Source organism: Aeromonas sp. QDB68, assembly GCF_027707405.1.
Lineage (GTDB): Bacteria > Pseudomonadota > Gammaproteobacteria > Enterobacterales > Aeromonadaceae > Aeromonas > Aeromonas caviae.
This window is the reverse complement of sequence record NZ_JAPCIQ010000020.1, coordinates 1-55,455: the sequence shown is the minus strand read 5'-3', so window position 1 is coordinate 55,455 and position 55,455 is coordinate 1. Positions and strand designations below refer to the sequence as shown.

Annotated in this window: 55 protein-coding genes and 1 pseudogene (1 of these 56 only partly in view); 28 read left to right on the top strand and 28 right to left on the bottom strand. The window is 63.6% G+C overall.

Going from position 1 to position 55,455, the window contains the following annotated elements:
* From pdxR to PG892_RS08860, 3 genes are all read left to right on the top strand, one after another.
* On the top strand, nucleotides 1-477 hold the 3' portion of the coding sequence (pdxR, locus tag PG892_RS08870; protein ID WP_143237066.1) for a MocR-like pyridoxine biosynthesis transcription factor PdxR. Its footprint begins 951 nt before the window's first position; the window shows 477 of its 1,428 coding nt (coding positions 952-1,428); the start codon falls outside the window, past its left edge; its stop codon occupies nucleotides 475-477.
* 153 nt (nucleotides 478-630) lie between these two features.
* On the top strand, nucleotides 631-1,464 hold the full coding sequence (locus tag PG892_RS08865; protein ID WP_143238286.1) for a hypothetical protein: 834 nt from the start codon (nucleotides 631-633) through the stop codon (nucleotides 1,462-1,464).
* Nucleotides 1,448-2,278: a substrate-binding periplasmic protein gene (locus PG892_RS08860; RefSeq protein ID WP_234917102.1), complete on the top strand. Its 831-nt coding sequence runs from the start codon at nucleotides 1,448-1,450 to the stop codon at nucleotides 2,276-2,278. Before PG892_RS08865 ends, PG892_RS08860 begins: the two co-directional genes overlap by 17 nt.
* 15 nt (nucleotides 2,279-2,293) lie before the next feature.
* Here the strand turns inward: PG892_RS08860 and PG892_RS08855 are convergent, their stop codons facing one another.
* Complete coding sequence (locus PG892_RS08855; protein WP_143237065.1) at nucleotides 2,294-3,169, bottom strand: LysR family transcriptional regulator; 876 nt, start codon at nucleotides 3,167-3,169, stop codon at nucleotides 2,294-2,296.
* 128 nt (nucleotides 3,170-3,297) lie between these two features.
* Between PG892_RS08855 and PG892_RS08850 the strand changes: the two genes are divergently transcribed.
* Together PG892_RS08850 and PG892_RS08845 are read left to right on the top strand one after the other, a co-directional pair.
* Complete coding sequence (locus tag PG892_RS08850; RefSeq protein ID WP_143237064.1) at nucleotides 3,298-3,699, top strand: CidA/LrgA family protein; 402 nt, start codon at nucleotides 3,298-3,300, stop codon at nucleotides 3,697-3,699.
* Nucleotides 3,692-4,381, top strand: coding sequence for an LrgB family protein (locus PG892_RS08845; protein WP_010675703.1), 690 nt, complete (start codon nucleotides 3,692-3,694; stop codon nucleotides 4,379-4,381). The genes PG892_RS08850 and PG892_RS08845 overlap by 8 nt, the downstream gene beginning before the upstream one ends.
* Nucleotides 4,382-4,448: 67 nt before the next feature.
* On the opposite strand, the gene PG892_RS08840 is transcribed toward PG892_RS08845, so the two are convergent.
* Both PG892_RS08840 and metB read right to left on the bottom strand, forming a co-directional pair.
* Complete coding sequence (locus PG892_RS08840) at nucleotides 4,449-6,902, bottom strand: bifunctional aspartate kinase/homoserine dehydrogenase II (protein ID WP_143237063.1); 2,454 nt, start codon at nucleotides 6,900-6,902, stop codon at nucleotides 4,449-4,451.
* Nucleotides 6,902-8,080, bottom strand: coding sequence for a cystathionine gamma-synthase (gene metB, locus PG892_RS08835; protein WP_010675705.1), 1,179 nt, complete (start codon nucleotides 8,078-8,080; stop codon nucleotides 6,902-6,904). Before metB ends, PG892_RS08840 begins: the two co-directional genes overlap by 1 nt.
* 223 nt (nucleotides 8,081-8,303) lie before the next feature.
* Here metB and metJ point away from each other — a divergent pair, with 223 nt between their 5' ends.
* From metJ to PG892_RS08820, 3 genes are all read left to right on the top strand, one after another.
* Nucleotides 8,304-8,627, top strand: a complete 324-nt coding sequence (metJ, locus tag PG892_RS08830) for a met regulon transcriptional regulator MetJ (protein ID WP_005327165.1) — start codon at nucleotides 8,304-8,306, stop codon at nucleotides 8,625-8,627.
* Between the two features lie 35 nt (nucleotides 8,628-8,662).
* Nucleotides 8,663-9,421, top strand: a complete 759-nt coding sequence (locus tag PG892_RS08825) for an AraC family transcriptional regulator (RefSeq protein ID WP_270825328.1) — start codon at nucleotides 8,663-8,665, stop codon at nucleotides 9,419-9,421.
* Between the two features lie 84 nt (nucleotides 9,422-9,505).
* Complete coding sequence (locus tag PG892_RS08820) at nucleotides 9,506-9,844, top strand: tRNA-binding protein (RefSeq protein ID WP_201922334.1); 339 nt, start codon at nucleotides 9,506-9,508, stop codon at nucleotides 9,842-9,844.
* A gap of 83 nt (nucleotides 9,845-9,927) precedes the next feature.
* Here PG892_RS08820 and PG892_RS08815 read toward each other — a convergent pair whose 3' ends face one another.
* The 3 genes from PG892_RS08815 to nudE all read right to left on the bottom strand — a co-directional run bounded on the left by PG892_RS08815 (nucleotide 9,928) and on the right by nudE (nucleotide 13,073).
* Entirely contained in the window at nucleotides 9,928-11,196 is a 1,269-nt protein-coding gene (locus PG892_RS08815; protein ID WP_029314815.1) for an aromatic amino acid transport family protein, read from the bottom strand.
* A 411-nt stretch (nucleotides 11,197-11,607) separates the two neighbouring features.
* A complete protein-coding gene (gene cysQ / locus PG892_RS08810) occupies nucleotides 11,608-12,420 on the bottom strand; it encodes a 3'(2'),5'-bisphosphate nucleotidase CysQ (RefSeq protein WP_010675709.1) in 813 nt (270 codons plus the stop codon).
* Between the two features lie 44 nt (nucleotides 12,421-12,464).
* Complete coding sequence (gene nudE, locus PG892_RS08805) at nucleotides 12,465-13,073, bottom strand: ADP compounds hydrolase NudE (RefSeq protein WP_039040577.1); 609 nt, start codon at nucleotides 13,071-13,073, stop codon at nucleotides 12,465-12,467.
* Nucleotides 13,074-13,220: 147 nt separating this feature from the next.
* Here nudE and yrfG point away from each other — a divergent pair, with 147 nt between their 5' ends.
* Nucleotides 13,221-13,889, top strand: a complete 669-nt coding sequence (gene yrfG / locus PG892_RS08800; protein WP_270825327.1) for a GMP/IMP nucleotidase — start codon at nucleotides 13,221-13,223, stop codon at nucleotides 13,887-13,889.
* 79 nt (nucleotides 13,890-13,968) lie between these two features.
* Here the strand turns inward: yrfG and PG892_RS08795 are convergent, their stop codons facing one another.
* Nucleotides 13,969-15,075: an NADH:flavin oxidoreductase gene (locus tag PG892_RS08795; protein ID WP_201922340.1), complete on the bottom strand. Its 1,107-nt coding sequence runs from the start codon at nucleotides 15,073-15,075 to the stop codon at nucleotides 13,969-13,971.
* A 116-nt stretch (nucleotides 15,076-15,191) separates the two neighbouring features.
* Between PG892_RS08795 and PG892_RS08790 the strand changes: the two genes are divergently transcribed.
* Complete coding sequence (locus tag PG892_RS08790) at nucleotides 15,192-16,097, top strand: LysR family transcriptional regulator (RefSeq protein ID WP_041213942.1); 906 nt, start codon at nucleotides 15,192-15,194, stop codon at nucleotides 16,095-16,097.
* On the opposite strand, the gene tyrS is transcribed toward PG892_RS08790, so the two are convergent.
* On the bottom strand, nucleotides 16,092-17,357 hold the full coding sequence (gene tyrS / locus PG892_RS08785; RefSeq protein WP_201922343.1) for a tyrosine--tRNA ligase: 1,266 nt from the start codon (nucleotides 17,355-17,357) through the stop codon (nucleotides 16,092-16,094). The genes PG892_RS08790 and tyrS overlap by 6 nt on opposite strands.
* A 145-nt stretch (nucleotides 17,358-17,502) precedes the next feature.
* Here tyrS and PG892_RS08780 point away from each other — a divergent pair, with 145 nt between their 5' ends.
* Nucleotides 17,503-18,312 carry a helix-turn-helix transcriptional regulator gene (locus PG892_RS08780; RefSeq protein ID WP_128272529.1) on the top strand — a complete coding sequence of 270 codons (810 nt, stop codon included), beginning with the start codon at nucleotides 17,503-17,505 and terminating at the stop codon, nucleotides 18,310-18,312.
* Nucleotides 18,313-18,360: 48 nt separating this feature from the next.
* Here PG892_RS08780 and exeN read toward each other — a convergent pair whose 3' ends face one another.
* From exeN to exeC, 12 genes and pseudogenes are all read right to left on the bottom strand, one after another.
* Nucleotides 18,361-19,119 carry a GspN family type II secretion system protein ExeN gene (gene exeN, locus PG892_RS08775; RefSeq protein ID WP_270825326.1) on the bottom strand — a complete coding sequence of 253 codons (759 nt, stop codon included), beginning with the start codon at nucleotides 19,117-19,119 and terminating at the stop codon, nucleotides 18,361-18,363.
* Nucleotides 19,116-19,607, bottom strand: coding sequence for a GspM family type II secretion system protein ExeM (gene exeM / locus PG892_RS08770; protein ID WP_010675717.1), 492 nt, complete (start codon nucleotides 19,605-19,607; stop codon nucleotides 19,116-19,118). Before exeM ends, exeN begins: the two co-directional genes overlap by 4 nt.
* Nucleotides 19,604-20,788: a GspL family type II secretion system protein ExeL gene (exeL, locus tag PG892_RS08765; RefSeq protein WP_081999394.1), complete on the bottom strand. Its 1,185-nt coding sequence runs from the start codon at nucleotides 20,786-20,788 to the stop codon at nucleotides 19,604-19,606. Before exeL ends, exeM begins: the two co-directional genes overlap by 4 nt.
* 111 nt (nucleotides 20,789-20,899) lie before the next feature.
* Entirely contained in the window at nucleotides 20,900-21,919 is a 1,020-nt protein-coding gene (gene exeK, locus PG892_RS08760; protein ID WP_201890335.1) for a GspK family T2SS minor pseudopilin variant ExeK, read from the bottom strand.
* 89 nt (nucleotides 21,920-22,008) lie between these two features.
* Complete coding sequence (exeJ, locus tag PG892_RS08750; protein ID WP_223933111.1) at nucleotides 22,009-22,650, bottom strand: GspJ family T2SS minor pseudopilin variant ExeJ; 642 nt, start codon at nucleotides 22,648-22,650, stop codon at nucleotides 22,009-22,011.
* Between the two features lie 44 nt (nucleotides 22,651-22,694).
* Nucleotides 22,695-23,045: pseudogene (gene exeI / locus PG892_RS08745) on the bottom strand (GspI family T2SS minor pseudopilin variant ExeI); the annotation flags it as partial.
* Nucleotides 23,046-23,113: 68 nt separating this feature from the next.
* Entirely contained in the window at nucleotides 23,114-23,677 is a 564-nt protein-coding gene (gene exeH / locus PG892_RS08740; protein WP_223933113.1) for a GspH family T2SS minor pseudopilin variant ExeH, read from the bottom strand.
* Nucleotides 23,678-23,724: 47 nt separating this feature from the next.
* Nucleotides 23,725-24,156 carry a GspG family T2SS major pseudopilin variant ExeG gene (exeG, locus tag PG892_RS08735; RefSeq protein WP_010675723.1) on the bottom strand — a complete coding sequence of 144 codons (432 nt, stop codon included), beginning with the start codon at nucleotides 24,154-24,156 and terminating at the stop codon, nucleotides 23,725-23,727.
* 116 nt (nucleotides 24,157-24,272) lie between these two features.
* The gene (gene exeF / locus PG892_RS08730) at nucleotides 24,273-25,493 is read right to left on the bottom strand and encodes a GspF family T2SS innner membrane protein variant ExeF (protein ID WP_039040588.1); all 1,221 of its coding nucleotides are present in this window, start codon (nucleotides 25,491-25,493) and stop codon (nucleotides 24,273-24,275) included.
* A gap of 1 nt (nucleotide 25,494) precedes the next feature.
* Nucleotides 25,495-27,000, bottom strand: coding sequence for a GspE family T2SS ATPase variant ExeE (exeE, locus tag PG892_RS08725; RefSeq protein ID WP_041211720.1), 1,506 nt, complete (start codon nucleotides 26,998-27,000; stop codon nucleotides 25,495-25,497).
* Nucleotides 27,000-29,054 carry a GspD family T2SS secretin variant ExeD gene (exeD, locus tag PG892_RS08720; RefSeq protein WP_010675726.1) on the bottom strand — a complete coding sequence of 685 codons (2,055 nt, stop codon included), beginning with the start codon at nucleotides 29,052-29,054 and terminating at the stop codon, nucleotides 27,000-27,002. Before exeD ends, exeE begins: the two co-directional genes overlap by 1 nt.
* A 21-nt stretch (nucleotides 29,055-29,075) precedes the next feature.
* A complete protein-coding gene (gene exeC / locus PG892_RS08715) occupies nucleotides 29,076-29,924 on the bottom strand; it encodes a GspC family type II secretion system variant ExeC (RefSeq protein ID WP_270821372.1) in 849 nt (282 codons plus the stop codon).
* A gap of 216 nt (nucleotides 29,925-30,140) precedes the next feature.
* Between exeC and hslR the strand changes: the two genes are divergently transcribed.
* The 7 genes from hslR to PG892_RS08680 all read left to right on the top strand — a co-directional run bounded on the left by hslR (nucleotide 30,141) and on the right by PG892_RS08680 (nucleotide 37,173).
* Complete coding sequence (gene hslR / locus PG892_RS08710) at nucleotides 30,141-30,539, top strand: ribosome-associated heat shock protein Hsp15 (RefSeq protein ID WP_010675728.1); 399 nt, start codon at nucleotides 30,141-30,143, stop codon at nucleotides 30,537-30,539.
* 104 nt (nucleotides 30,540-30,643) lie between these two features.
* Nucleotides 30,644-31,528, top strand: coding sequence for an Hsp33 family molecular chaperone HslO (gene hslO, locus PG892_RS08705; RefSeq protein WP_010675729.1), 885 nt, complete (start codon nucleotides 30,644-30,646; stop codon nucleotides 31,526-31,528).
* A gap of 149 nt (nucleotides 31,529-31,677) precedes the next feature.
* Complete coding sequence (gene pckA / locus PG892_RS08700) at nucleotides 31,678-33,303, top strand: phosphoenolpyruvate carboxykinase (ATP) (RefSeq protein ID WP_069784268.1); 1,626 nt, start codon at nucleotides 31,678-31,680, stop codon at nucleotides 33,301-33,303.
* Between the two features lie 173 nt (nucleotides 33,304-33,476).
* Complete coding sequence (locus PG892_RS08695) at nucleotides 33,477-34,142, top strand: GntR family transcriptional regulator (RefSeq protein WP_223933115.1); 666 nt, start codon at nucleotides 33,477-33,479, stop codon at nucleotides 34,140-34,142.
* 33 nt (nucleotides 34,143-34,175) lie between these two features.
* Nucleotides 34,176-35,978, top strand: a complete 1,803-nt coding sequence (locus tag PG892_RS08690; RefSeq protein ID WP_042014842.1) for an aminopeptidase P family protein — start codon at nucleotides 34,176-34,178, stop codon at nucleotides 35,976-35,978.
* A gap of 140 nt (nucleotides 35,979-36,118) precedes the next feature.
* Nucleotides 36,119-36,571, top strand: coding sequence for a GNAT family N-acetyltransferase (locus PG892_RS08685; protein ID WP_010675733.1), 453 nt, complete (start codon nucleotides 36,119-36,121; stop codon nucleotides 36,569-36,571).
* 131 nt (nucleotides 36,572-36,702) lie between these two features.
* Nucleotides 36,703-37,173: a glycine zipper 2TM domain-containing protein gene (locus PG892_RS08680; protein WP_010675734.1), complete on the top strand. Its 471-nt coding sequence runs from the start codon at nucleotides 36,703-36,705 to the stop codon at nucleotides 37,171-37,173.
* A 77-nt stretch (nucleotides 37,174-37,250) separates the two neighbouring features.
* Here PG892_RS08680 and PG892_RS08675 read toward each other — a convergent pair whose 3' ends face one another.
* Entirely contained in the window at nucleotides 37,251-38,204 is a 954-nt protein-coding gene (locus tag PG892_RS08675; protein WP_223933117.1) for a CYTH domain-containing protein, read from the bottom strand.
* A 169-nt stretch (nucleotides 38,205-38,373) separates the two neighbouring features.
* On the opposite strand from PG892_RS08675, the gene PG892_RS08670 reads away from it, so the two are divergent.
* Together PG892_RS08670 and PG892_RS08665 are read left to right on the top strand one after the other, a co-directional pair.
* Nucleotides 38,374-39,054, top strand: a complete 681-nt coding sequence (locus PG892_RS08670) for a TIGR00153 family protein (protein ID WP_010675736.1) — start codon at nucleotides 38,374-38,376, stop codon at nucleotides 39,052-39,054.
* Nucleotides 39,055-39,079: 25 nt separating this feature from the next.
* Entirely contained in the window at nucleotides 39,080-40,345 is a 1,266-nt protein-coding gene (locus PG892_RS08665) for an inorganic phosphate transporter (protein WP_039040595.1), read from the top strand.
* 101 nt (nucleotides 40,346-40,446) lie between these two features.
* Here the strand turns inward: PG892_RS08665 and PG892_RS08660 are convergent, their stop codons facing one another.
* Nucleotides 40,447-41,685 (bottom strand): multifunctional CCA addition/repair protein, encoded by a 1,239-nt coding sequence (locus tag PG892_RS08660; protein ID WP_045522083.1) that lies wholly within the window; start codon nucleotides 41,683-41,685, stop codon nucleotides 40,447-40,449.
* A 229-nt stretch (nucleotides 41,686-41,914) separates the two neighbouring features.
* On the opposite strand from PG892_RS08660, the gene PG892_RS08655 reads away from it, so the two are divergent.
* The 5 genes from PG892_RS08655 to mltC all read left to right on the top strand — a co-directional run bounded on the left by PG892_RS08655 (nucleotide 41,915) and on the right by mltC (nucleotide 46,986).
* Nucleotides 41,915-43,558, top strand: a complete 1,644-nt coding sequence (locus PG892_RS08655) for an ExeA family protein (protein WP_223933699.1) — start codon at nucleotides 41,915-41,917, stop codon at nucleotides 43,556-43,558.
* Nucleotides 43,558-44,241: a GspB family T2SS assembly factor variant ExeB gene (exeB, locus tag PG892_RS08650; protein ID WP_223933701.1), complete on the top strand. Its 684-nt coding sequence runs from the start codon at nucleotides 43,558-43,560 to the stop codon at nucleotides 44,239-44,241. The genes PG892_RS08655 and exeB overlap by 1 nt, the downstream gene beginning before the upstream one ends.
* A 167-nt stretch (nucleotides 44,242-44,408) precedes the next feature.
* A complete protein-coding gene (gene mutY, locus PG892_RS08645; RefSeq protein ID WP_103259506.1) occupies nucleotides 44,409-45,494 on the top strand; it encodes an A/G-specific adenine glycosylase in 1,086 nt (361 codons plus the stop codon).
* Entirely contained in the window at nucleotides 45,491-45,763 is a 273-nt protein-coding gene (locus tag PG892_RS08640; RefSeq protein WP_010675742.1) for an oxidative damage protection protein, read from the top strand. The genes mutY and PG892_RS08640 overlap by 4 nt, the downstream gene beginning before the upstream one ends.
* 119 nt (nucleotides 45,764-45,882) lie before the next feature.
* Nucleotides 45,883-46,986, top strand: a complete 1,104-nt coding sequence (mltC, locus tag PG892_RS08635; protein ID WP_010675743.1) for a membrane-bound lytic murein transglycosylase MltC — start codon at nucleotides 45,883-45,885, stop codon at nucleotides 46,984-46,986.
* Between the two features lie 57 nt (nucleotides 46,987-47,043).
* Here the strand turns inward: mltC and PG892_RS08630 are convergent, their stop codons facing one another.
* Entirely contained in the window at nucleotides 47,044-47,424 is a 381-nt protein-coding gene (locus PG892_RS08630; RefSeq protein WP_039040598.1) for a YgiW/YdeI family stress tolerance OB fold protein, read from the bottom strand.
* A gap of 234 nt (nucleotides 47,425-47,658) precedes the next feature.
* Here PG892_RS08630 and PG892_RS08625 point away from each other — a divergent pair, with 234 nt between their 5' ends.
* Complete coding sequence (locus PG892_RS08625) at nucleotides 47,659-48,666, top strand: SGNH/GDSL hydrolase family protein (RefSeq protein WP_270825324.1); 1,008 nt, start codon at nucleotides 47,659-47,661, stop codon at nucleotides 48,664-48,666.
* 278 nt (nucleotides 48,667-48,944) lie between these two features.
* Nucleotides 48,945-49,976 carry a porin OmpA gene (ompA, locus tag PG892_RS08620; RefSeq protein ID WP_049636118.1) on the top strand — a complete coding sequence of 344 codons (1,032 nt, stop codon included), beginning with the start codon at nucleotides 48,945-48,947 and terminating at the stop codon, nucleotides 49,974-49,976.
* A 55-nt stretch (nucleotides 49,977-50,031) separates the two neighbouring features.
* Here the strand turns inward: ompA and PG892_RS08615 are convergent, their stop codons facing one another.
* Genes PG892_RS08615 through PG892_RS08605 form a run of 3 tightly spaced genes read right to left on the bottom strand, consistent with a single transcriptional unit; the run spans nucleotide 50,032 to nucleotide 53,511 of the window.
* Complete coding sequence (locus tag PG892_RS08615; protein ID WP_010675747.1) at nucleotides 50,032-50,601, bottom strand: PqiC family protein; 570 nt, start codon at nucleotides 50,599-50,601, stop codon at nucleotides 50,032-50,034.
* Nucleotides 50,601-52,247: an intermembrane transport protein PqiB gene (gene pqiB / locus PG892_RS08610; protein WP_039040601.1), complete on the bottom strand. Its 1,647-nt coding sequence runs from the start codon at nucleotides 52,245-52,247 to the stop codon at nucleotides 50,601-50,603. Before pqiB ends, PG892_RS08615 begins: the two co-directional genes overlap by 1 nt.
* Entirely contained in the window at nucleotides 52,240-53,511 is a 1,272-nt protein-coding gene (locus PG892_RS08605) for a paraquat-inducible protein A (RefSeq protein ID WP_210556887.1), read from the bottom strand. The genes pqiB and PG892_RS08605 overlap by 8 nt, the downstream gene beginning before the upstream one ends.
* Nucleotides 53,512-53,687: 176 nt before the next feature.
* Between PG892_RS08605 and hfq the strand changes: the two genes are divergently transcribed.
* Nucleotides 53,688-54,047: an RNA chaperone Hfq gene (hfq, locus tag PG892_RS08600; RefSeq protein WP_039040603.1), complete on the top strand. Its 360-nt coding sequence runs from the start codon at nucleotides 53,688-53,690 to the stop codon at nucleotides 54,045-54,047.
* Nucleotides 54,048-54,183: 136 nt separating this feature from the next.
* On the opposite strand, the gene PG892_RS08595 is transcribed toward hfq, so the two are convergent.
* Together PG892_RS08595 and PG892_RS08590 are read right to left on the bottom strand one after the other, a co-directional pair.
* Nucleotides 54,184-54,774 carry an HAD family hydrolase gene (locus tag PG892_RS08595; protein WP_223933703.1) on the bottom strand — a complete coding sequence of 197 codons (591 nt, stop codon included), beginning with the start codon at nucleotides 54,772-54,774 and terminating at the stop codon, nucleotides 54,184-54,186.
* 182 nt (nucleotides 54,775-54,956) lie between these two features.
* On the bottom strand, nucleotides 54,957-55,455 hold a 499-nt coding region (locus tag PG892_RS08590), incomplete at its 5' end, for a diguanylate cyclase (protein ID WP_270825322.1).

Here is a 55,455-nt window from a genome sequence, read left to right as displayed (position 1 = left end):
ACCTTCAGCAAGGTGCTGTTCGGCTCGCTGCGCCTCGCCTACCTGGTGCTGCCCAGGCCGCTGATGGACTCCTTCTGCCGCGCCCGGGCCGCCGTCGACGGCCACAGCAACCAGTTGCAGCAAGCGGTCACGGCAGACTTCATCCGGGGCGGGCACTTCGCCACCCACCTGCGCCAGAGCCGCCTCCTCTACCAGAGCAGACGGGATCTGCTGCTGGCGGAACTGGCCGAGCACTGCCCGGGGCTCACCCCCATCCACAGCGGTGCCGGCCTGCAGTGCGCCGTGCTGCTGCCCCCCGGTGGAGAGGTGCGCTGGACCGATGCCGCCAACGCCTGCGGGCTGGGGCTGCGCCATCTGGGCCAGTTCTACCTGGGCCCGCCGACGCTGGAAGGGTGGCTGCTCGGCTTTGGCTGCCTCGACAACCAGACGCTGCGCCAGCTATGTCGTCGCCTGGGTCTCTTGATGAAATCCGCATGACCCCCTTCTCAAGAGGTCAGATCTGCCAGAGCCTGATAGCGCTGTGTCGACGGGAATGGCCCGTCTATACTGGGCACAATCCCGTTGCCGAACCCGGTCAAGATGCATCGAATCCTGCTCCTTTTGCTCGCCCTCTCCCTCCCGTCCCTCACGATGGCGGCCACCCGCTTCACCCTGATCACAGGGGAACCCCAACAGGATGTCCGCATGAATTATTACCGGGCGGCGATGAGGCTGGCGCTGGAGAAAACACGGCCCGATTACGGCGACTATGAACTGCTCGATGCCATCAGGATGAACAAGGCGAGGATGCGGCTCGAAGTGCAAACGCCGGACAAGAATGCCCTCTTCATCGTCGACAGCTGGCCCCAGGAGATCCCTCAACCCGGCGTCAGCCTGGTCCCCTTCCCCATCGATCTGGGCGTGCTCGGCTACCGGGTCTGTTTTGTCGGCAGCGCCCGTGCCCAGGCCCTGGCCGGGGTTCACACCCTGTCCCAGTTGCAGCAGTTCACGCAAGGGGTGGGCACCGGCTGGCGGGATGCCGACATCCTGCGCTACAACGGCTTCAGGGTGCAGGAGGTGGATAACTATGAGTCACTGTTTCGCCTGGTGGCCCGTGGCCGGATCGATCTCTTCTGCCGTGGTGCCAACGAGATATTGAGCGAGTGGAAAAACCACAGACCCGGCCTGCCGGGGCTGACCGTGGATAGCCATGTCGCCCTCTTCTATCCGCTCATCCACTCCCTCTACAGCCACGCCACCTACAGCAAGGAGCGCGAGCGCCTTTTGCGCGGCCTGCAACTGGCATGGAAAGATGGCTCCCTGCAGCGCCTCTGGCGCCATCATTTCCAGCCTTCCCTGGTCTTTGCCCGGCTCGATTCACGCCAGATCTTCCGGCTGACCAACCCGCAGCTGCCCGACGAGAGCACCGACTACCGCTCCTATCTCTATGACCCGATGAGGGATGACTTTGGCATCGCTCCCTGACTGGCTCGCCGGTTCTCCCCTGTCAGGCAGGCTCCCCTTGCGCACTCTCTGCCTGGCGCTGCTGCTCTGGTTGCTGCCGACCTGCGTCATGGCCGCCCCCGGCAGCATTCGTGCCTGCATGGAGAACAGTGATTCGCCTCCCTGGTTGCTGATGTCCGGCGAGGGGATAGTGCAGTTCCACCTCAAGGAGGTGGCAAACCGGATCGGGCACCCCATCATTCTCACCCCCCTTCCCTGGAAACGCTGCCTCTCCCTCGTCAGCCAGGGCCAGCTCGATGCGGCCGTCAAGCTGAGCTACAGCGAAGAGCGTGCTCGCACCATAGGGGTCTATCCCATGCGACACGGGGCACCTGATCCCGCCAAGCGCCTGCTCACCGAGAGCTACAGCCTCTACCAGCCAAAAGGCGGACAGGTTCGCTGGGATGGCCGGCAGCTCGTCGCCCGGGGCGTCATTGCGGCGCAGTCCGGTTTCTCCATCGTCGCCCAGCTGCAGGAGAGCGGTGTCAGGGTGGATGACTCCAGCAGGGAACCACTGATCCTGCTCAAGAAGGTCGCGATGCAGCGCGCCGTTGCCGCCGCCCTGCAAACCGGGGTCGCAGAACGGACCCTAGCCGCCCACCCGCAGCTGCAGGCCACACTCGAGCGGATCACCCCTCCCCTGGTCGAAAAACCCTACTACCTCATCTTCTCCCACCCCTTCCATCAAGCCCACCCCGATCTCAGCCAACAGGTGTGGGACGAGATTGAGGAGGTGCGACACTCCGCAGCCTATGCCCGCTTCGTCACAGGCATGGCGTCACCGGGGACCCCCTAACCCCAGACCTGCTCCTCAGCCCTGTTCGCGGCACAGGGCAAGCCAGGCCTCGGCGGTGCGGGAGAGGTAGCGATCCCCTGGCCAGATCACCCCGAGTCGCCAGCTCAGCTCCGGGGCCAGAGGGCGCAACACCAGGCCGTCCGGCGTCAGCCGCCGGCAGATGGGCTCCGGCAGGAAGGCGACCCCCATGCCGCTTCGCACCATGGCGGTGAGGAAGTCCCACTGGCTGCTGCGGGCCGCCACCTGGGGCACGAACCCGGCTTGCTCGCAGGCCTGCTCCAGCCGCTCGCTCAAGGTGAAGGCCTGGGTATAGAGCAGGAAGGGTTCGTCCCGCAGAGCCTCCAGCCGGATCTCGCCACCCTCGCGCCAGCGGGGCAGGTCCGGCAGCACCACCCGGATGGGGTAACTGTCCAGATCCAGGGCGCAGAGGGCCCCCTCTTCCCTGGTCGGCAGCATGGTGATGGCGAGATCCAGCTCCCCCGCCAGCACCGCCTGCTCGATGCGCCGCCCGCCATATTCGACGATGGAGAGCTCCACGCCGGGGTAGCGGCTGCGATAGGTACGGATGAGATCCGCATAGACATGGCCCACCATGGGCGGGATGCCGAGGGCAAGACGCCCGGATTGCAGGCTCTGCAGATCCGCCAGCTCCGCCTCCAGCTGCTGCATCTCCGCCAGGATGGTCTGGGCCCGAGTGAACAGCACCTGGCCGCTGTCGGTCAGGGTGAAGCGGCGACCGACCCGGCTCAGCAGGGGCTGGCCCAGCTCCTCTTCCATGTTGCGGATCATTTTGCTGATGGTGGGCTGAGTGACGAACAGCTTCTCGGAGGCGCGGGTGAAGCTCTGCTCCCGCACCAGCTCGACGAAGTAACGCAGGGCTCGAATATCCATGGTGCTCTCTTGACGGGAATGGCTGGCTAAATCATGCCTCTTTGGCATGATTTTGATAATTTAAATTCATTTTTTGCAGGTTTGGTCCCTCTCTATACTGTGAGCAGGTTCACAGAAAGACGCTTGCCATGAAAACCCTCTGCCTTCACTGGTTGCAAACCCCCTTCCAAATCGCCCTGCTGGCGGCCATCTGGTTGCTGGCCGACATCGCAGTGCGCACCTTGCACCTGCCCCTGCCCGCCAACCTCACTGGCATGTTGCTGCTGCTGGTCTGCATCCTGCTCGGGGTGGTCAAGGCCCAGTGGTTCAGTGCCGGGGCCCGCTGGCTGCTGGCGGAGATGCTGCTCTTCTTCGTCCCTGCCGTAGTGGCCGTGGTCAACTATCAGGAGCTGCTGCTGCAGGAGGGGTGGCGCATCATGGTGGTCCTGATCGTCAGCACCGTGCTGGTGCTCGGCACCACGGCGCTGGTGGTGGACAGGGTCTATCGCCTCGAGCTGAAGCTGGCCCGCCGGAGTCGCCGCCATGTCTGACACCCTGCTCGGCCTGCTCTGCTTCGCCCTGACCCTGCTCTTCTACTACGCCAGCAAGTGGCTCTATGGCAAAAAGCGCATCCTGCCCCTGATGCCGCTGCTGCTGGCCCCCACCCTGCTGGTGGCCGTGGTGATGTTGTTCCACATTCCCTACCGGGACTACATGGCCGAATCCCACTGGCTGCTCTGGCTGCTGGGCCCTGCCACCGTCGCCTTCGCGGTGCCCGTCTACGAGAATCGCCAGCTGATGCGCCGCCACTGGCTCTCCCTCTCGGTCGGGGTCGTGGCGTCCGTGGTGATGGCGGTGGGCAGCACAGTGCTGCTGGCCCGCTGGCTCAACCTCTCCGAGCTGTTGCAGCGCAGCATGGCCATGAGATCCATCACCACCCCCTTCGCGGTGGAGGCGACCCGTTCCGTGGGTGGCAACGCCGATCTCACCGCCCTGTTCGTGGTGCTGACCGGCGTCATCGGCATGGCGGTGGGAGAAAGCGTGCTCACCGTGCTCGCCATCCGCAGCCGCCTCGGCAAAGGCGCGGGCTTTGGTGCCTCGGCCCACGGGGCCGGGACAGCCAGGGCCTATCAGATGGGCAACGAGGAGGGGGTGGTCTCCAGCATGGTGATGATGATCGCCGGCATGGCCACCGTGCTGCTCGCCCCCCTCCTGGGCCGGCTGTTCTGGTGACTCCGCCACCCGATAACAGAAGAGGCGCCCTGGGGCGCCTCTTCTCATTGCATCGTGTCACGCAGCCTCAGAGGCTGGCGCAGATCTGCCAGAGATCGTACTGGATGGCGGCGGCCGTCACTTCCCGGCCCGCTCCCGGCCCCTGGATCACCAGGGGGTTGGTGCGATAGCTGTCGCTCTCGATGGCGAACACGTTGTCGCAGGGCAAGAGGTTGGCAAACGGGTGATGGGGCTCCAGCGCCTCCAGCCCGACGCGGGCCTTGCCGTCGTGCTCGAAGCGGGCGACATAACGCAGCACCTTGCCGACCCGGCGCGCCCCCTCGAAGGCGGTCTGGATAGGGTCATCCAGCTCCTTGAGCCTGTCCATGAACTCATCGGCGGTCACCTTGCGCAGCGTGACAGGCACCAGATTCTCCAGCTCGATGTCGGCGGAGTCGAGCTCGAAGCCCGCCTCCCGCGCCAGGATGAGCAGCTTGCGGCGCACATCCTGACCGGAGAGATCCTCCCGGGGATCCGGCTCGGTCAGGCCGTGTTGCCACGCCTCGTCCACCAGTTCGGAGAAGGGGCGAGTGCCGTCATACTGCTGGAACAGCCAGGAGAGGGTGCCGGAGAAGATGCCGGAGACCCCCTGGATGCGGTCGCCGCTCTGGCGCAGCATCTGGATGCTGGACTGGATGGGCAGCCCGGCCCCCACGGTGGCGTTGTAGCGCCACTGCACCTGATGGTCGCGGCAGGTCTGCTTGATGCGCTGGTAAAACTCGCTGTCGGCGGCACCGGCAAACTTGTTGGCGGCGATGATGTGGATGCCGAGCTGGGCAAAGTCCGGGTAGTAGCGGCTCACCGTCTCGCTGGCGGTCATGTCGAGCGCGATCAGGGAGTCAAAACTGTGCTGCTCCAGCTGGGAGAGCAGCTCCGGCCAGATGAGCGGCTTGGGATGGAAGTTGTCCTGTACCTTGAGGGGATCCAGCCCCTCTTCGTCCAGCAGCCCGCCCTTGGAGTCGAAGACCCCATAGAGGGTGAGCGCCAGATTGAGCTCATGCTCGAGGCGCGCCTGCTCGCGGGCGTAGAGCCCCAGCCAGTGACCGCCGATATTGCCTTTGCCGAACACCACCAGCCCGACCCGGGTCGGGCGGCTGAACAGGGCACTGTGCAGAGCGATGAGCAGCGGCTCCAGCACGATCTGGCGCAGCACGGCCACCAGGCTCAGGCCGTCTTTGGCCACCTGCACGAACTCGAGAGGCTGATCCGCCAGCAGCTGGTAGAAGCGGTGGCACTGCTCGGCGTTGTCGGTGACGCCGGCCCCCACCAGGGCGACCAGGCTGAACCCCTCCTTCTGGATGAGGCCGGTAAAGTTGCCCTGCAACTGGAAGTCACGGAGCACCTCGAAGGCCCCTTGTGCCACCTCCAGGGTGTAGGCCAGACGCAGCACCCGCCGATCCGGCTGGCGCTGCAGGGTGAGCGGATGGAGGCGATGGCGGGCCAGATGGGCCTCGATGGCCGCCACTGTCTGCTCAAAGTCAGTCTGCGGCAGCACCTTGAGCTCGATGAGGGCTATCTGATCCACCGAGGAGACGATGCGGGCACCGCCGGAGCGGGGCGCACGGCGCAGGATGTGGGTGCAGCCTTCGTCCGGATTGTAGCTGCAGCGCAGGGTGAGGCGCTGACGGCTGTCGGCCACCGGCTGCAGGGTACGCGAATGCAGCACCGAGGAGCCCAGGCGCGCCAGCTCGTTGGCCTCGGCCAGGCTCAGGCGCTCCAGCAGACGAGCCTCTTTCACCCGGCGCGGGTCGGCACTGTAGACCCCGGCCACGTCGCTCCAGATGGTGGTGGACTCGCCGTCCGCCAGCGCCGCCAGGAGGCTGGCACTGTAGTCGGAGCCGTTGCGTCCCAGCAGCAGGGAACGCCCCTCCATGTCGGCGGCAATGAAGCCGGTCACCACGATGCGACCGGCGTGCTCGGCCAGGCGGGCCTTGAGCAGCTCGCTGGAGAGGGCGGTATCCACCTTGATGAGGGCGCCGTCTTCTGCGCGCAGGAAGCTGCGAGCATCGAGCCAGGTGGCCGCCTCACCCCGGCTGGTGAGCAGGGCAGCCAGCAGGCGGGCGGACCACACCTCGCCAAAGGCGAGCAGGCCGTTGCGCTCGAAGCGGTCAAACTGCCCCTCCAGGGTCTTGGCGATCAGCTGCATGTCGTCCGTCAGTTGCTGGCTCAGATCGAGGTGAAGCTCCCCTTCCAGCAGGCCGTCGATCAGGCTTTGCTGATAGGCGTGCAGGGCGGTGATGGCTTCGCCTGCGGCCTCATCCCCCGCTTCCGCCAGCTCCACCAGCTGGATCAGCCGGTTGGTGGTCTTGCCCGCGGCGGAGACCACCACCAGCTCGTTGCCCCCCACCTGTTGCTCGACGATGCTGGCGACCCGGCGATAACAGACCGGATCCGCCAGGCTGCTGCCGCCGAACTTGTGTACATGGCGCCGCTTGAAGACTGCCTCTGTTGCCACCACACACTCTCCTTGTTGTTGTTCCATTACTTCACCTGCTCTGCCTGTTGTGCCAACTGCGCCTGTTCAAACCCCTGGGCCAGATCGGCCACCAGATCCTCACCGTGTTCGATCCCCACCGACAGGCGCAGCAACTGGGCACTGATACCCGCCGCCTGCTGGGCCGCCGGGGTCATGGCCCTGTGGGTCATGCTGGCCGGATGGGCCACCAGACTCTCCACACCGCCGAGGGACTCCGCCACCGAGAAGAGGCGCAGCCCCGCGAGGAAGGCACGCAGCCCCGTCTCGTTGCAATCGAGCTCAAAACTTAGCATGGCGCCAAAGCCGGACTGTTGACGGCGCGCAATGTCGTGGCCCGGATGGCTCGGCAGGCTGGGGTGATAGATACGCTTGACCAGCGGCTGCTGCTGCAAGAAGGCGAGGATGCGATCCGTGTTCTCCTGATGGGTGCGCAGGCGCGGGGCCAGGGTGCGCAGGCCCCGCAGGGTGAGGTAGGAGTCAAAGGCACCGGAGGTGAGCCCCAGGCAGTTGGCCCACCACACCAGGGAGTCGGCCAGAGCCTGATCCTTGGCGATCGCCACACCTCCTACCACGTCGGAGTGGCCGTTGATGTACTTGGTGGTGGAGTGGACCACCACGTCGGCACCAAGGGCCAGGGGCTGTTGCAGCAAGGGGGAGAGGAAGGTGTTGTCCACCACCACCTGGGCCCCCACCCCGTGGGAGGCCTCGGCGATGGCGGCGATATCCACCACCCGCAGCAGCGGGTTGGAGGGGGTCTCCACCCACACCAGTGCGGGTTTCTGGGCCAGCGCGGCGGCCAGCGCCACCTCGTCTCCCTGATCCACGAACTGCACCTGGTAGTGGCCCTTGGCCGCCAGATACTCGAACAGGCGCCAGGTGCCGCCGTAGCAGTCGTGGGGGGCGATCAGCAGATCCCCCGCCTTGAGCAGAGCCGTGGTCACCAGGTGAACGGCCCCCATGCCGGTGCCGGTCACCACGGCGCCGGCTCCCCCTTCCAGGGCCGCCAGGGCGTCCGCCAGATTGGTGCGGGTCGGGTTGCCGGAACGGGCATAGTCGTATTGACGGGGCTCGCCAAAGTCGGCAAAGGTGTAGTTGCTGGAGAGGTAGATGGGGGGCACCACTGCACCGTGCTGCGTGTCTGTCTCAATCCCGGTGCGTACCGCCAGGGTGGCCTTGTGGGTCATGTCACTCTCCTTGATGGGTTGCCGGAGCCGGTCCGCCTCGTGGGTCGTCCAGCCCCGCTCTCATTTTCGCTGGCCGGACTGCCGGCCCATGGTGCACCACACTACGCCACCTTAAAAAAGCCGTCAACACTTCTAGACGTCTAAATGGCTTTGCTGTTGGATTGCCATTGAATTCCTTAAGGGTTAAAATCCGCGCTCACGGCCAAACGACTACAGGTGGAACATGGGTACAGAGTGGAACGGCGACTACGTCAGCCCCTATGCAGAGCACGGCAAGAAGAGCGAACAGGTCAAGAAGATAACCGTCTCGATCCCGCTCAAGGTGCTGAAGGTGTTGACCGATGAGCGCACCCGTCGCCAGGTGAACAACCTGCGTCATGCGACCAACAGCGAGCTGCTCTGCGAAGCCTTCCTGCACGCCTTCACCGGCCAGCCGCTGCCCTGTGACGACGACCTGCGCAAGGATCACCCGGACAGCGTCCCCGCCGAGGCCCGCGCCATCATGGAAGCCCTTGGCAAAGAGATCGAAGACTTCGACGCCGAGTAATGCGGCTGCCCATGGCAAACGATGCATCCCTTTCAATGACGCGGCCCGGTGCCGCGTCATGCTTATCTGCCGCCTCCCCCTTCAGCCTGCGTCACTACCAGAGCGACATGCAGAGCCACAGTCATGACCACGCCCAGCTGGTGATCCCCCTCGTCGGCCCCCTCGAGATCGAGGTGCAGGGCCGGGGATGTCGCCTCGCCCCCGGTTTTGCCTGCATCATCGCCCCTGGCCTTCGCCACGACTACGCCGCCGACCCGGCGCACGTGTTTCTGGTGCAGGAGAGCCACTGGCTGCCGGCAGCCCTGGGGGACCACCCCTTCGTCGAGCTGGATGAGGCTCAGCGCCACTACCTCGCCTTCCTGCACCGCATGGTGGCCGAGGGGCGCCACGTGGCCGGCATGGATCAGGTGTGGCTCGGGCTGCTGACCGAGGGACGCGGCATGGGCCCCGCCGTCGCTCCCCGCATAGCCCCTCGTATCGCCAAGGTGCAGCGTCATATGGAAGCCCACCTCGCAGACCCCCTCACCAACGAGGAACTCGCCGCCATCGCCTGCCTCGGCCTGAGCCAGTTCAAACACGCTTTTCGCCAGCAGGTGGGCACGAGCGTCTCTCACTACCTCAGGATGCGGCGTATGGCACTGGCCCGCACCCTGCTCGCTCGCACCCGGCTGCCAGTCGGCGAAGTGGCCAGCCGCTGCGGCTACCAGAACAAGGGAGCCTTTGCCGAGCGCTTCCTGGCCGAGACCGGACTGACCCCTTCCCTCTGGCGCCGGCAAAACGGCTGCCTGCCGTAATCGGTCGGCTCTTTGCCGAAGACAATCCCCGGGCATTCGAGGCATGCTGAGGCTCATGCAAGGTATGAGCAACGAGGAGCCAAGATGCAGACCATAAGCTGGCAGGATTTCGAGATGGTGGAGCTCAGGGTGGGCACCCTGGTGCGGGTCGAGCCCTTCCCCGAGGCGCGCCGCCCCGCCTACAAGGTGTGGGCGGATTTCGGCCCCGAGCTCGGGGTGCGCAAGAGCAGCGCCCAGATCACCGACCTCTATCGACCGGAGGATCTGGTGGGCCGCCAGATCGTCGCCGTGGTGAACTTTCCCCCCAAGCAGATAGGCCCCATGCAGTCGGAGTTTCTGCTGACCGGCTTCTATCGCCCGGATGGCGCCGTGGTGATCGCCATCCCCGAGCAGACGGTGGAGAACGGCGCCAAGCTGGGGTGAGACGACAGCAAGGCAACCAGAGAGCAGAAACAAGAGAGGCGCCCCCCGGGGTCGCCTCTCTTGTTTGATGCTGACGGCCTGGCTTATTTCAGCAGGCTGAACAGCAGGGCCGAGACCGCCAGGGCACCGGTCAGCAGGATGAAGCCGTTGACCCAACGGTGACGGAAGCGGGCCAGCGCCTCCACCTTGTAGATGGCCACCACCGGCATGATGAAGAGGATCATGGCGATGACGGGGCCGGAGAGGGTCTCCATCAACCCCAGAATGCCCGGGTTGATGATGGCGGCGCCCCAGATGGCGAAGAACATCAGGGCGATGCCGAGCTTGTCCGCCTTCGCCAGCGGCAGGCCGGTGGGCTTGGCGATCAGGCTTTTCAGGCTCTCGCGGGCACCGAGGAAGTGGCCGAGGAAGGAGGAGCTGATGGCGATGAAGGCGATCAGCGGCCCCAGGGTCACGATCACCGGGTTGTCGGTGATGTTGGCGAGATAGGAGAGCACGGAGACGTTCTGGGCCTTGGCCTCGGCCAGCTGGGCCGGGGAGAGGCTCAGCACGCAGGAGAAGACGAAGAAGAGCACGAAGCCCACCAGCATGACGGTGGTGTTGCGCAGGATCAGGCCGCTCTTGGTTTCGGCCTGCTCCCCGTATTCCCGGCGCTGCACGTTGGCAAAGCCCGAGATGGCGGCGGCGTGGCTGAAGGCGAACACGGTGACCGGCAGCGCCAGCCAGACGGTGTTGAGGAAGCTCGTGCCTTCAAAGGCGGTCACTTCCGGCCACTGCCACTGGGGAATGAGGTAGCAGGAGAGGGCCAGCAGGATAGCGGCCAGCGGGTAGACCATGACGGCGAAGGCCCGCAGCATCGCCTTCTCGCCGGCCAGCATCACGGCGATCATGGCGAACACCAGCACGCCGGAGAGCATCACCCGATCCGGGGAGGCCAGGCCGAGCTGATTGACCATGAAGCTCTCCACCGTGTTGGTCAGCCCGACGCCGTAGATGAGCAGGATCGGGAAGATGGAGAGGAAATAGAGCGCCGAGATGAGGCGCCCGGCCATCTTGCCGAAGTGCTCCTCGGCCACCTCGGTGAAGTCGGCCTGGGGGCGCGACGACGAGAGCACGAAACGCGCCAGCCCGCGGTGGGCGAGGAAGGTCATGGGACCGGCCAGCACGGCGACGATGATGAGGGGCCAGATCCCCCCCAGACCCAGGTTGATGGGCAGGAACAGGATGCCGGCGCCGACGGCGGTGCCGAACAGGCTGATGACCCAGTGGGTGTCGTGGCGACGCCAGCCGGTGCTGGCCATGGTGGAGGGGGAACCGGACAGCTCCCGTGAGACGTCTGCAGATAAACTCATCGATAAATCACTTTTACGTAGTATTAAAATCTAAAAAGATTGTGCTCCTTTAGCATTTAATTCTCAAAAAGGGAGACTGGCAGATCTCACTGGCAAAGCCCTGTTCCACCAGTGAGATTGGGAGGAAATTTCACCCCGGATTATTCGATTAATCCTGACATTAACCAAAAGTTAGGAATATAAAACCAAAATTAAAACCGACGTCGATTTTTTGTTTCGATGAAATGCATGTTTTCAGAATTAAATGAAATTTATGCCAGTGCAGCCAGATTGGATGTGATGATCCACTGCCGTTATCGCCATCACTAGCGAATCTCCCTAAAATCCCCGTAACCAGCCAGTGGATCACACCAATGCAATCAGGCGACCCTGTGGTCGCCTGATTGCATTCCCTGCGAGCTGGTCGACCCGTCAGTGGGCCAGAATGCGACCCCAGGCGAGATCCGGGTCCCCCATCACGATGAAGTCCGGGTTCTCCAGCGACTCGGTCTCGTTGTAGCTCAGCGGTTGCAGCGCCAGGCTGAGGATGCGCCCCCCTGCCGCCTCCACGATGCACTGGGCGGCAGCGGTATCCCACTCCCCGGTGGGGCCCAGGCGCACGTAGCAATCCGCCACGCCTTCCGCCACCAGGCAGGACTTGAGGGAGCTGGAGCCGAGCGGGATCAGCTCGTAGTGGATGGCCGGGTTGAGGCGACGGGTCAGGTTCTCCAGTTTCTGGCGGCGGCTGATGGCCACCACCAGGGAGTCTGGCTGATCGTGTTCATGATGGATGGCGCTGATGGGACGGCTCTCGCCGTTCGCCTCCTTGAAGGCGCCGTGACCACGCACCGCCCAGTAGAGCAGATCGGATTCGGGGGCATAGATGACCCCGAGCACCGGGACATTGTCCCGCACCAGGGCGATCAGGGTAGCGAAGTCGCCGCTGCCTGCGATGAACTCACCAGTGCCGTCCAGCGGGTCCACCAGCCAGTACTGGCGCCAGTTCGCACGCTGGCTGAAGGGGATGTCGGCCGCCTCTTCGGTCAGCACGGGGACATGGGGAGTGAGCGCTGCCAGCGCCTGTTTGAGGTAGGCATCGGCAGCAAGATCGGCACTGGTGACCGGGGTCGCATCCTCCTTCAACTGGCGTTCGAACTGACCGCCGCGATAGATCTCGTGAAGGATCCTGCCCGCCTCACGGGCGATCTCCTTGACCTCGGGTATCCAGGCCAACAACTCCTGCATGGTGCTTACCTCTGCCTCTGATTGCCAAACAGACCCTCTGCGGGCTAATTTCCCTGCTCCGCCAGCCATTTGCTGGCCAGCAGCAGGGCACTGATGCTGCGCGACTCGGTGAAGTCCGGTCGTGCCAGCAACTCGTCGATCCGGTTGAGGGGCCAGGGGATCACCTCGAGAGGCTCGGGCTCGTCACCGACCCGCTGCTCGGGGTAGAGATCCCGCGCCAGCAAGATGTCCATCCGGCTGGAGAAATACCCCGGCGCCAGCGACACCTGCTTGAGCAGGGTCAGGCTGCTCGCCCCGAAGCCCGCCTCCTCCATCAGCTCCCGGTTGCCCGCCTCGAAGGCATTTTCACCGGGGTCTATCAATCCCTTGGGGAAACCCAGCTCGTAGGAGTGGGTGCCCGCCGCGTACTCGCGCACCAGCAGCAGGGTGTGGGCATCGAACAGGGGCACCACCATGACGGCACCCCGATTGCCGCCGCGCATCCGCTCGTAGACCCGCTCCTCGCCGTTGGAGAATTTCAGGTGAAGGGATTCCACCTTGAACAGCCGGCTCTCGGCCACGATCTCGGCCTTGAGGATCTCCGGCTTGCTCTTGTCATGGGCCATGGTCTCGACACTGAGGTGTACGGGATTGCGCTTGTGGGGATCGCTCATCGGGGGCTGACTGCTCGTTAAAAAATCGTGTTTCAAGAGTAAACGACTCCCCTGCCGAACACCACGGGGCAAAGAGGGGAAAGATGTCTGAAAAATCCGTTATAATGCGCCCCGTTTTTCCCATCACCACAGACATCGCGAGGCCCCATGTCGACTCCCCTGCCCTGGCACCAGATTGATACCGTGTTGCTCGACATGGATGGCACCCTGATCGATCTCCATTTTGACAGCCATCTGTGGCAAACCCTGGTGCCGGCGCGCTACGCCGAGCGACTCGGCCTGCCGCTGGCCGAGGCGAAGGCGCAGATAGACACCCACTATCATGCGGTCAACGGCACCCTCGACTGGTACTGCGTGGATTACTGGACCCGGACGCTCGGGCTCGACATCCGCGCCCTCAAACAGGAGATCCTGGAGAAGATTCAGTGGCGCCCCAACGTCATTCCCTTCCTTGCCGCACTCAAGGCCGCCGGCAAGCAGGTGGTGCTCTTCACCAATGCCCATCCCGCCAGCCTGTCGGTGAAGGATGCACGCCTCGGCCTCGCCCAGCACCTCGATCTGATGGTGAGCACCCATGAGCTCGGGTGGTCGAAGGAGAGCCAGCACTGCTGGCAGGCACTGGCCGAGCGGCTGGCCTTCGACCCGGCCCGCACCCTCTTCGTGGATGACAGCGAGCGGATCCTGGCCGCCTCGGCCGAGTTCGGCATTGCCCACCAGCTCGGCATCCTTCACCCCGACAGCCAGATGCCGCCGCTCACCTTCCAGCACTTCCCGGCGCTCGACGACTACGCCGACCAGCTCCCTCTCGGCGCCTGACACGCACAAGGCCCTCTTCACGAGGGCCTTGTCACATCAGCTCAACAGCCTGCCGAGCGCATACCGTTCATGAAAGCCCTCAGGCCGCATCGCGCGGGGCCAGCACCCCCATGCCGGCCAGGTAGTCGAGGGCGCTTGGGGTGAAGCCGACCTCCGTGAGGTGCGCCGCCGTGAAAGGGGCTGCATGCAGAGGCAGGCCGCGGCTCACCCGTTCCATCCAGTCCGGATTGCCAAGGGCCGCCGTGCCCGCCGCCACCAGATCGGCGCCACCGGCCAGAGCCCGCTCCGCCGAATCTGCGTCGCTAATCTTGCCCGCCACCATGAGCGGCACCCGCCCGGCCAACCCGACCCTTACCGCCTCCAGCAGGGCGCCGCCGTCGGGATCCCCCGCCACCGCCTTGAAGCTGTCCCCCATGGAGAAGTGCAGGTAGTCGATCCCCTCGTCCGCCAGCAGGCGCGCCACCGCCAGCTGATGGGCCAGTTCGATGCCCTGGATATGGGCATAGCTCTCGGGGGAGAGACGCACCCCGACCAGGAAACCCCGGGGTAGACGGGCGCGAATGCCGCGCACTATCTCCACCAGGATCCGCGCCCGGTTCGCGAGGCTGCCCCCCCAGCGGTCGGTGCGCCGGTTGTGCAGGGGGTTGAGGAAGTTGCAGAGCAGGAAGTGGTGGGCTGCGTGCAGCTCGACCCCGTGCAGGCCGGCGCCATGGGCCCGCTCGGCAGCGATCACAAAGGCGTCAATGAGCGTCAGAATCTCCTCCTCGCTCAGCCCCTTGACCCCGAGGGGGTAACGCCCGCCCGGCGCCAGCGCGCACGGGCCGACTGGCGCCCCGTCGTTCAGCTCGGGCAGAGCCCGCATCCCGCCGTGATGCAGTTGCACCACCGCCAGCGCCCCGGCCTGCCGCGCACTGTCGGCCAGGGCCGTGAAGGCCTGCTGCTGAGCGTCCGTCATCAGGGCAGGCTGCCCCGCCCAGCAGCGCCCGCCGGGCTGCACCTGGGTGGCGGCGGCGATGAGCAGGCCGAAGCCGCCATGGGCGCAGCGCGCCAGCCAGTCGAGCTCGGCCTGGCCGGGATCACCGCCTGCGCCGCTCATGTTGTGGGTCAAAGGGGCCAGCACGGCCCGGTTCTTGAGCCGCAATCCGGCTCGCTCGAAGTGGAAGCTGTCGCCCAATGTCTTGTTCATCGTCCTCTCCCGGGATCGCAATGGCATGGCGGCCACTATAAACCCAGGCCAGGAGGATATAATCAGGCACACAAGCAAGACATTCATTCCCAGCAAGACACAATAGGCCACCCCTCATGAGTCACCACAAGCTCGACACCCTCTACCTGATGCGCCTGCTGGTCGCCATCGTCCGCTGTGGATCCTTCGCCGCGGCGGCGGCCCAGCTCGGCATCACCCCGAGCAAGGCGTCAAAGGATCTGCGCCACCTGGAGCAGAGCCTCGGCAGCGTGCTCCTGAGCCGCACCACCCGCCGGGTGCAACTGACCGACGCAGGAGAGCTCGCCTACCGCCAGGCTGACCAGATGATCGCCCTGCACGAGCAGTTGCTGGACGGCCTGCAGCGCCGCCGCTCGGCACTGTGCGGGGAGCTGCGCATCACGGCGCCGGATCTCTGGGGAGAAGTGGTGCTGACTCCGGTGCTGCTGCGCTTTCGCGCCGACCACCCGGAGGTTCGGATCATCGCCGACTTCAGCAATACCCCGGCCGACCTGCTGCGCGACAATCTGCACGTGGCGTTTCGCAGCACTGAGCTCGGCACCCAGCCCTACCTGGCGCGCCCCATCGCGGTGGACGATCTGGTGCTCTGCGCCAGCGCCGACTACCTGGACCGCCACCCGCCCCTCACCACACCGCAGGATCTGCACCAGCACAGTCTCATCACCCGCAGCCAGGAGTACGGCCGCCACGAGTGCTGGCCCCTGCTTGCCCAGGGGCGCGAGATCCCTCTCGAGGTAGCGGGCGAACTGGCCTTCAGCAGCAAGAAGGCGATTCACCAGGGGATGCGCCAGGGACTGGGGATAGCCCGCCTGCCGCGCTACCTGGTGGCGGCCGAGCTGGCCGAGGGGGTGGTGCGCGAAGTGCTGCCGGACTATCGCCCCAAGGGGGCCCATTTCTACGCCCTCTATACCCAGCGCCGGGCCGAGTCGGCCCTGGTCGGCCACTTCCTCGACTACGTCATCGAGGCGCTCACCCCTTCATGAGCAGATCACCAGGTGGTACTGCTTCTTGCCCCGGCGCAGCAGCAGGTAGCGGCCGAACAGCCGATCGTCGGCGGTGAGCGGCTCATCCCGGCGGATCGCACCGTTGACGCTGACGGCTCCCGCCGCCAGCAGCTCGCGGGCGATCCGCTTCGAGTTGGCCAGGCCGCACTCCACCAGCAGGGTCACCAGATCCGTTTCCCCCTCGATGCAGCTGCTTGGCATGCCATCTTGCGCCAGCTGGGCCAGATCGCTCTCCCCAAGGCGGGCTACCTCGCCACTGAACAACGATTCGCTGATGCGCTGCGCCGCCGCCAGCGCCCCCTTGCCGTGTACCAGTTCGGTCAGCTCGTCCGCCAGCACCTGCTGGGCCAGCTTGCGCCCCTGCCGCTTCGCATCCTCCGCCTCCAGCGTCTCAATCTCGGCCAGCGGCATAAAGCTGTAGTAGCGCAGGAAGCGGTAGACATCCTCGTCTGCGGTACCGAGCCAGAACTGGTAGAAGGCGTAAGGTGAGGTGAGCGCCGGGTCGAGCCAGATAGCGCCCCCCTCGGTCTTGCCGAACTTGGTGCCATCGGCCTTGGTGATGAGCGGCAGCGTCATGCCATAGACCTGTGTCTGATGCAGCCGCCTAGTGAGGTCCATGCCGCTGGTGATGTTGCCCCACTGGTCGTTGCCGCCGATCTGCAGGGTGCAGCCGAGGCGTTGGTTGAGCACGGCGAAGTCCTGGGATTGCAGCAGGGTGTAGGAGAACTCGGTGAACGAGATGCCCTGATCCGGACGGGCCAGGCGCTGGCGCACCGATTCGCGGGCCAGCATGGCGTTGACCGAGAAGTGCTTGCCGATGTCCCGCAGAAAATCGAGGGCGGACATCTGCCCCATCCAGTCGGCGTTGTTGACCAGCAGCGGCGCCGCCAGCCCGTCGCTCGCCGGCAGCAGGGCGCTTATCTGGGCCGACAGGCTGGCGACCCAGCCCTGCACCGTCTCGGCGCTGTTGAGGGTGCGCTCGCTTGCCTTGAAGCTGGGATCGCCGATAAGGCCGGTGGCCCCGCCCACCAGGGCCACCGGGGTGTGGCCCGCCAGCTGGAAGCGGCGCAGCATCAGCAGTGGCACCAGGTGGCCGATATGCAGGCTGCCGGCAGTGGGATCGAAACCGCAATAGACGGTGCGCGGGGTGGCAAGATGGTCGGCCAGCGCCACCGGGTCGGAATTCTGGGCCACCAGGCCGCGCTGGGTCAGCTCATCGAGCAGGTGAGGATTTGTCATGGGGGGCTCCAACAGCAAGAGAAAGAGGGCCATCCTCGCCGTTTGCGGTGCTGGCAGATATGTCCCCCAGGGGACAGTTTTGCCACTCCCGTGCTAGCATCCTGCCATCGTGGGGAAACCATTCCCTGACCCGGAGCCCATCGCCATGCCCCCGTCTCCTGCCACGGATACCCTGAGCCTGACCGCCGCCGTCGATGCCCTGCACGGCAGCGGCTTCCCAGCAGCCCTGGTGCGCCTCATCCAGCAACAGGTGGCGTTCGACTGTGCCCTGCTGCTCGGGGTGGGGCTGCGCCCCGTCTACCTCTACGACAACCTGCATCATCAGCGGGCCCTATTATTCGACCGCTACCTCACACGCCACTTCAGTCAGGATCCCTTCATGCAGGCGCTGGAGCAGGGGCTGGGTGCCGGGGTCTGGACCCTGGCGCAGGTGTCGCGGGGGCGGCTCGACCCCGAGTATCGCCACCACTTCTATCAGGCCACCGGCTGGCAGGAGGAGGTGGGGCTGATCCTGCCGGTGCGCGGCGGCCTCACCCTGATGCTGTTTCTGGGCCGCCTCGACAAGCGCAGCTCCCTCAGCCGTGACGAGCTGACCAGGCTGGAGGCACTGTTCCCGCTGGTCCACTCCCTGTGTCGCCAGCACTGGCGGGAAGAGACACCCCGCCTGGCCCGCAGCCCGGCCAGGTCAGATGGCACTGACCTCAAGGGAGCCGTGGAGCAGGCTATCGCCAGTGTGGGGGGAGATCAGCTAACCCGGCGGGAGCGCCAGGTGGCGGGTTTGCTGTTGCAGGGGCTGGATACCGAGGCCATTGCCGGTGCGCTCGGCATCGGCTGCGGCACGGTGAAGAATCACCGCAAGCATCTCTACGCCAAGTTGAACCTGCACTCCCGGGCCGAGCTGTTCAGCTTCTTCCTCAATCACCTCATCACGGCGCCAGCCGGCGCGCCCCCATAACGACACCACCCCGCCGGGGCGGGGTGGTTCAAACCATGGGCAACGCCGTCAGATGCGGCCCTGATAACGCAGCGGGAAGCGCCCCTGCCCATCGGGCTGGCCGAGGAAGGGGAGCCCCTGTTTCATCTGGTCCAGCAGCTCGGGACCCGGTTTCAGGGTGCCCTGGAACAGGTACTGGCGATTGGCCTGCAACTCCAGCTTGCCCAGCACCTGCACCGCCTCCGAGCCCTGCTTGATCTCGGCCACCAGCCGGGAGTCGAGACAGGTGAGCGTGATCTCGGGATCCCCCAGGGCCAGCTTGCCCGCCGGGGTGTCCGCCTGTGCGTCATACCAGTGAAGATCCCCGTAAAGGTTGTCGCACCAGGGATTGCCCTGGGCAAACTGGTCGATCTTGAGCTGCAACTGACCCACCGCCGTCAGCGGGAAGGGAGGTCTCATCGGCACCCGCTCCAGCACCCAGGGGGCCGGTGCATTCAGGGTGATGTCGCGCCCGAAAGCAGCACCGTTCCAACCCAGGATCCCCTGCCCGTTGAGTCCGCTGCGCTCGCCAAAGCGCACCGACACCTCGGGCGCCAGCCGCAGCAGGGACCAGCCATCGAGATCCCAGCGCAACTGGGTGAGGGACTCGCTGGCATATTGCACCCGAGCGGCCTGACCGCTCCAGAGGGTGCCGCTCACCCCCTCCAGCCGCACCAGATTGGGGGGCAGCGGCAGATGGCGCACCACCAGGGATGCAGGCAACTGGGCCAGCAGGAAACCGAGATAGGCCAGCAGGAAGAGACTGGCGATCACTATTTTTCGCTTCATTGGGAACGACTCAACTGCAAACGTCTGACCTTGACCAGCCCGGGGGCCAGCCCCTCGCGGGCCAGCTCGATGATCTGCACCTGGACGCCGTATTGATCCGAGAGGGTCGCAAGCCAGATCAGCAGATCATCGAACGGCACCGTGTCTATCCATACCTGCAGCTCCTGACCCTGGGGCTGCAAGCGGGCGATCTTGATCTTCTGGTTGAAGGCAGTGCGGTTCACCACGCCATCCAGGGTACCGCCAGTATCGATCTGGCGCCCCTGTCCCCCCTGCATCGCCAGCACCTCCTGTCCCTTCTCCTTGAGCCAGGCCAGGGTCTGCTGCTGGTTCACCACCTGCCGCTCGCGCTCGGCAATGCGATTTGCCACCGGCTGCCAGATCGCCCAGTAGAAGAGCCCGATGAGCAGCACGCTGCCCCCCACCGCCACCAGCCGCTGCTCGCGGGCACTGATGCCGCGCCACCAGCTCTGCAGTTTGTCCATCATGACGACCTCCCCTTGAGCACCAGCGCCCCTTCGACCTTGCCTTCGGTGCTTCGCACCTCACCCTGCTGCACCTCGAAGCGCTTGCCCGCCAGCTCGCGGAAACGTTCGATCTCGGTGAAGCCGGGGGCCGTCACCTGCAACCTCAGCTCGCCCCGGGCTGCATCGAAGCGCAGCACCTCGGGCTTGAGGCCGGGCACCTCGGCAAACACCGGGGCCAGCTCGGTCAGGAGCAACAGAACGCCATCCTGGGGAGCCTGCCCCAACTGCTGGAGGTGCTGGGTCATCTGGCTGCGCACGTTGACGATACGCGTCTCCCCCGGGAAGATCCGGGTGTAGACCTGCCGGATCTCCGCCTTGAGGGCCTTGTCCTGTTCCGTCAGCTGGTGCAGATGCACACCGCGCTGCACCAGGGCCACCAGCAACAATACGCCTGCCAGCACCGCCACCTTGCGCCACTGCAACCAGTAGCGGGCGTATTCGGTCTGGGGACGATAGGGCCCCTGCAGCAGGTTGGCCTGGCAGGTCAGCGCCCCTTTCGCCAGCAACAGCATGGGCAGTTCCGGGTCAGCCCCCTGCCAGTTCCCCGCCGCCATGGCGGGGATGGGAGTATGGCAGTGAAGGGTGACGGGTTCGGTCTGCGCTGCCAGCAGCATGGCCAGCAGGGATTCCTCCGCCACTATGCCCTGACGGGGGCCCTGGCGGACCAGCCACTCCTCCCCCAGTTGCAGGGCTGACCAGCCATCGGCGGCAAGCGGCAGCGCCAGCACGTCGGGCAGCAGGTGCAGGGTCTTGAGCCCTGCCTGCTCCAGCCAGCCGAGCCAGGAGTGCATCTTCCCCTTGTCCACCGCCATCAGATCCACCTCGCGGCCCTGATGGCCGAGCACCACCAGGTGCAGATCGTCCACGTCTGAGGCGATCTGCTCCTCCAGCAGATAGGGCAGGGCCGCCGCACTCTGGCGGCTGTATTTGCCCGGCAGATTGACCCGCCGGAAGATAAGATCGCTGCCGGGCACCAGGGTCACCACGGGGCGACCACCGGCACGCTCCTGCAGCTCGCCGAGGGCGTGCGCCGAGGCCAGGATGCCGGAGGCGATGATCTCCTGCTCCTGCGCCGACCAGACCAGCCAGTGCACTGGCTGCTGCGCATTGGTCCCCAGACGGATGACCAGACTCTCGCTCACTAATGTCTCTCCTGCCATGCCCGCTCCTCCCTCAGGGGGCGGGCGCACAGCCATGGGTTGCAGTCCAATCGGGGGATGCGCAGGTCGGCTGAACCGCCCCACGCCCCCTTGTTATTCGGCGCCGCCGCTCAGGCGACGCAGCATCACCAGCTTGTTGTCCTTGCCACGCTGGAAGACGGTCTCAAGCCTGGCGCGGGTCTCCCCCACCTCCGCCAGCAGGCGGGCCTCGAAGAAGCTGCTCTTGATGTCCAGGGCGCCATCCAGCCCGGTGATGGCACCCGGCTGAACCTGCAACTGCTCCGTCATCTCCTGCTTGTTCTTCCACCCCTTCTTGGGGCGGCTGGTCAGCACCCGCTTGGCATCGTCCAGCCCGATCTTCCCCTGGTAGAGCCCCACCAGCAGGGCCGCCTGCTCCGGCCGGATGGTGTTGATGTTCACCACCAGCTTGTCATTGGGCAGGGAGCACACATAGGGGGCCAACCGGGCGTACAGGCTGGCGCTCACCCCGCGCACCGCCCGCAATTCGTCGGTGCCCAGCATCCGCTGGTTAGCCACCAGGTAGGGGGGATTGAGTCCCTCGTAGTAGGCATCCTCGGCCCCGTTGCTCGAGACCAGCTGGGTATCCTTGTCGGTCCAGTCGCGGATGGCGTCCGTCAGCTGCACCGCTTCGTAATCATCCACCTCGAGCTGGGCGAGCAGGGCCCGGAACACCTTGAACTGGTAAGGCTGGGCCTCGAGATCGTCGCCGTTCTCCCCCTCCTTGAGGGGCACGCTCAGGCTGTTGAGGTTGAAGCAGGATTGCAGATCCCGCACCCGGCCCGAGAGAGTGCCATCCTCCACCGGGAAGACCCCGTCCTCCCGCGCCCAGTTCTGTCCCAGACTCACCCGATCCGGGTCGTCCTTGAAGTCCTGGTTCAGCACCTTGATCACCAGGGCCTCCGCCGACATGGCATACCACCAGGCCTGCTTGCCCAGGGTGAGGTTGGCGGTGCGGCGCAGCTCCAGTTGCAGGCGGCCACTCATGTTGCTGGCGACGATCACCATCACCGCGAGGATGAGCAGCACCACCAGCAGGGCCATGCCCCGCTGTCTGCCGGGGGCCAAAGGAGGGCGGGGTCGCTTAATTGCCATTGTCCGCCCTCTGACCGCCAGCGCCGATCAGGAACTGGCGACGTCGAATAGTGCCGTCATCCTCCGTGACGGACAGGGGAAAACGACGATCAGTTACCATTCTCTGCCCTCTGGCCACCAGCACCGATCAGGAACTGGCGACGGATGGTGCCGTAGTCTTCAAGCTCCAGCTCCACCGCCAGCCCGTAGGGCAGCAGGTCGCGCTGGGTCCACTCCTCCTTCCACTGTCCCTTGTCGTAGAAATAGAGGCGCAGCGCTGTCACGCCGATCAGCACGGGCTGAATGCGCGGCTCGGTGCCAATGGCCGGATCCGGATAGAGGTAGCTCAACCGCTCCAGGGTCTGCCCCTTGAGACGCCAACCCACTCGTTGCAGGCCGGAGCGCGGCAGTATGCCGTCCGGATTGAGCCAGCCGCCGCGAATGAAGGCCATGCCCCAGTCGTCGCTCTGCTGGCCGAAGCGGGACGCCGCCAGCAGCACCTTGTTGTTTTCGCCGTCGATGCGACCGCTGCGCGGCACCATCTGGGTGACGTCCCGCTCCAGCAGGCTGAAGGCGAGCTGCAGTTCCGAGAGGCGGGCCTCCTTGCGCTTGGCCACCTCGTCGCTGGTCAGCACCCCTTGCAGCACCTGATAGGCACCCAGGCTCAGGGTGGCGAAGATGGCAATGGCCACCAGCATCTCAAGCAGGGTAAAGCCGCGGTGGCGCGATGGGCGGGGGTTGCTCTGGATCATCGGCTGACACCGGCTCCGGATCATGGACGCACGTTGATGAATGTTCATCGGCTGAGATAGGTCCGGATCATGGCCACCGGGCTGTCAGCCTTGGGCGCGGTGCGCACTTCCATGTCCAGCGCCCTGAAGTTGCTGTCCGCCGTGGCGACGCCGCGATAGCGCCAGTACCAGGTCTGCCCGGCCATCTCCTCGTCCCCTTCCACCCAGCTGTCTCCCGGCCACTTGCCTTCGAGCTTCTGCTGCACCAGCTGATTCTCCACCACCCAGGTCGCCAGGGTCTTCTGCTCCAGATAATTGAGGCCGGCCAGGTGTTCGCTCGCGGTCTTCATCACCGCCAGCCCGGCGATGGCAAACACCGCCAGGGCCACCATCACCTCCAGCAGCGTCATGCCGCGTACCCGGGCGGGGCCGCCCGATAGAGCGGTGCGACGCGCTAGAACGCCCCCTGCGGGCCTGGCGCTCCTCACTCTTCTTCCTCTTCATCCTGCAACAGGGAGAGACGACCGAACTCGTCCCCTCTGACGGTGCGCAGGTAATGCAGATCCTCGTCCTGCTGGCTCAGGGTCAGCACGAAGGGAGAGAGCTCTCCCCCCGGAAAGACCAGGATCTGGGGTGTCTGCTCACGCTCGTCCCGACCCTGCTCCTGGCGTTCGTCCGACGCAGTACGCCAGTTGAAACCTTCCAGCTCCGCCGCCAGGGTCATCCCCTCCGGCAACGTCACCGGCCCCAGCAACTTGTCACCGGTCAGTGCGCGCCACTTGCGATCCTTGGGATCCCGGGACATAAACTGCCAGCCGTTCTCCTCGACCCGCAGCCCCAGCAGCCTGCCATCCATCACCGAATACTCCTGGGCCTGCTGCAGGGTCGCCATGAAGCGGCGCGCCTGCTTGTCGAGCTCCCGATCCCCCCTGGCTCCCCCCATGCTGAGGGTGACGGCGGTCGCCACCAGTCCCATCAACATGGCGACCAGCAACACCTCCAGCAGGGTAAAACCGGCCTGGTGACGGGCCGAAGAGGCCACCTTCATGCAGGCAGCCCCGGGGTGGCCCGGTGAGCACGACGCGGCGGAATCACTTATTGGAAGTCCTTCAGGTTCCAGTTGCCGATGTCGTCATCGGTCCCGGCTTCGCCGTCCATCCCCATGGAGAAGATGTCGATCTTGCCGAACTGGCCCGGGCTCAGCAGCTGGTACTGGTTGCCCCAGGGATCCTGCGGCAGGCGCTTGATGTAGCCCCCTTCACGGTAGCTGCGCGGCTCAGGGGATGCGGTCGGCTTGTTGACCAGGGCGTCCAGCCCCTGCTCGGTGGTGGGGTAGCGGTTGTTGTCCAGCTTGTACATGTCGAGGGCGTTTTCCAGCGCCACTATGTCGGAGACCGCTTTTTGCTGATCCGCCTTCTCCTTGTTGCCCATCAGGTTGGGCACCACCAGGCTGGCCAGGATCCCCAGGATCACGATGACCACCATCACTTCCAGCAGGGTAAAACCCGATTGACGACGCTTTTGCATGACTGACTCCCTAACGAAATGAGATGGCATGAGCCATCAACGATTAACTGTTAAACCACGATCGTTCGATTGAATTTGCAGGTTCGAATGGCGAAGCCTATTCGGGCACCCGACCCTCACAGATTCACCATGTTGTTGAGCTCCAGGATCGGCTGCAGGATCGACATCACGATAAACAGCACCACCCCGGCCATGGAGACCACCAGCATGGGCTCGAACACCCCGAGGGCGATGTTCACCTGGGTTTCGAACTCCCTGTCCTGGTTGTCCGCCGCCCGCTCCAGCATGCTGTCGAGCTCGCCGCTCTGCTCGCCCGAGGCGATCATGTGCAGCATCATGGGCGGAAAAATTCGAGTTTCATCCAGCGACTTGCGCAGGCTGGTCCCCTCCCGCACCCGCTCGGTGGCCTCACCGATGCGCATGCGGGCATAGTCGTTGGAGAGCACTTCGCCGGCGATCTTCATTCCCTCCAGCAGGGGCACGGCGCTGGCGTTGAGGATGCTCAGGGTGCGGGCAAAGCGGGCGGTGTTGAGACCGCGGCTGACCCGACCGATCACCGGCAGGCGCAGTATCACCTGGTGCCAGCGACGGCGACGCTTGTCGTCGGTCAGCCACCAGCGCCAGATCAGGCCGCCAATGCCAAGGAGCAGCAGGAACCAGAGGCCGTAGTGCTGCAACAGCTCGCTGGTGCCGATGAGGAAACGGGTGGTACCCGGCAGTTGCTGGCCCATGTGTTCGAACTGGGCCACCACCTTGGGCACCACGGCGGTGAGCAGTATGGAGATGACCCCCACCGCCACCAGGGTGAGGACGATGGGATAGATCATCGCCTGCAGCAGCTTGGTGCGCATGTGCTGGCGCTGCTCGGTGTAATCGGCGAGACGGTTGAGCACCTTCTCCAGGTGACCGGACTTCTCGCCGGCCGCCACCATGGAGCGGAACAGCTGGTCGAACACATGGGGGAAGGCCCCCAGCGAGTCGGCCAGGGAATACCCCTCCACCACCTTGCTGCGCACCGTCGCCACCAGGCTGCGCAGGTGGGCCTTCTCGCACTGCTCGGCGACCGCCTTGAGGGCCTCTTCGATGGTGAGACCGGCCCCCACCAGGGTCGCCAGCTGGCGGGTGATGAGGGCCAGTTCTGCGGTGGAGGCACCACGGCGAAACAGCACGAAGCGGTTCGCCTCCCGCTTGGCCTTCTCGGTGGTCTCGTTCACCTCGAGGGGGGTCAGCCCCTGCTCGCGCAGCAGCTGGCGCACCTGGCGGGCGGAATCCCCTTCCAGCACGCCGCTCTTGTTGCGCCCCTTGCCGTCGAGGGCCTTGTATTCAAATGCCGCCATCTCAGTCTTCCCGGGTCACGCGCAGCACCTCTTCGAGGCTGGTCTGCCCCTTGAGCACCTTGTCGATGCCGTCGCGGCGGATGCTGGGGGTGTGACCCCGGATCAGCCGCTCGATGGCGAGCTCGCCGCTGGCGCTGTGGATCGCCTCGCGCACCGCCTCGTCCACCACCACCAGCTCGTGGATGCCGGTCCGGCCGCGATAGCCGGTGTGGTTGCACTGCTCGCAGCCCACCGGACGCCAGATCTGCTGATCCGGCGCAAGCTCGATGCCCATGGCCAGACGCTCCTGCTCGGTGACAGGGTGCGGTGCGCGGCAATCCGGGCAGAGGGTGCGCACCAGCCGCTGGGCCAGTACCGCCAGGAGCGACGAGGAGAGCAGGAAGGGCTCGATCCCCATGTCCCGCATCCGGGTGATGGCGCCGATGGCGGTGTTGGTGTGCAGGGTCGACATCACCAGGTGGCCGGTGAGGGATGCCTGCACCGCGATCTGGGCGGTCTCGAGGTCACGGATTTCCCCCACCATCACCACGTCCGGATCCTGACGCAGAATGGCGCGCAGGCCCCGGGCGAAGGTCATGTCCACCTTGCTGTTGACCTGGGTCTGGCCCACCCCTTCGAGGTCATATTCGATGGGGTCTTCGACGGTCAAGATGTTGCGATCCCGGGAGTTGATCTCCGAGAGGGCCGCATAAAGGGTGGTGGACTTGCCCGAACCGGTCGGGCCCGTCACCAGGATGATGCCGTGGGGCTTGCGAATGAGTTCGCTGATGATGTTGCGGTTGGCCAGTGTCATGCCGAGCTGCTTGAGCTCGAGGCGCACGTTGTTCTTGTCGAGCAGTCGCAATACCACCCGCTCGCCGTAGCTGGAGGGCATGGTGGAGACCCGCACATCCACCGCCCGGCCGCCGATGCGCAGTGAGATGCGGCCATCCTGGGGCACCCGCTTCTCGGCGATGTCCATGCGCGACATGACCTTGATGCGCGACACCAGCAGGGAGGCGAGCTTGCGATGGGGGCGCAGGATCTCCCGCAGCACCCCATCGATGCGAAAACGGATCACCAGGGCCCGCTCGAAGGTCTCGATGTGGATGTCGGACGCCTCTTCTTTTATCGCCTCGCTCAACATGGCATTGATGAGGCGAATGATGGGGGCGTCGTCGTCGGCATCCAGCAGATCCTCGCTCTGGGGCAGCTCTTCGGCCAGGGCAAAGAAGTCCATCTCGTTGCCGAGATCCTCCATCAGCTGACGCGCCTCGGAGGAGTCACGCTGATAGTGGGCCATCAGGAGCGTCTCGAACTCGTCGTTGCCAAGCTGCTCCACCGCGAAGGCACAGCCCGCCACCCGTCGCACCTCCAGCAGGGTCTGGGGGGAGATCCCCTGACGACAGAGCAGCACCGGGGCACCCTGGCGCTCGGTCAGGATGGCCCCGAAGTTGCGGGCAAACGCGAACGGCAGTTCCGGCAGGGGAGCCGGCAGCTCGCTGCCATCGAGCTGGTAGGCGGCCATCAGGGCTTGCTCTGCACGAAGGGCTGCTCCTGCACCTGGGCGCGCACGCCGGTGGCGGTCGCCTGCTGCTGGGCCTGCATTCTCTGGATCTGCTGCTGCACCTCGGGGGACATCATCACGTCCTGGCCATAGGCGGGCAGCACCTGGCGAGCCGGCGAGGTGGCATAGCCCTCTTCCGCAGCCCGGCTCAGCTGTTCGGCCCTGAACAGGGTGTACTTGTTGCTGGAGACTCCGGAGTAGACATTGGCGTCACGCAATATGGTCGGGCGGATGAAGACCATCAGGTTGCGCTTGGCGGTGGAGGTCTTGGAGGAACGGAACAGGTAGCCCAGCACCGGAATGTCCCCGAGCAGGGGCACCTTGGAGATCTGCTCCTGGGTCTGTTCGTCCATCAGGCCGCCCAGCACCACTGTCTCGCCGCTCTTGACCAGCACGGCGTTCTTCACGGTACGGGTATCGAAGGTGGGGCCCAGGTTGGCGGTCCCGGTCGCCTGCTTCTGTGCCACGCTGGAGACTTCCTGCTCGATGTTGAGCAGCACGGAATCTCCTTCGTTGATCTGGGGCGTCACCACCAGCTTGGTCCCCACCGTCTTGCGCTCTATGGTGTTGAACACCTGATCGCTGGTGGTGGAGCTCTGGGAGCCGCTCTGCACCGGCACTTCCTGACCGACGTTGAAGGAGGCCTCCTTGTTGTCCATGGTGACGATGCTCGGGGTGGAGAGGATGTCGTTCTTGCTGTTGGTGGAGAGCGCCGTCACCAGCGCCGCCCAGTCTCCGTGATAGAAGCCTGCCGCCATGCCGCTGAAGCTGCCCGCCAGGGATGACAGGCCGTCGGTGTTGCCGTTGTCTTTGTAATCCTTGGCGGCGATGGCCAGGGAGCCGATGGGCAGACCGGTGTCGGTGAACTGGGTGCCGCCGCCATTGGTGTTGGCCCACTGCACCCCGAGGTTCATGCCGTCACCATCCGATATCTCGACGATGATGGCCTCCACCAGCACCTGGGCACGACGAATGTCGAGCTTGGCGATGACCTGCTCCAGCTCGGCCATCACGTCCGGCTGGGCGGTGATCACCAGGGCATTGGTGGTCTCGTCGGCGGAGATGGCGAGCTGGCCTCCGCCGATGCTGGCGCCGCCCGTGGCCGTGGCAGCCGCCCCGCCCTTCTTGTCGGCGGCGATGCTGGAGCTGACCCCCTTGAGGACGTCCACCAGATCCTTGGCCTTGCCATATTTCAGGTAGAAGACCCGGGTGTTGCCCTGGCTCTGCAGATCCCGGTCGAGCTGGCGCACCATCTGGATGATGCGGGCACGGGCCTTGGGCTCGCCGCTGATGACCACGGAGTTGGTGCGCTCGTCGGCCACCACCTTGGGGGAGAGCAGCAGCGAGGCGTTGGCCCCCTGATTGCTGCCATCCTTGTTGAGGTTGGTCACCAGCCGCACCATCTCGCCGGCGGAGGCGAACTTGAGCTTGATGACGTCCATGTCCTGATCCCCCGCCTTGTCCACCCGGCGAACCACCTCCACCAGGCGGTTGACGACGGCGGCGCGGCCAGTGATGAGCAGCACGTTGGAGGGCTCGTAGTGGACCACGTTGCCGCCGCCGGCGTTGTCGTTGAGCTGACGCAGCAGGGGGGCCAGTTCACGGACCGAGACATTGCGCACCGGTACCACCCGGGTCACCATCTCGTCACCCACGCCGGGGTTGGTGTCATCCACCACGGGGATGGCCGAGGTCTTGGCATCCTTGGAGCGCACTACCTTGAGCACGCCGTTGTTCATGGGCACCACGGCAAAGCCGTAAACGTCGAGCACGCTCAGGAAGAACTGGTAGTACTGATCCTCGTTGAGCAGGTCATAGCTGCGCACGTTGATCTTGCCGCGTACCGATGGCTCTATGATGATGGTTTTGTTCAGGTTCTTGCCGACCGTGTTGATGAACTCCTCGATGTCGGCGTTCTTGAAACTGGCGGAATACTCGGTGGCCCAGGCAGAACCGGCCATCATCAAGGCTGCCGCCATGGTGGCCAGACGCCAGCCCTTCCCTTTATTTGTCATTCTTGGTGCTACTCCAATTCATTATTCTGACAAGCCGACATAGACGTCGTAGAGCTGTCCTTGCCGCTCGACGGTGACGGTCATTTCCGTGGCGCCCGCCACCTGCTGCATCGCCTGCATGGCCTGGGCGCTGTCACGCAGATCCAGGCCGTTGATGCTGACCGCCAGATCGTTGGCGACCAGTCCGAGTTGATTGAACAGTTCCGGATTGCGACCCGGATTGAGGCGATAGCCGGTCATGCGACCGTCCACCCGGACCGGAGAAATATTGAGGTAATCGGTGATCTTGCCCGGGTTGCCCAGCAGTTCGCTGCGCACGGAGGAGAGCCCCTCCTGGCGGGCCGGTTTGGGCAGGGGCTTGCCATACTCCTCCCCGTCCAGCATCAGGGTCTCGTCACGGCCGTCCCGGGCGATGATGACCCGATCGGCAAACACCTGGCGGATCCTGGCCTGGGTACCGTCGATGTAGTCCCCGATGCCGTAAGAGTTCTGTGTCCCGTTGTGGGCGATGATGGCGATGGACTTGGCGGGATCCGAGCTTGCCAGCACCCCGTTGAGCTGGGCGTTGAGCTGGGTTTTCGGGGCATCCGCCGCCACCGTCTCTGCCGCCTTGTCCGCCTGGGGTTGCAGCGCCTTGCCAAAGAGAGAGAGGCGGCTGAGGTTGCCAAGATCGAGGCGATCGCCACCACTCCCCTGCACCGAGGTGACCGAGGGTTGCCAGGGGGTCAGGGGTGCGGGCTGGGCCAGTTCGTACAGGCGCCAGGTGAGCACGGCACACTGCTGGGCCAGCAACAGCAGCAGAAGCCAGAACAGGGGCTGGCTGAAACGGGAAAGTGGCATGGCCTTGCAGCGAGCCAGAAGGGAAGTCAACAAATCATCCCTGAACGGTAGCGTCATCTTTCTCAAAATTGTCTGGCATCCAAGTCGGTTGGCTATTGTGTACGGCAATGGACCCAGAGACAACCGACCGGATGGGACCAAGGGGTGAAAATTCAGTTTCCGTCACACCCGGATGCCCCCTGTTTCTATCCCGGGGCCCGCCTCTGGTATAATCAGGCACCTTTTCAGCCATCCCGGAGCCGATCCATGTCGAATCCAGCACAAAGCAGCACTCAGGTCCGTCTCGACAAGTGGCTGTGGGCCGCCCGCTTTTACAAGACCCGCAGTCTGGCGCGGGATCAGATCGACGGCGGCAAGGTGCACTACAACGGCCAGCGCACCAAGCCGGGCAAGGCGGTCGAGGTCGGCGCCCTGGTGCGATTCTGGCAAGGCCAGGACGAGCGGGAGGTGCGGGTGCTCGAGGTGAGCGAGCAGCGCAAATCCGCCCCGCTGGCCCAGCAACTCTATGAAGAGACAGAGGCCAGCCTGAAGAAACGGGCCGAAAACAGCGAAGCCCGCCGCTTCAACAGCCAGTTTGCCCCAAGCCCGGAGCGCCGACCTGACAAGCAGGAGCGACGCCAGCTTATCCGGGTCAAGCAATCCTAATCCGCGTCTGTGGCCCCTTTATGACGACAGGTGGAGGAATTAGTTCCTAACCACCTGTTTAACAATGTGTTTATTTTTCCCCAAGAACATCCTAGGAAACCATGATGAGTAACCAAGACCTCCTGTATCGCTATCTGTTCGAAGAGTACGAAGTGCGTGGGGAGCTGGTCCAGCTGGATCGTACCTACCGCCACATCATCGACGCCCAGAACTACCCGGTACAGGTGCAGCACCTGCTGGGCGAGCTGCTGGTTGCCACCAGCCTGCTGACCGCCACCCTCAAGTTCGAAGGCTCCATCACGGTGCAGCTGCAGGGGGATGGTCCGGTGCGTCTGGCCGTCATCAACGGCGACAACAACCAGCAATTGCGCGGCGTGGCACGCTATGAAGGGGAATTGCCGACGGACGGCAAGCTGCAAAGCCTGATCGGCAACGGCCATCTGGTCATCACCATCACTCCGGATCAGGGAGAGCGCTATCAGGGCATCATCGCCCTGGAGGCCGACACCCTGGCGGCCTGTCTGGAGCACTACTTCGCCCAGTCCGAACAACTGGCCACCCGCCTCTGGATCCGCACCGGCCACCACGAGGGCGAGCCCCGTGCGGCGGGCATCCTGCTGCAGGAGCTGCCGGCCCAGAGCGAGGATCACAGCGAAGATTTCGACCATCTGGTCCAGCTCACCACCACCATCAAGGACGAAGAGCTGTTCGGTCTGGACGCGGAAGAGATCCTCTACCGCCTCTACCACCAGGACAAGGTACGGGTGTTCGATCCCCAGGCCATCGAGTTCCGCTGCACCTGCTCCCGCGCCCGTTGCGAAGGGGCCTTGCTGCAGATAGACAAGGAGGAAGCGGTATCCATGGTGCAGGAGCTCGGCAAGATCGACATGCACTGCGATTACTGCGGCGCCCACTACGAATTCGACGGGATAGACATCGAAACCCTGTTCAGCAGGGCTCCCGGTAATGATGCAAACCAGTTACACTAATCAAAGGCGGGCAAAACCCGCCTTTAACTTAAATAACAAAAAAATACCCTATTTTATAAAGTTTGATGGCGATCGCTAAAAACTACCACCTAGGTGGTAGCATGAACGTCAGATAGAACCCTACACACCTCTGAACCCAGGAGAATACAATGACAATCGTGGTAGAACCCACCCTGGCCCAACAACTGAAGCTGGACCAATACGGTATCAAAAACAGCCAGGAAATCGTTCGCAACCCCTCCTATGAGCAGCTTTTCGCTGAAGAGACCCGCTCAGACCTTGAGGGCTTCGAGCGTGGCGTCGTCACCGAGCTTGGCGCCGTCAACGTCAACACCGGCATCTTCACCGGCCGCTCCCCTAAAGATAAATATATCGTCAAAGATGCCACTACCCAGGATACTGTGTGGTGGTCTGACCAGGGTAAAAACGATAACAAGGCGATTACCCCGGAAGTGTGGTCACATCTGAAAGGGCTGGTCACCAAACAGCTCTCCGGCAAGCGTCTGTTCGTGGTGGACGGCTTCTGCGGCGCCAACCCGGACACCCGCCTGGCGGTGCGCATCATCACCGAGGTGGCCTGGCAGGCGCACTTCGTGAAGAACATGTTCATCCGCCCGAGCGAAGAGGAGCTGAAGGCCTTCAAACCGGACTTCGTGGTGATGAACGGTGCCAAGTGCACCAACCCGAACTGGAAGGAGCAGGGTCTCAACTCCGAGAACTTCGTCGCCTTCAACATGACCGAGAAGATGCAACTCATCGGCGGCACCTGGTACGGTGGCGAGATGAAGAAGGGCATGTTCTCCATGATGAACTACTTCCTGCCCCTGCGCGGCATCGCCTCCATGCACTGCTCCGCCAACGTGGGCAAGGATGGGGACGTGGCCATCTTCTTCGGCCTCTCCGGCACCGGCAAGACCACCCTCTCCACCGATCCCAAGCGTCAGCTGATCGGCGATGACGAGCACGGCTGGGATGATCACGGCGTGTTCAACTTCGAAGGGGGCTGCTACGCCAAGACCATCAAGCTCTCCGAAGAGGCCGAGCCGGACATCTACCACGCCATCCGCCGCGATGCGCTGCTGGAGAACGTGACCGTGGCCGCCGATGGCACCATCGACTTCGACGACGGTTCCCGCACCGAGAATACCCGGGTCTCCTACCCCATCTATCACATCGACAACATCGTCAAGCCGGTCTCCAAGGCAGGTCACGCCACCAAGGTGATCTTCCTGACCGCAGACGCCTTCGGTGTGCTGCCCCCGGTCGCCAAGCTGACCAAGGAGCAGACCAAGTACCACTTCCTGTCCGGCTTTACCGCCAAGCTGGCCGGTACCGAGCGCGGCATCACAGAGCCGACCCCGACCTTCTCCTCCTGCTTCGGCGCGGCTTTCCTCAGCCTGCACCCGACCAAGTACGGCCAGGAGCTGGTGAAACGGATGGAAGCGGCAGGGGCTGAAGCCTATCTGGTCAACACCGGCTGGAACGGCACCGGCAAGCGGATCTCCATCAAGGATACCCGTGGCATCATCGACGCCATCCTGGATGGTTCCATCGAGAAGGCGCCGACCAAGGTACTGCCGGTGTTCAATCTGGAAGTGCCGACCGAGCTGCCGGGCGTCAACCCCGCCATCCTGGACCCGCGAGACACTTATGCCGACCAGGCCGAGTGGGATGCCAAGGCGGCCGATCTGGCCGGGCGTTTCATCAAGAACTTCGAGCGCTTCACCGACAACGACGAAGGCAAACGCCTGGTCGCGGCGGGCCCGCAGTTGTAAGAAACGCGCCTCGCGTCTCACAATCCCGTACCGGTCAGCCCTGCTGGCCGGTATTTTTTTGGCCGATGCGCGGCATATGGCTCCCGCCAAGCCTTGCCTTGACGGCCCTTGCGCGTTAGATTCAGCCAAACTTTATACAATATACAATTTTGCAACCTGCCCGTGACCCCAGCATGACCCCACCTTACAAGACCCGAACCCAGATGGTGATGGAGAACCTCCGCGGCCGGATATTGCGTGGCGAGTTTGCAGCGGGCGCCCCCCTGCGCCAGGACGCCATCGCCAAGGAGCTGGCGGTGAGCCGTATTCCGGTACGGGAAGCCCTGATGCAACTGGAAGCCCAGGGGCTGGTGAAGTTCGAGGCCCATCGCGGCGCCGTGGTGACCATGCTGGATACCTCAGCCATCGAGGAGCTCTTTTATTTGCGGGCACTGCTCGAAGCCGATACCCTGTTCCACGCCGTCGACCTGATGACGGAGGAGACCTTCGCCCAGGCGCAAGCCATCCTCGCCCAGTTTGATCTGGCGCTGGAGTCTGGCACCCAGATCGAACACTGGGCCGAGTTGAATCACCGCTTTCACGCCACCCTCTACCAGGCAGCCAATCGCCCCCAGGCACTGGAACTGATCGCCCAGATCAATCTGAGCTGCGACCGCTATGTGCGTTTCGAACTGCTGTTCGCCCAGGGCGGCGTGGACAAGGCCGAGCGGGAGCACGCCCGACTCCTTGAACTGTGCCGCGCCCGGCGCAAGCACGAAGCAGTGGTACTGCTCAAGCAACACATCGAGGCGGCAGGCCAGTCGATCAGACAGATCCTGGCAAGCGGCCACCATCAATGAACACTCACATCACCACAAGCTGGCAATAACGACATGAACCATTTCGAGATTATTGAAACCCGCGTCGCCCAGGTCAGGGCCACACTGGCCACGCTGGAGCTGGACGCCTTCATCGTTCCCCACGACGACGAGCATCTGGGGGAGTACATTCCCGCCTATGCCGAGCGGCTGGACTGGATAACGGGTTTCAACGGCTCCGCCGGGCTCGCCATCATCATGGCGCATCGGGCGGCCCTGTTCATCGACGGTCGTTATACCGTGCAGGCGCGCATGCAGGCGCCGGCCGAGCTGTTCGAGTTTCTCCACCTCAATGAAGACCCCCACGTACAGTGGCTGGCGGAGCAGTTGCCCTCAGGCTCCCGGGTCGGCTTCGATGCCCGCCTGCACAGCCTGGCCTGGTATCAGAACGCCAACGCCGTGCTGGCCGATCACGGCATCGAGCTGGTGCGCATCGACGAGAACCCCATCGATCTGCACTGGAGCGATCGTCCCGCTCCGACCAAGAGCCCTGTCATCCTCTACAGCGAGGAGCTGGCGGGCCAGTCCAGCCAGGCCAAGCGCGAAATGCTGGCCAGCGATCTGCGCAAGCGCGGGCTGGATGCGGTGTTGCTGACCCAGGCCGAGCCCATCAACTGGCTGCTCAACCTGCGTGGTCGCGACGTGGAACGCCTGCCGGTGGTGCTGGGCTTTGCGGTGCTCTACGCCAACGCCACCATGGATTTCTTCGTCGATACCGACAAGATCGACTGCTTCGCCTTCAGCCAGCACGTGGGGCAGGATGTCTCCGTCTACCCCATCGACAAGCTGGGTGACGTGTTGCAGCGCATCGGCGAGGATCAGCAGAAGGTGCTGGCCGACCCCAACACCGCCAACGCCTGGACCCAGCTCGTGATGGAAGAGGCGGGCGCCATTCTGGTGGCCGGCCAGGATCCCACCATGCTGCCCAAGGCGTGCAAGAACCCCGTGGAGCTGGCCGGCATGCGTGCCGCCCACCTGCGCGACGGCGTTGCCGTCACCCGCTTCCTGGCCTGGCTGGATCGCCTGATCGCCAGCGGCGAGTTCGACGGTGTGGACGAAGGCACCCTGGCCGACCAGCTGGAAGCCTTCCGCCACGAGCAGGAGCACTATGTGGAGCCGAGCTTCGACACCATCTCGGCACTCGGCCCCAACGCCGCCATGTGCCACTACCGCCACACCAACGGTACCCCGCGCGCCTTCGGCCAGGACAGCATCTATCTGGTGGACTCCGGCGCCCAGTACCTGGACGGCACCACCGACATCACCCGCACCGTCAAGGTGGGTGAGGTAACCGACGAGCACAGAGCCATGTTTACCCGGGTACTGCAGGGTCATATTGCCCTGGATCAGGCCCGCTTCCCCCGTGGCACTGCCGGCATCCAGCTCGACGTGCTGGCCCGCATGCCCCTGTGGCAGGCCGGTTACAACTACGACCATGGCACCGGCCACGGCGTCGGCCACTTCCTCAGCGTGCACGAAGGCCCGCAGCGCATCGCCCCCAAGGGCAGCCTGGTGGCCCTGCAGCCGGGCATGGTGCTCTCCAACGAGCCGGGCTACTACCGGGAAGATGCCTTCGGCATCCGCTGTGAAAACCTGGTGGTGGTGACCGAACAGGAGGCCCGTGGCGAGCTGCCGATGCTGGGCTTCGAGCGACTGACCTATGTGCCGTTCGACATCCGCCTCATCGATCGCAGCCTGCTGAGTCCGGCGGAGTTCCGCTGGATCAACGAATACCATGCGGAGGTCTACCGCCGTCTGAGCCCGCTGCTGGAGGGCGAGGATCTCGCCTGGCTGGAGCAGGCGACCAGCCTCCTCTGATGACACAGGGCCTGCGGGCCCTGTTTCTTTATCCGCGGCATGCCACAAACGCCCCCCCACTTGCATCGACTCCCCGCCCCTTCTACCCTGTGCCTCCTTTTTGGCTGCCCCGCAGCAGAGACCCGATGAGAGGAGCCCCGATGCACTCGTCCCCCGTATTGCGCCTTGCCACCCATACCGACATGCACGCCATCTGGCAGATAGATGCCGATGTCTTCGGCGAGGATGTCTACCCCGGTTTCTTCTTTCGCCAGGCCATGGATCTGTGGCCCGAACTGCTGGTCGTCGCGGAACGGGAAGGCCGGCTGCTGGGCTATGCCCTCGGGGGGCTTGGTCAGGATCGGTCGCAGGGCTGGCTGCTCTCCCTCGCGGTACGCCCCGAAGCGCGCGGCTTCGGCCTGGCCGAGCAAATGATGTTGCAGGTGGAGCAGGGACTGCTGAAACTGGAAGTTGAGCGGGTCAGACTGACCGTTGATCCCGCCAATCCGGCCCAGCGCCTCTACTTCAGGCTGGGTTATCAGCAGTTGGCAGAAGAGAGAGGCTACTTCGGGCCGGGCGAGGATCGCCTGCTGCTGGAAAAAGCCCTGACCTGACCATCCACCACCGGCACGGGAGCCTTCCGGCCACATAATTGGTTACACTTTGCGGGTTTAATGCGCAATCTGGTTGGCGTAAAGTGCAATTCATCACCAGATTAATCCGATGCCCGCCCAGGAGGCCCATCATGTTCAAACGTATTGCTCTCGTCACCCTGCTGGCGGCCACCACCGCCATCACCGGCTGTGCCAACAGCGACGTCTACTCCGGCGATGTCTACACCAAGGATCGCGCCAAGCAGGTACAGACCGTCAGCTATGGCACCATCCTCTCCACCCGCCCCGTCAAGATCCAGGCCGATGAGAACTCCCTGATCGGCACCATTGGCGGCGCCGTGGTCGGCGGCCTGCTCGGCAGCACCATAGGCGGCGGTCGTGGCAGTGACATCGCGGCGGCCGGTGGCGCCATCGCGGGTGCGGCGGCCGGCAAGGCGGCAGGGGACAAACTCAACCAGGTTGACGGGGTCGAGCTCGAGATCAAGAAAGAGAACGGCGAATCCATCGTGGTGGTACAAAAGGCCAGCCCCACCTTTGTGCCTGGCGCCCGGGTCCGCATGACCCAGGGCAACGGCACCATCAACGTGGCCGTGGTGAACTGATAGCGCCGCTCAAGGTGCAACTGCCATAAAAAAGGTGAGCCCGAGCTCACCTTTTTGCGCTCTGCACCACTTAAGATTCACTCCCCCAGATGCAGCCAGGCCGCGATGGACAGCTGCAGGCCCACCAGGTCGGCATGGTGGAAGAGGGCATGCAGTGATGCACGATCCCCGGCCACCTGCATCATCAGACGCTGTTGCGCCTGCAGGCCGGCCAGCCAGGAGGGGGGCACCGTCAGCGTGCCTGCCGCCTCGGCAACCAGGGATATCCCCTCAAGCAGGGCATGCAGCGCCCGTTGTTGTTCGCCAGCATCGCCACTCTCGAGCCAGAGCTGCTCATGATGCTGCCAGTGCTGCATACCCAGGGTAATGCTGGTCTTCTGATCTTTGCCCTCAATCCCTTGCAGGGGCTGCACGGCCAGTGGCTTGCCAAGCCCAGCCAACCTGTATCCGCGCTGCGCCTTGGACTGGGCACCCAGCCGCAATCCTCCCAGCGCCGCCAGCTTGCTCGCCAGGGTGAACAGGGCGCGGGCATCGCCGGATTTCAGCTCCAGCTCCAGCTCGTCGATCCCGGTACGCCCCAGGGCACCGGCAATCTCCCCCTGATCCCAGGCCAGCTCGATCTCGGCATCTCCGAATGCGATCAGCCAGTGCAGGCGCAGGAAATCGGTGCTGAACTGGGCCACCAGACGGCTCTGGAGTTCATCGCGCACCACCAGACTCGGCCAGATATCGGCAGGAAAGGCAGACAGGGTCGGAATGGAGCCCTCCACCGGGGCGTTGTACTCGGGTCTGGCGTGCAATCCGCCCACGACCTGCCCCCGGCACTTGATGGTCTGCTCGGAAAAATCATCGCTGCGACGAATGCGCAACCCCATGTCGAGCCCACGCAAACCCAGATCGGGCGTGTCGAAATAGACGTTGCCAAGAGCGGCTTGATTGGAAGAGATAATCTCTAGTGAATTCAGAATGTTGGAGAGGGATTCTTGAATATTGCTGGTGACGAAAAACTTTATCTCGATCTCAGTTTGCATAGTCATTCCGGGCTGGCGGGCAACTTTGGGGGGCATGTTCAGGGTCGCGAGGATATAATGCCAGCGACAGTTCACGATTAATTCACGGTTTTATTGATGGCACAGTTCGGTTACCATGCGCCCCTCATAAAATCGTATCGAGTGTTTTTTCACCGACACAGGTTTGGCCATGCCAGTAAATACTATTTTGGGTCTTTTTGCCAAGTCCCCCATCAAGCCGCTGCAGAAGCATATCGTCAAGGTTCACGTGTGCTGCGAACAGCTCATTCCCTTCTTTGATGCCGTTGCCGAAGACCGCTGGGAAGATGCCGAGAAGATCCGGCAACAGATCGCCCAGCTGGAAAAAGAAGCGGACATCCTCAAGCGCGAAATCCGCTTGAAACTCCCCCGCGGCCTGTTCCTGCCGGTCGCCCGTACCGATCTGCTGGAGCTCTTGACCCAGCAGGACAAGATTGCCAACCGTGCCAAGGATATTTCCGGCCGCATGCTTGGCCGCAAGATGGAATTCCCCACCGAGATGCGCGCCGATTTCATGGCCTATCTCAAACGCTGTATCGATGCGACCGCCCAAGCCGAAAAAGCCATCGGAGAACTCGATGAGCTGCTCGAAACCGGCTTTAAAGGACGTGAAGTTGAAATGGTTGCCGAGATGATCCACCAGCTGGATCTCATCGAGGACGATACTGACACCATGCAGATCGGGCTGCGCCAACAGCTGCAAGCCGTTGAGCACAAATACAATCCGATCGACGTTATGTTCCTCTACAAGATCCTCGAATGGGTAGGTGACCTGGCTGATCAGGCAGAGCGCGTTGGCGCCCGTCTGGAATTGATGCTGGCTCGTTCGTAATCGACTGACTGGGTAAACACTACTAATGGACATTATCGCGAATTACGGCACCACCCTGGTGCTCGTGGCGGCCTTGTTCGGCTTTTTGATGGCCTGGGGCATTGGTGCGAACGACGTCGCCAACGCCATGGGCACATCGGTCGGTACCAAGTCCCTGACCATCCGTCAGGCGATCATCATCGCCATGATCTTTGAATTTGCCGGTGCCTATCTGGCCGGTGGCGAAGTGACGGCCACCATCCGCAGCGGCATCATCGACAGCAACGCCTTTGCCGACACGCCGGATCTGCTGGTGCTCGGCATGATCGCCTCCCTGCTGGCTGCGGGTCTGTGGCTGATCCTGGCCTCCTATTTCGGCTGGCCCGTCTCCACCACTCACTCCATCATCGGCGCCATCGTGGGCTTCGCCGTGGTGAGCATCGGTCCGGAAGCGGTACAGTGGAACAAGTTTGGCGGCATCGTCGGCTCCTGGGTAGTCACGCCGGCCATCTCGGGCATCATCGCCTACTTCATGTTCATCAGCGTGCAGAAGCTCATCTTCAACACGGACAATCCCCTGGACAACGCCAAGCGCTATGTCCCCTTCTACATGTTCCTGACGTCCCTGGTCATCTGCCTGGTCACCATCAAAAAAGGGCTGACACACGTCGGTCTGCACCTGAGCAATGGCGAAGGCGCGCTGCTCTCCGTCGCCATCTCTATCGCGGTGGCGTTTGCCGGCTGGATCTATATCCGCGGCCAGCAGTACAACCCGAAAGATGACAGCAAGATGCACTTCGCCAACGTGGAGAAGGTGTTCGGCATCCTGATGATCATCACCGCCTGCGCCATGGCCTTCGCCCACGGCTCCAACGACGTGGCCAACGCCATCGGTCCACTCTCTGCAGTCGCCTCCATCGTGGCGGCCGGCGGCGAGATCGGCGGCAGCTCCCACATCGCCTGGTGGATCCTGCCCCTTGGCGGCATCGGCATCGTCATCGGTCTGGCCACCATGGGCGAGAAGGTGATGGCGACCGTCGGCACCGGCATCACCCACCTGACCCCGAGCCGTGGCTTCGCAGCCCAGCTGGCCACCGCAGCCACCGTGGTGATAGCCTCCGGCACCGGTCTGCCCATCTCCACCACCCAGACCCTGGTCGGTGCCGTCATGGGCGTCGGTCTGGCACGGGGCATCGCGGCCCTGAACCTGGGCGTGCTGCGCAACATCGTGGTCTCCTGGGTCATCACCCTGCCCGCGGGCGCCATCCTGGCCATCGCCATCTTCTACGTGTTGCAGGCCTGCTTCTCCTGAGCAGCCCACGCCGCACGACAAAAAGCCCGGGTCATTGACCCGGGCTTTTTTATGCTTCGCCCATATCACGCCGTCGATTGAGCGTCGATCGGCTGCGGCGTTTACTCCTCGATAAAGGTCCACTCGTCGCGCACCCGGCTGATGGCATCGAGCCGCCGCTTGGCAAGCTGCTCGCGGATTGCCTCCCCTTTGAAGCCGGCCGCCACTATCTCCTTGACCGGCACAGCCTGCGCCGCCTCCAGGGCCTCGGCGACATAGTCCGGCTGACTGTAGACCTTCTCTTCGAAGCCGGTACGACCGTGGAAGTCGGCGCGACAGGCATCGAGCAGCTGGGCAAAGCGCTCCGGTCTGCGCCAGGCATCGGCCTTGTCGAATACCTTGAGCAGGGTCGCGGGCTTGAGCTCGAAGGCAATGTGGATATGGGTGTGCAGGTCGCTCACCAGCAGTGCCAGATCGCGACACTCGTTCGGCACCCGGAAGCGCTCGCAAAAATCGCGAATGAGCGGCAACCCCTTCTGACCATGGCCGTGATGGCTCGGCCAGAAGGCGGGCGGGGTCAGCCCCTTGCCAAAGTCGTGGCAGAGGGACGCGAAGCGCACGGTCAGTTCGGGGGAGAGACGACATGCCTGCGCCAGCACCATCATGGTGTGGATGCCGGTGTCGATCTCCGGGTGCCATCTGGCAGGGGCCGGCACACCGAACAGGGCATCGAGCTCGGGGAAGAGCGCCTTGAGGGCGCCGCATTCGCGCAGCACCTCGAAGAAGATCTGGGGTGTCGGCCCCAGCAGCACTTTTTCCAGCTCCTTCCAGACCCGCTCCGGGGTCAGGTGGGCCAGCTCTCCAGCCTCCGTCATCTCGCGCATCAGCCCCAGCGTCTCGGGGGCCACCACGAACCCCTGGGCATGGAAACGGGCGGCGAAGCGCGCCACCCGCAGGATGCGCAGAGGATCCTCGGCAAAGGCCGGCGAGACATGGCGCAGCAACCGCGCCTCCAGATCCTGCACGCCGCCGTAGGGATCGTGCAGTTGCCCGTCCTCATCTTCGGCGATGGCGTTGATGGTGAGATCCCGGCGCAGCAGATCCTGCTCCAGCGTCACCTCGGGGGCGGCATGGCAGACGAAGCCGGTGTAACCCTGCCCCTGCTTGCGCTCGGTGCGCGCCAGGGCGTACTCCTGCTGGGTTTTGGGGTGAAGAAAGACCGGAAAGTCTCGGCCCACCTGGGTGAATCCGAGACCCAGCATCTGTTCCACCGTGGCGCCGACCACCAGGTGATCCCTGTCACCCTGGGGCAGTCCCAACAGGCGATCCCGTACCGCCCCTCCTACCAGATAAATCTGCACGCGCACTCTCCCTCGATAAACTTGCCCCAATGATACCGCTTTTGGCCAAGAGAGACGATGTGCCCCCACCGCACCGGGCTCGTCATCACTCGGCCGGGCGGCCGCTTTCCGTCATCGTCCTGGGTGAGTCAGCCCGTGGTTCGAGCCAGCTCCCCTTATGGTATCCGGGTCTTTGACATCCCTTTTGGGAGGCTTTAACCTGCCGCCCATAACAATGGAATGGATCCTTATGTACACACAGTTCTTCGGTCTGTCGGAGCCCCCGTTCTCCATCTCGCCCAACCCCAAATACCTCTATATGAGCGAGCGTCACGGGGAGGCCCTCGCCCACCTCAACTACGGGTTGCAGGACGGTGGTGGCTTCGTGCTGCTGACCGGGGAAGTGGGTACGGGAAAGACCACCGTCTCCCGCTGTCTGCTGCAGCAATTGCCCGCCGACACCGAGATCGCCTACATCCTCAATCCCTCTCTGACCGAGCGGGATCTGCTGGCCGCCATCTGCGACGAATTCCAGTTGCCCTACGGCGAAGAGGCCAGCCTCAAGCAATTGTTCGACCTTATCCGGGATCATCTGCTGGCGAATCTGGCGGCAGGCAAGCGCAGCGTGGTGCTGGTGGATGAAGCCCAGCACCTGCTGCCCGGCGTGCTGGAGCAGTTGCGACTGCTCACCAATCTGGAGACAGACGAGAAGAAACTGCTGCAGGTGGTGCTCATCGGCCAGCCCGAGCTGCAACAGATGCTGCGCCAGCCCCTGCTGCGCCAGCTGGCGCAGCGGATCACCGCCCGCTATCACCTGCTGCCGCTGTCGCGCCAGGATGTGGATGCCTATGTCCGCTTCCGGTTGCAGGTGGCAGGCTGCGTCCAGCCCATCTTCACCCCCAGGGCCATCCAGACCCTGCATCGCCTCTCCGGGGGCATTCCCCGCCTCATCAACCTCATCTGCGACCGCGCCCTCATCGCCGCCTTCGCCCGTGGCAGCCACAAGATAGTGCACGGGGACATCAGCCAGTCCGCGTATGAGGTGAGCGGTATTCGCGACGAGGGGAGCTGGCAATCCGGCCTCACGGTCGCCCTGGTGGGCGCCCTGCTGGTCGCCACCGGCTGGTGGGGCTGGCAATTCTTCGGATTCTTCCCAGCCCGCCCCCTGGTCAAGGTCGAGGTACCGGTCAAGGTGGATGACACGCCGGAGCAGCAAGCCCAGCTGACCCGCGCCATCAATCAGGCGCTGGAGCCGGACGTCGCCATGCAGAATCTCTACAAGGTATGGGGCTACCAGGCCGAGCTGGAGGAGGCAACCTGCGACAATGCCCCCCGTGCGGGCCTGCGCTGCCAGGAGGGAGAAGCCTCCCTGGCGCAATTGCAGGCGCTGCAATACCCGGCCCTCATCAGTCTCACCGACGAGACCGGCGGCCTCTATTACGCCACCCTGGTCAGCCTGGGGGCGGACAAGGCTTCCCTGCTCATCGGCAACCAGAGCTGGCAGGTGGACAGGCAGTGGCTCTCCGACGCCTGGGGCGGCAGCTACACCCTGCTCTGGCGCATGCCCAGGGGCAACGTGCCCCTGATAGCGAGCAATGCAGGGGCTGCCCAGGTGCAGTGGCTGGACAACGCCCTTAGCCGCGCCATGCAGCAACCCGATCGCAAGGTGAGCCGCTTCGATGCCACCCTCAAGAACAAGCTGCAACAGTTCCAGCGCGAGCAGGGACTGACCCCGGACGGCATCGCCGGCAGCAACACCCTGCTGAGGCTGAATGTGGCCTCCGGCGAACCCATGCCCAGGCTGGAGGATGGATCCCTGCGAGCCAGCACGCCGGTCGATCTCGACAGCGTGGCAGATGATGAGACGGATCCCATGGTCGAGGAGGCCTCCTGATGTCCACCCTGCTCAAGGCCCTGCGCCGGGCCGACCAGCCCCAGTTCACCCCCCATATGCCGCTCATGGGTCTGCCCGTGAGCCAGGAAGAGGAGCCCAACCGCCGCTGGATCTGGTGGGCCCTGGTGCCCCTGGCCCTGGTGATGGGCGCCGCCGCCAACTATGGCTGGCACCTCTATCACCTCAAACCCGTGGAACAGCAGGTCGAAGTGAAGGAAGTGGTGACTCCCCCCTTCGTGCGGGTCGAACCCAGGCCCATGATCACCCGGCCGCTGCCGCCCCCCCTGCCGGAGCCCGTGGTCGCTCCAAGACCTGCCGCAACCCCGGCTGCGACTACCGCAAACCAGGGGGGACAGAGTCTGGCAGAACGGCTGATGGCCGCCCTCAACAACACGCCGCTGGTGGAAGAGAGTGCGCCCCAGGCTCAGGTCCAGACCAGTGCCATCCCCCTCGGCGCCCTGGCCCCGGCCCTGAAACAGCAGGTACCGTCCCTGACCTATGGTACCCACAACTACTCCTCCGACCCGGCCAAGCGGGCCGTCGTGCTCAATGGACGGGAGTGGCGCGAGGGCAATGAGATCGCCCCCGGTGTCATCCTGGCAGCCATCGCTCAGGACTACATCGTCCTGCAGGTCGGCGGCCAGTATGCCAGCCTCAAGGCGCTGCAAGACTGGCGCGGCTGATCTGCCGGCATCCAGTGGCCCTCCCCCGGGAGGGTCACCGCCCATTCTGAGGGAGCCCGAGAGCTCCCCTTTTTAATCAATAACCTACACTCGACCTTTGCCATGCACCGGGTCGGGGATCGCCCTCCTGATGGCGGGCGGACTTATCATCAGAACATGAGCACACTGTGAGCCACTCAGACAACACCACTTTCGCCACCCGCATTCTGGACTGGTACCAGATCCACGGCCGCAAGACCCTGCCCTGGCAGCAGGACAAGACCCCCTACCGGGTCTGGGTCTCCGAGATCATGCTGCAACAGACCCAGGTTGCCACTGTCATCCCCTATTACGAGCGGTTCATGGCCCGCTTCCCCGACGTGCTGGCCCTGGCCAACGCCCCCATCGACGAGGTGCTGCATCACTGGACCGGGCTTGGCTACTACGCGCGCGCCCGCAACCTGCACAAGGCTGCCCAGCAGATCCGCGATCTGCACGGCGGCCTCTTTCCGGAACAACTGGAAGAGGTGATGGCCCTGCCCGGCATCGGTCGCTCCACCGCCGGGGCCGTGCTCTCCCTCTCTCTGGGCCAGCCCCACGCCATCCTGGATGGCAACGTGAAGCGGGTACTCACCCGCTGGCTGGCGCTGGCGGGCTGGCCGGGCCAGAAGCAGGTCGAGCACGATCTCTGGGAGCTGGCGACACGCCTCACCCCGCGCGTCGGGGTGGCCCAGTACAACCAGGCCATGATGGACATGGGGGCCACCGTCTGCACCCGCAGCAAGCCCGCCTGCGAGCGCTGCCCGGTGCAGGCCGATTGCCAGGGGCTGTCGCAGGGCAACCCCACCTCCTACCCTCACAGCAAGCCGAAGAAGAGCATTCCGGCACGCAACGGCATTATGCTGATCATCCGCCACGGCGATCAGCTGCTGCTGGAGAAGCGTCCGCCGCAAGGGATCTGGGGCGGGCTTTACTGCTTCCCGCAGGTGGAATCCCTCACCGAGGTGACCGGACGACTGCGGGAGTTGGGGCTGGAGGATGCCGCCTATCAGGAGCTCGCTGGATTTCGTCACACTTTCAGCCACTTCCACCTCGATATCCGCCCTTTGCTGATCGAAATGGCTGTTCCGCCCGCCCCCCTGCTCATGGAAGCGGATACCCGACTCTGGTATAACTTACGCCATCCTGCCGAGGTGGGATTGGCGGCGGCCACGGCCCGTCTGCTCGCCTACCCGGACTTACAACCAGACTTGCAACCACAGAGGTCAACATGAGCCGTACCGTATTTTGCCTGCGCCTGAAGAAAGAAGCGCCGGGTCTCGATTTCCAACTCTACCCCGGTGAACTCGGCAAGCGGATCTTCGACAACATCAGCAAGGAAGCCTGGACCGAGTGGCAGAAGAAGCAGGTCATGCTGATCAACGAGAAGAAGCTGAACATGATGAATCTCGAGCACCGCCAGTTGCTGGAAAAAGAGATGGTCAGCTATCTGTTCGACGCGGGTGAAGTCCAGATCGACGGCTACACCCCTCCCAGCCAGTGAGCGGGAATCGAGTCAAAGGGCCAGCGTCCCCCTGAGTCGTCAATATGCCGCAGGGTGACACCAATCCTGGCTCAGGCCAGTCAGTGAGGGGCGGCCCTACCGCCCGGTTTGAGGATCTTATGGGTCGTTTTTTTGGGCTGCTGTGCGCCCTGCTGTTTCTCTCTGCCTGTTCATCCACACCGCAGACCAGCGGGAGTGGCGATGATGATCTGGTCAACGGCAAGGACGTGCGCGGTTTTGAACACATGATCAGTGCGCTCTCCCATAACGTGAACGAGATATGGGGGCGCGAGGCGCTGTTCGCGGGCAAGTTTGACTACGTCAAATACACGGATCAGTACAAGAGCCGCGCCCACATCGATTTCTCCAGCGGTCACATCATGGTGGAGACCGTCTCGGGTCTGGATCCCCGTGCCCACCTGCGTCGCGCCATCATCGAAACCCTGCTGACCCCGGATGATCCGGCAGAGGTCGACCTCTATTCGGACCGTGAGATCATGCCAGGTGGCGAGCCCTTCCTCTATGGCCAGGTGCTGGACAACCAGGGACAAGCGATCCGCTCCAGCTGGCGTGCAGAGCGTTATGCCGACTATCTGATCGCCAACGCGATGAAGAAGCGCACCCTCGGGATCCGCAACATCTTCTTCATCGACATTCCCATGGTGGCCAACCACGAAGACAGGCGCGGCTACAAATACGCCAGCATCATCCGCGATGCCTCCCGCAAGTACGGGGTCGCCGAGAGTCTCATCTACGCGGTGATCAAGACCGAGAGCAGCTTCAACCCCTATGCGGTCAGCCACGCCAACGCCTATGGCCTGATGCAGGTGATCCCGGCTACCGCTGGGCGGGATGTCTATGTGAGGGTCAAGGGCAAGGATGGCCAGCCGACCAGGGAAGATCTGTTCAATCCGGCCTACAACATCGATGTGGGGACCGCCTACCTGCACCTGCTGCAGACCGTCTATCTGGCGGATATCCAGGATCCCCAGTCCCGCCGCTATGCGGTTATCTCCGCCTACAACGGTGGTGCGGGAGGGGTGCTCAACACCTTCTCCAACGATCGCAAGGCGGCCCCCGGCATGATCAACCGCCTCTCCCCCGAGGCCGTCTATCAGGTGCTGACCGAACAGCATCCCAAGGCAGAGGCTCGCCGCTATCTCTACAAGGTCAATCAGGCCGAGAAGGGGTTCAAGCGAACCGTCGCAAGCCGGGCTGGCTGATGGCATGCAAGAAGGGCGCTCCCGGAGCGCCCTTCCCATTTACTGTGGCCAGAAAGCTTACTTGGCGATAAAGCCGCCCTTGCTCAGGGGCGCTGCTCCCACCTTCTCCAGGTGTTCCACCTCGACTTCGGTCTTGTTCCAGCTGTGGTCCACCTCGCCGCGCACGCGGATCAGATCGTCAGGGCCCACCTCGGTACCGCGCCACACGTCACCGTCCACCTCCACTTCCACCTCGCCGCTGTCGTCACGGAACAGGTAGTTTTCGCCACCCAGGTGTTTGACCAGTTTGCCTTCCAGGGTCACCCACTGATCATCGGCCACGTCTTTCAACTGGGCGACCGATACCTTGTTCTGCTCCTTGGGGCCGGTGTAGGCCGCCATGGCGAAAGAAGAGACGGACATCAGGGCCACCAGGGCGATTGCTTTTGCGTTGTTCATTTCATGCTCCTGTCTTTGCGGTATGAGGGCATCTTGCCCGGGGGCGCGTGAAACAAACGTGAAGCCTCCCCATTCAGGGAGGAGTGATGTGATCGCAAGCGATTAAATGGCCACGGCATGCTGCAAAAATGTATTCGAGTGGATACCTTTTCACCTGGCCATGCGGGTTCCCAGCCCGCCGCCATCGAGGAACAGCCCGCAGGCCCGCCCTGCCCCATCCATGAGAACAGCTACATGAACAAATGGCTTTTGTGTTTATTGGGTCTCTTCGCCCTCACGGCCCATGCCGCCGAGACACGTCCCCCCTTCTCCCGCATCGTGATGTTCGGCGACAGCCTCTCCGATACCGGCAAGATGTACGACAAGATGCGCGGTTACCTCCCCTCCAGCCCGCCTTACCATCAGGGCCGCTTCTCCAACGGCCCGGTCTGGCTGGAGCAGCTCACCCAGCACTTCCCGGGCCTCGCCATCGCCAACGAGGCGGAAGGGGGCGCCACTGCCGTGGCCTACAACAAGATCTCCTGGAACCCCAAGTATCAGGTCATCAACAACCTGGACTACGAGGTGACCCAGTTCCTGCAAAAGGATGGCTTCAAGCCCGACGATCTGGTGATCCTCTGGGTCGGTGCCAACGACTACCTGGCCTATGGCTGGAACACCGAGCAGGATGCCAAGCGGGTGCGCGACGCCATCAGCGATGCGGCCAACCGCATGGTATTGAACGGTGCCAAGCAGATCTTGCTGTTCAACCTGCCGGATCTGGGCCAGAACCCCTCGGCCCGCAGCCAGAAAGTGGTCGAGGTAGCCAGCCATGTCTCCGCCTACCACAACCAGCTGCTGCTGAATCTGGCACGCCAGTTGGCTCCCACCGGCATGGTGAAATTGTTCGAGATCGACAAGCAGTTCGCCGAGATGCTGCGCGAGCCACAGAACTTCGGCCTGAGCGACACCGAACACGCCTGCTATGGCGGCGGCTATGTGTGGAAGCCGTTCGCCTCCCGCAGCGCCGCCACCGACAGTCGACTGGCCCCCTTCAATCCCGAGGAGCGCCTTGCCATCGCCGGCAACCCTCTGCTGGCTCAGGCCGTCGCAACGCCCATGGCGCGCCGCAGTGCGGGCGAGCTGAACTGTGAAGGCAAGATGTTCTGGGACCAGGTCCACCCCACCACAGTGGTACACGCCGCCCTGAGCGAGCGGGCTGCCGCCTTCATCGAACAGGAGTACGAATTCCTCCCTCGATAACGGAGGCCATCCTGCCAGGGCCGGCGCCTAGCCGGCCCTCTTGCCGACAAGGGCAAGCAATCCATATGACACCCATCACAGATTCGAGTCACGGTTCCCCGGCGGTCTTCTGTCTCCACTATGATGCAGATGGATATCACAATATGTTTTATATCAGTTGCTTGTAGATCGAGAAAAGCGAGCTACGTTTAAACGTGTTGTGGTCGAACACAGGCCCAACCCACGAGGCGAGGCGACATGAATTCGCGCTCCCCACACACAAGATTGCAGAGGCATCTATGAACAAAACACTGATTACCTTGCTGGTTTCAGGCTTGCTTGCGGCCAACGCCCAGGCAGCCGGACAAGACAACACCTGGTATGGCGGTGCCAAACTGGGTTGGTCCAACTTCTACGGTGTCGATGAGAGCAATTCCATCGCCATCACCGACAAAGACGACGATGAAGTCGGCGCCGGTGCCTTCGCCGGTTACCAGATCAACCAGAATCTGGGTGTCGAACTGGGTTATGACTACCTTGGCAAGCTCAAGTACAGCGGCACCCGCAATGGCGCGGCCTTCAATGACTCCGTGCAAGCCCAGCTGGCCCAGCTCACGCTGAAACTGGGGTTCCCGGTTGCGGACAATCTGGACCTTTACGGCCGTGTCGGGGGCGGCTATGGCTGGACCGACAGCGATCAGCTGGAAAACGACAGCCGCTTCACCTTCGTCGGCGCGCTCGGTGCGGAGTATGCCCTGAGCCTGAATTGGGCAGCCCGCCTCGAATACCAGTACAGCACCCCGTATGGCAGCCGTGACGATACCGGCCTACGCATGGACAACGGCCTGCTCTCCCTGGCCGCCGTCTATCGCTTCGGTCAGGTTGCACCGGCTCTGCCGGTCGCTGCTCCCGCCCCCGCGCCCGAGCCCGTGATGGTCGACAAGCAGTTCACCTTGAGCTCGGACGTGCTGTTTGACTTCAACAAGGCCACCCTCAAGCCCCAGGCCGGGCAGGCGCTGGATACCCTCTACAGCCAGATTGAAGAGGCCAGGCCCAAAGACGGGTCGGCCACCGTCATCGGCTATACCGACCGCATCGGCTCCGAGGCCTACAACCAGAAGTTGTCCGAGCAGCGTGCCCGGACCGTGGCCGATTACCTGATTGGCAAGGGCCTGCCGGCCGGCAAGGTCAATGTGGAAGGGCGTGGCAAGCAGTCTCCCGTCACCGGCGACAGCTGCACCAGCAAATCCAAGCGCGAGCTGATCGTCTGCCTGGCCCCGGATCGCCGGGTAGAGGTCAAGGTACAGGGCGTCTCGGAAGTACAGCAATAACGACGACCCCAAACAAAACGGGAGGCCATGGCCTCCCGTCTTTTTTTATGCTTCCTCAGATGCGCGTGCGTACATCCGCCGCAATCTGATCGAGCAACAGTTGCCAGCCCTGTCCCAGCTCGTTCACCAGGGCGCCATACCCATCGGCAGGCAGCACCCGCTCCTGCTGGAAGGGAACATCTCTCAACACGACCCCCTCCTCCGTCAGCAGGCGCCAGCGACCGCTGAGCAGGGCGCGGCCGTCGTGCCGCCCCTGGAAACGCTCGACCGAGATGCTCAGCACAGGCCCCTTGCGGGCCCCGTCCTGACGCACCACCCAGCCAGGCAAGCGGCTGGAGAGGCCATTGAGGGTCAACTGGTTCAACTGGGCATCGAGGGAACCTGCCCAGCGATGGTACTCGGCAAAGTGCAACTCCTTGCCCTCCAGCTGATAGACCAGGCTCATCCGGTCAAGCTGACCGGACAGGGCGACGGGGCGCAGCACCAACTGGTGCTGCGGCTGCGCCGTGGTGACACTCGACGGCGCCGTGTCAGCATCCAGCGAATAGTAATGCAGCGTCGTCGGCGCACTGCCACATCCCGCCAGCAGGCCCAGCAAGGCCAGCGTCAACATCCGTTTTTTCATCATTTTCCTCGCTTGGGCTCGGGATCCCGCGGACGAGCGCGGTCAAAGATCAGCGAACTCGGCTGCTCGTTCAGTGAATGGACCAGAGGTTGCAACTCACTCATCAGCTGGTTGAGTGATTGCACCGACTGACGCAGCTCCTGATTGGTCTGGGAACCGGCATCATAGGTCTGCAACGTCTCCTGCAACTGCTTGAGGCTCTGGTTGAGGGAGGCCGGCAACTGCTGGGTCGACTGCTGACCGGTAAACTGCTCCAGATTCGCACTCACGGCACTGACATGCTTGAGCGTCTTGTCCAGTGTCATCAGGGTGCTGTTGACCTGAGTGAGGGTGGTGGCCATGTCCATGTCGACGAACTTGTCGAGGATGAGGTTCACCTTGCGTTCGATCTGATCCAGACCGGCCTGGGCAGTCGGGAAGACCTGATAGCCCGCCATCTTGAGCGGCTGATAGACAGGCGCATCCGGATAGAAGTTCAGATCGATCACCTTGCCCCCCGTCAGCAGGCTGGCGGTCTTGAGGCTAGCCCTCAGCCCTTCCTTGAACTGCTTGTTGAACAGGGCCCGCCACTGCTCCTTCTCCGCATTGGCATAACGGTGGGAGAGACGCTGCACCTCGATGCGCGCCAGCACCGGGATCTGCCGGCTCTTGAATAGCTGGACGCCCTTGTCGTCGATGAGATAGGGAGCCGAGATGACGGTACCGACCCGGATGCCGCGATACTGTACCGCCGCGCCGGGATGCAGCCCGCCCACGTCATTGTCGAACAGGAAGACATAGTCGATGAACTGATCCAGGCTACCGGCCAGCACGCTCTCCTCGTCCTTGAACAGCACGAACTCGTCGTTCTGTTTCACCGGCTCCCCCGGCAACCAGCCGGGAGGCAGCCCCATGGTGATGCCGCCGTTGATCAGGCTCTCCAGCGAGTCCATCTTCACCTTCATCCCCTCGCTGCTCATGGAGACCTCGAAGCCGGGCGTCAACCAGAACCGGGAGTTGCTGCTCACCAGGACGTCATAAGGCGCGTTGATGAAGAGCTGGTACTGCATCTCGCTCTTCTCGGGCAGGAATTTGGCCTCTTCGACCTGACCGATGGTGAATCCCTGATAGCTGATGGGGGAACCCGCGCCCAGCGCGTTGGCATCCCGGCTGGACAGGGATAGCCGCAATCCCCTGGCATCCAGGGATGCCAAGGGCGGCCTGTCCAGCATGGCGTATTCGCTTCGCGCCCTGCCCTTCTTGCCGGGAGAAAGCTCGATATAGGCACCGGAGAGCAAGGTGCCAAGACCGGAAACGCCCTCACGCCCGACCCTGGGCTTGACCACCCAGAACTGGCTGTCTTTCTTGAGCATGCCGGCGGCGGCATTGGTCAGGCGAGCCTTGAGCACGGCATGGCTATAGTCCTCGCTGAGCTCCACCGTCTCGATACGGCCCACCTCCACTTCACGAGAACGGATCACCGTCTTGCCCGCCACTATGCCCTCGGCGGTCGCCACCGTCAGGGTGAAGCTCGGCCCTTGTGAATACCAGTGCTGGAACAGCATCCAGGCGCCGATGAAGAGGGCCAGCAAGGGCACCATCCAGATAGCGGCAGCCGAACTCATGAAATCAGAGCCCGGTTTCCACCTTGTCTTACGCTCACTCACGTTCGCGTTCTCCTTGTTGTAAATCCCAGATCAGGCGGGAATCAAAACTCATGGCAGCCACCATGGTGACCAGTACGACCCCGGCAAAGGCGACGGCCGCAGGGCCAGGGTAGATGGTCATCAGATTGTCGAGCCGGATGAGACCGGCCAGGATGGCCACCACGAAGACGTCGATCATCGACCAGCGCCCCACAAATTCGGTCATGCGATAGAGTTTGAGCTTGCCGAGGGGAGATGCCCCCTGGCCGCGCTGCACCACGTAGCAGAGCCACAGCAGCGCCAGGATCTTCACCAGCGGCACCACCACGCTCGCGAAGAAGATGACGGCGGCAATGGGGTAGGAGCCCATGGCCCACAGCAGCACCACCCCGCCCATGATGGTCGAGGGGCTGTCATCCCCCAGGAACACGGTGTCCATGATGGGATACAGGTTGGCTGGGATATAGAGGATCACCGAAGTGATCAGCAGGGCCCAGGTGCGGTTCAGACCACCCGGCTTGCGGCTGTGCAGGTGATCCCCGCAGCGAACGCAACTATGGGCATCCTGCTCGTTCAGGGCGCCGCAGATGTGACAGCCCACCAGACCGCACGACAGGGCGCTCTCCTCGGGATCCAGCTCCCTCGCCGCCGTCGGACCGAACAGTCGCTGCCACAGCCACATCCGATCCAGGGAGGAGATCATCTTGATGAGCAGCAGGGTGTAGCCAACGAAGGTCCAGAACGACAGCCCCATCTTGATGTCGGCCATCCCCATCAGCTTCACCAGAGAGATGAGCACGCCGATGAGGAAGACGTCCACCATCAGCCAGGGCTTGATCCGGCACAGCAGGCGGCCAAGGGAGCGCAGGGCCTTGCTGTGCAGATCCTTGTCCAGGCGCCACAGCACCAGCATGATGGAGCCGATATAGACCAGCGGCAACCCGATCAGGGTAATGCTCAGCACGGCCCCGAGGAACAGGTAGCCTTGATCCACCAGGGTGGTGATGCACTGCAGGAAGGTCATCTCCTGCCCCACCCCCTTGGCCGAGAACGACATGAAGGTAAAGGCGTTGGAGAGCACGAACATGATGATGGCCGCAAAGCCATAGGCGATGGGCCTGCGCTCCTGCTCCGGCAGATGACGAGTCAGGGTATGGCCGCAGCGCGGACAACTGCTCGTCTCCCCCACGGCCAGCTCGGTGGCCGGCACCAGCAGGTCACACTCTTCGCAGGCGGTCGCGTCATGGGTATAGGTGGGTGGATGTTGGTGTGAAACCGGATGCAAGATAAGACCCCAGCATGAGGCCCGCCACGGGGCCAGAGCCGCCAATTATTGCAGCAGCGGCCCCTGCCGACCAGCCCTGTCGTTGTCCATCCTGCCCGGGTGTGAGAATGACTTTGACAAGGCAGTGACCATTTAGCACAATCAAACGCCACTTTTTTTCCGCGGGACAATAATTTATGACAACTGAATCCCCAAGCTACTCCACTATCGAGCAGGCCTTCTCCCTCGGGAACGGGCAAGATTCTGCCCTCAACTGGTTGCGCAAAAACCGTAGCCAGGTCGCCATCTTCCTGGTGAGCGGCATCAAGCTGGAGGGGACCATCAGCGGTTTTGACCAGTACAGCGTGCTGTTGACCGATGCCCATGGCAATCAGCAACTGGTCTACAAGGCCAAGATTTCCACCATTGCCATGCACTCCGGCCGTCCTGCCGTCAGCATCCAGCGGGCCCGCAAGCCACGGGTTTCCATGGCGCCGCGCCCCCATGGCGCCCCCAGCCGTTATGACGACAACCAGGGTGGTGGCAGCGAGCAGTAAATCTCGCCACTGCCCATCCTGACGGTGTCGCTGCGTCAGCCAGTGACACCTGTTCCCCACTCTCATGTTTCGCCTGTCCCGTATGAGAGTGGGGCTTCTCTCCCGAGCCGGTTGTTGACCCGCTCGTCTTCGTTACTCAGTAGGTCAACCCGACCGGTTTTCCCTCTCTGACCATGCAGACCTGCATGCCGGCCGCTTCACCGGCCTGTGCGCCTATGCCCGTATCCTCGAACACCAGACATTGACCGGGCTCGACACCCAGGCGTCGCGCCACCAGCAGGAAGGTGTCTGGATGGGGTTTGTGCAGGTCCACGTCGTCGGCGGTGACCACCACGGGGAAATACCGATCCAGCCCTGTGTTGCGCAGCACCGCTTCGGCATTGATACGGGGAGAGCCTGTCCCTATGCCCATGGGGATCCGGCCGTGATAGCGTTCCACCAGATCCAGCATGGCCGGGAAGGGGGTGGCCTTGTGCAGGTTGGCAACATAGTGTTCGGTCTTGCAGCGTGTCACCACCAGAGGATCCAGCGCGATCTGCTGCACTTCGGCCACCAGCAGGGCTATCTTGCGGCTGGGCATGCCTCCCAGCTCATAAAACCAGTCGGCGTCGAACCGAAAGCCAAACTCGCGGGCGGTGTGCTCCCAGGCGGCCAGGTGCAAGGGCATGGAGTCCACCAGAGTGCCGTCGAGGTCGAAAACCAGGCCTTGAAATCCGGATAGGGTCATGGTGCAGGATCTGTCTGTGAAAAATGGGCCCCCATTCTAGCCAGAGCGCGGGCGCATCGCCATGCGCCAGATGGCGAGAAACGCTTGCCACCTCATTTATACAGGGCGGCGTGGATCTGAAAGCCCGCACGTATACAGATCAGCATGGATCTGATGCCGGGCAGGCAGCCCCCACGCAGGTGTCAGCGATAGGCCAGGGTACAGGCCCGCCCTTGTGATTTGGCGTGATAGAGTGCCTGATCCGCCTGCTCGGTCAGGGTTTGCCACTCCTTGTCCGATGACGGGACCAGATAGCTGAACCCGATGCTGACGGTGAGTGTCGCCGCCACCCGGGAAGCCGGATGGGGAATTTGCAAGGCGTCAAGGCCGTGGTGGATCTGCTCCGCCAGCCGCTCCGCCTCTCCCGGCTGCGGTGAACACAGCAGGATGACAAACTCCTCCCCCCCATAGCGGGCCACCAGGTTGGTACGCCGCCGCTCGGTATCCTGCAGCAGTGCCGCCACCCGCTGCAGGCACTGATCCCCCTTGCCATGGCCGAAGTGATCGTTGTAGGACTTGAACTCGTCCACATCGATCATCAGCACCGCCAGCACGCCCTGATGGCGTAAGTATTCACCGGAACAGTATTGACACAGGAAAAATGAGACGATCGTCTCTTGATCCCACTTTCCTGCTTGCTTG

Coding starts and splice junctions, on each gene's coding strand:
- mltC (WP_010675743.1), top strand. CDS start 45,883: ATGGGTCGTTTTTTTGGGCTGCTGTGCGCCCTGCTGTTTCTCTCTGCC.
- PG892_RS08685 (WP_010675733.1), top strand. CDS start 36,119: ATGCACTCGTCCCCCGTATTGCGCCTTGCCACCCATACCGACATGCAC.
- pckA (WP_069784268.1), top strand. CDS start 31,678: ATGACAATCGTGGTAGAACCCACCCTGGCCCAACAACTGAAGCTGGAC.
- PG892_RS08865 (WP_143238286.1), top strand. CDS start 631: ATGGCGGCCACCCGCTTCACCCTGATCACAGGGGAACCCCAACAGGAT.
- PG892_RS08815 (WP_029314815.1), bottom strand. CDS start 11,196: ATGAGTTTATCTGCAGACGTCTCACGGGAGCTGTCCGGTTCCCCCTCC.
- PG892_RS08625 (WP_270825324.1), top strand. CDS start 47,659: ATGAACAAATGGCTTTTGTGTTTATTGGGTCTCTTCGCCCTCACGGCC.
- PG892_RS08675 (WP_223933117.1), bottom strand. CDS start 38,204: ATGCAAACTGAGATCGAGATAAAGTTTTTCGTCACCAGCAATATTCAA.
- exeD (WP_010675726.1), bottom strand. CDS start 29,054: ATGACAAATAAAGGGAAGGGCTGGCGTCTGGCCACCATGGCGGCAGCC.
- PG892_RS08665 (WP_039040595.1), top strand. CDS start 39,080: ATGGACATTATCGCGAATTACGGCACCACCCTGGTGCTCGTGGCGGCC.
- exeN (WP_270825326.1), bottom strand. CDS start 19,119: ATGAAGCGAAAAATAGTGATCGCCAGTCTCTTCCTGCTGGCCTATCTC.
- PG892_RS08855 (WP_143237065.1), bottom strand. CDS start 3,169: ATGGATATTCGAGCCCTGCGTTACTTCGTCGAGCTGGTGCGGGAGCAG.
- PG892_RS08850 (WP_143237064.1), top strand. CDS start 3,298: ATGAAAACCCTCTGCCTTCACTGGTTGCAAACCCCCTTCCAAATCGCC.
- metB (WP_010675705.1), bottom strand. CDS start 8,080: ATGACCCACAAGGCCACCCTGGCGGTACGCACCGGGATTGAGACAGAC.
- PG892_RS08630 (WP_039040598.1), bottom strand. CDS start 47,424: ATGAACAACGCAAAAGCAATCGCCCTGGTGGCCCTGATGTCCGTCTCT.
- exeJ (WP_223933111.1), bottom strand. CDS start 22,650: ATGATCCAGAGCAACCCCCGCCCATCGCGCCACCGCGGCTTTACCCTG.
- PG892_RS08690 (WP_042014842.1), top strand. CDS start 34,176: ATGAACCATTTCGAGATTATTGAAACCCGCGTCGCCCAGGTCAGGGCC.
- metJ (WP_005327165.1), top strand. CDS start 8,304: ATGGGTACAGAGTGGAACGGCGACTACGTCAGCCCCTATGCAGAGCAC.
- PG892_RS08820 (WP_201922334.1), top strand. CDS start 9,506: ATGCAGACCATAAGCTGGCAGGATTTCGAGATGGTGGAGCTCAGGGTG.
- PG892_RS08595 (WP_223933703.1), bottom strand. CDS start 54,774: ATGACCCTATCCGGATTTCAAGGCCTGGTTTTCGACCTCGACGGCACT.
- tyrS (WP_201922343.1), bottom strand. CDS start 17,357: ATGACAAATCCTCACCTGCTCGATGAGCTGACCCAGCGCGGCCTGGTG.
- ompA (WP_049636118.1), top strand. CDS start 48,945: ATGAACAAAACACTGATTACCTTGCTGGTTTCAGGCTTGCTTGCGGCC.
- hslR (WP_010675728.1), top strand. CDS start 30,141: ATGTCGAATCCAGCACAAAGCAGCACTCAGGTCCGTCTCGACAAGTGG.
- PG892_RS08795 (WP_201922340.1), bottom strand. CDS start 15,075: ATGAACAAGACATTGGGCGACAGCTTCCACTTCGAGCGAGCCGGATTG.
- hfq (WP_039040603.1), top strand. CDS start 53,688: ATGACAACTGAATCCCCAAGCTACTCCACTATCGAGCAGGCCTTCTCC.
- PG892_RS08640 (WP_010675742.1), top strand. CDS start 45,491: ATGAGCCGTACCGTATTTTGCCTGCGCCTGAAGAAAGAAGCGCCGGGT.
- PG892_RS08790 (WP_041213942.1), top strand. CDS start 15,192: ATGAGTCACCACAAGCTCGACACCCTCTACCTGATGCGCCTGCTGGTC.
- exeF (WP_039040588.1), bottom strand. CDS start 25,493: ATGGCGGCATTTGAATACAAGGCCCTCGACGGCAAGGGGCGCAACAAG.
- exeM (WP_010675717.1), bottom strand. CDS start 19,607: ATGATGGACAAACTGCAGAGCTGGTGGCGCGGCATCAGTGCCCGCGAG.
- nudE (WP_039040577.1), bottom strand. CDS start 13,073: ATGAGCGATCCCCACAAGCGCAATCCCGTACACCTCAGTGTCGAGACC.
- PG892_RS08680 (WP_010675734.1), top strand. CDS start 36,703: ATGTTCAAACGTATTGCTCTCGTCACCCTGCTGGCGGCCACCACCGCC.
- PG892_RS08825 (WP_270825328.1), top strand. CDS start 8,663: ATGACGCGGCCCGGTGCCGCGTCATGCTTATCTGCCGCCTCCCCCTTC.
- exeK (WP_201890335.1), bottom strand. CDS start 21,919: ATGGCAATTAAGCGACCCCGCCCTCCTTTGGCCCCCGGCAGACAGCGG.
- PG892_RS08695 (WP_223933115.1), top strand. CDS start 33,477: ATGACCCCACCTTACAAGACCCGAACCCAGATGGTGATGGAGAACCTC.
- PG892_RS08780 (WP_128272529.1), top strand. CDS start 17,503: ATGCCCCCGTCTCCTGCCACGGATACCCTGAGCCTGACCGCCGCCGTC.
- PG892_RS08655 (WP_223933699.1), top strand. CDS start 41,915: ATGTACACACAGTTCTTCGGTCTGTCGGAGCCCCCGTTCTCCATCTCG.
- exeH (WP_223933113.1), bottom strand. CDS start 23,677: ATGAAGGTGGCCTCTTCGGCCCGTCACCAGGCCGGTTTTACCCTGCTG.
- PG892_RS08840 (WP_143237063.1), bottom strand. CDS start 6,902: ATGGAACAACAACAAGGAGAGTGTGTGGTGGCAACAGAGGCAGTCTTC.
- exeE (WP_041211720.1), bottom strand. CDS start 27,000: ATGGCCGCCTACCAGCTCGATGGCAGCGAGCTGCCGGCTCCCCTGCCG.
- PG892_RS08615 (WP_010675747.1), bottom strand. CDS start 50,601: ATGAAAAAACGGATGTTGACGCTGGCCTTGCTGGGCCTGCTGGCGGGA.
- yrfG (WP_270825327.1), top strand. CDS start 13,221: ATGTCGACTCCCCTGCCCTGGCACCAGATTGATACCGTGTTGCTCGAC.
- cysQ (WP_010675709.1), bottom strand. CDS start 12,420: ATGCAGGAGTTGTTGGCCTGGATACCCGAGGTCAAGGAGATCGCCCGT.
- exeB (WP_223933701.1), top strand. CDS start 43,558: ATGTCCACCCTGCTCAAGGCCCTGCGCCGGGCCGACCAGCCCCAGTTC.
- hslO (WP_010675729.1), top strand. CDS start 30,644: ATGAGTAACCAAGACCTCCTGTATCGCTATCTGTTCGAAGAGTACGAA.
- PG892_RS08845 (WP_010675703.1), top strand. CDS start 3,692: ATGTCTGACACCCTGCTCGGCCTGCTCTGCTTCGCCCTGACCCTGCTC.
- exeG (WP_010675723.1), bottom strand. CDS start 24,156: ATGCAAAAGCGTCGTCAATCGGGTTTTACCCTGCTGGAAGTGATGGTG.
- PG892_RS08670 (WP_010675736.1), top strand. CDS start 38,374: ATGCCAGTAAATACTATTTTGGGTCTTTTTGCCAAGTCCCCCATCAAG.